Source organism: Nocardia sp. NPDC049707 (assembly GCF_040674855.1).
Taxonomy (GTDB): domain Bacteria; phylum Actinomycetota; class Actinomycetes; order Mycobacteriales; family Mycobacteriaceae; genus Nocardia.
This window is the reverse complement of the sequence record NZ_JBFANN010000056.1, coordinates 1-42,614: the sequence shown is the minus strand read 5'-3', so window position 1 is coordinate 42,614 and position 42,614 is coordinate 1. Positions and strand designations below refer to the sequence as shown.

Here is a 42,614-nt window from a genome sequence, read left to right as displayed (position 1 = left end):
GCGGCCCGTCTCGCGTCCGAGTCGTCGAAGCGCATGCGCCGCAGGCGCGAGTCTCGACGGCTCGGACGCGAGACAGAAGGGGGCCGCGAACACGCCGCGCCGCAGGCGCGGCAAAACCAACACAGCTTACCCTGGAGGTCATGAGTAATCCCAACGATCCTTGGGCACAGCGACCGGAGGATGGGCCGACGGAACGTATCGGTCCGCCGGGTAAGTCGGGATTTCAGCAGCCCTCGCATTCGGTGGAATACACCCAGGCGTATGGCCACGGCGATGCGACCTCGGTCTATCCGTCCGCCGAGCAATTCGATCCGTGGGCGCAGCCGCCGGTAAATGCCACCAAGGAGTTCCCGCCGTACGACAGTCAGGTCCAGTGGGGCGGGCCGGATGGTGGCGCGTGGCAGGAGCCGACCCAGGTCGGTGCGTATGGCCAGCCCGGCGCCGGCTATCCGCCCGGACCGCCGGGTGCACCGCTACCTCCGGAGCAGCAACCACCGAAGCGCAATACCGGCTTGTGGATCGCCTTGGGACTCGTGGTGGTTCTGTTGATCGGCGCGGTCAGCGTCTTCGCGGGTGCGGTGCTCGGTGGTAGGGGCAGCTCGTCCAGCAGCGCCGCGAGCACGTCGGCCTTGCCGTCGTCCGCGGCCCGACCCCCGCACACCAGGCCCCATGCCGATCCGTCGTCCCCCCAGGTCCTCCCGAGCATTCCGGGACTCGGCGGCATCGATGGCCTCGGCTCGACCATGGGCACCATCACCGCCAATACCGGTGGCCAGTTGACCCTCGACACCATGGGGGGATCCGCCGTGACGGTGCGCACCACCGATAAGACTCAGGTGATCTCGTTGACCGGGTCCAAGTCATCCGATCTTCGAGTCGGTGACATGGTCTTGGTGCAGGGCGATAAGGCTGCGGACGGTTCGATCGACGCGAAGATCATCATCAGTACCGCACTGCCCGGGGGCACGCGGTGAAATATCAGCGGGCAGTAATACGCAATCGCCCTGTCGGCTCTATAGGGTAGGCGACGATGACGGCAATATGGTTCGGGTTGGCGGCGATCGCGCTGGTTGGTGCGATCGTGCTGCTGTATTTAGATCGGGTCCAGCGACAGCGGACCGGTCATGCGCGCCAGGTGTGGGCGAAGGCTCAGGGCTATACCTATGTGTCGGTGGAACCGGCGCTGGCGTCGACGTGGCGCCGCGGTGCGTTGGCCAAGCTCGGCTACCTATCCGCGGTGGATGTGGTGTCCGGTATCCGCAAGGGCGAGAAATTCGTCCTCTTCGATCTGGAAGACGCGGCGACGCTGGTCGCGGTGCGCAGGCAGATCGGCTCCGATATCGATGTGGATATGCGGCTCAAGACCGCGTCCCCGCCCAAGGATGCCGATCTGGAGCTGCTCGGCGCGATCGGGGACCGGGTGGTGTTCGCCACCAATCCGGAGATCGCCAGGCACGCCGTCGACCAGCGCATGGTCGCCTTCATCGAATCGCTACCCGACACCGTGCAGATGTTGTGGAGTGAGGGCAACTGGACCCTCGGCATGCTGAATGTCGGGACGGTGGCCAAGGATTGGGAGATCGCCATCGATGCGGTGCTTCGCCTGTCCGGTCTGTTGCATGTGTTGCCGCCGGAGAGCGATGTGCGCGGGGAGGATTCCGGCGGTCACAATCCGGGGCGACCACATCCGCGCAAGTCGCGCTCGGATGATCGGGAAGAGACCGAACCTCCGGTGGCCGCGCGGGTCGCGTCGGCGGATCTGCGCAAGGGCGCGGACTTCGACGACGCGGATTCGGCCTATGACGAATCGTCTTATGACGAGGACGATTTCGACCGGCCGAAGTACCGGGAGCACGACGACGACTACTACGACGACGAACCGGCCGTCGACCCGGTAACCCCGGAGCCGCCGCGCCGACCCAGTCTCGCCGTTGTCCCGGACTCTCGTTCGCGGGCCCGAGACGAGCGTTGGGCAGCGGAAACCGAGGACGACTGGCCGCAGGACCGTCCGGATCAGCGCAATCCCGCCACGCCCGAGCCCAGCGGCTCCGAGCCGGATGCGGACGAGTGGCCATCGGATGAGCACCGACCGGGACCGCCCGGCGGTCCGTTCCACCCGGGATTCCGCCCGTATCAGGGACCCGTGCCGCAGTGAGCGGGCATAGCGCCCCGCCCACACGCTTGCCCGGTGCCACCCGCCCCGTCGCCCTGATCACCGGACCGACCTCCGGTATCGGGCACGGATTCGCGATGCGCCTGGCCGCACTCGGCTATGACCTGGTGCTCGTCGCCCGCGATAAGGAGCGGCTGAATGCATTGGCCGCGGAATTGGAGCGCAAATTCGCCACCCGTTCGGAGGTGCTGGTCGCCGATCTGGCCGACGCCGAGGATCGGGATCGGGTGCTGGCACGCGCCGCCGAGGGCATCGAATTCCTGGTCAACAATGCCGGATTCGGCCAGTCGGGGGAGTTCTGGACGCAGCCGCCCGCGGCGGTCCAGGCGCAACTCGATGTCAATGTCACGGCGGTGGTACAGATCACCAGGGCCGCGCTGCCGTCGATGATCGCGGCCGCGAAGGGTTCGATCGTCAATGTGGCCAGCGTCGCGGGTCTGATTCCTGGACGCGGCTCCACCTACTCGGCCTCGAAGGCCTACGTCGTATCCTTCACGGAGGGGTTGGCGGGCGGACTGGCGGGAACAGGGGTCCAGGTCCAGGCCCTGTGCCCCGGATTCGTGCATACCGAATTCCATGAGCGGGCCGGTATCGAGATGTCCTCGCTGCCGAAACAGCTGTGGTTGACCGTCGACAAGGTGGTCGCCGTTTCGCTACGTGACCTGGAGAAGAACCGGGTACTGAGCGTGCCCGGTGTGCAGTACAAAGTGCTCACCACCGCCGCCGGGATGATCCCGCGAGCCCTGGCGGCCCGACTCAATCGCGGCATATTCAACGCACGCGGAAGGACTTGACAGACATGATCGACCAGGCGAACAAGGCGGCCGTTTCGACGGACGATCGCGACAGATTGGCCGCACTCGTGCGCGAGCTCGCTGTCGTGCACGGCCGGGTCACGTTGTCCTCGGGCAAGGAGGCCGACTACTACGTCGACCTGCGTCGCGCCACCCTGCACCACAGTGCCGGACCGCTGATCGGCAAGCTGCTGCGCGAACTGGTCGCGGACTGGGATTTCGAGGCCGTCGGCGGGCTGACCATGGGCGCGGATCCGGTCGCGATGGCCGTCATGCACGCACCCGGTCGCCCGATCGACGCCTTCGTGGTGCGTAAAGCCGCCAAGACGCACGGCATGCAGCGCCAGATCGAGGGCCCGAACATCGTCGGCAAGCGGGTGCTCGTCGTCGAGGACACCACGACCACCGGAAATTCGCCGCTGACCGCCGTGCGCGCACTGCGTGATGCCGGTGCGACCGTGGTCGGCGTCGCGACCGTGGTGGACCGGGAGACCGGTGCCGATCAGGTGGTCGCCGCCGAGGGCTTGGAGTATCGGTCCATCCTGGGATTGAAGGATCTGGCCCTCGGTTAAGCTGCGAATACGGTCCAGGGTCGCTATCGCTGGTGGTTGGAGTTTCGCAGAGCTCTGAAACGCTGACAGTGGTGCGACTCGATAACAGGACGCATCCGTCGAGCGCATCGAGGCGTTAGAGACAGTGAAGGGTCGTGTGAGTTAGCTGTGGTGAGCATTGCAGTAAATAAGAGCCGTTCGAATGTCGCGATGCTCGGCATTGGTGCTTACCGTCCGAAACGCCTGGTCAGCAATGAAGAGGTGTGCGAGGTTCTCGACTCGACCCCGGAGTGGATCTACGAGCGCACCGGTGTGCGCAACCGCCGGTGGATCAGCGGTGACGAGACGCTGCAGTCGATCTCGGCGGCCGCCGGCGAGCGGGCGATCGTCAACAGTGGCATCGACCGCTCCAAGATCGGCGCGCTGATCCTGGCCACCTCGAGCTGGTTGACGCTGACTCCGCACGGCGCCCCCAAGGTTGCCAATGACCTAGGGATGAACGGTATCGCGGCCTTCGATCTGACCTCCGGCTGCGGCGGCTTCGGCTACGGCCTCGGCGTCGCCGCCGACCTGATCCGCTCCGGATCGGCTGAGTATGTGCTGCTCATCGGTGCGGAGACGATGACGGTCGGACTCGATCCGACCGATCGCGGCACCGCGATGATCTTCGGCGACGGTGCGGGCGCGGTGGTGGTCGGCCCGAGCGAGGAGAACGGCATCTCCCCGACGGTGTGGGGCAGCGACGGCGAGAATGCCTCGGCGATCGAGCAGGACATCAACTTCCTCGAATATATGCAGAAGGCACAGCGGATGCAGGGTACCGATCCGGCCGTCGAGCCCCTCGGCCGGATGTCGCTGCGGATGCAGGGGCCGCGGGTATTCCGTTGGGCGGCGGTCACTTTGCCGCGCGCGCTGGCCTCGGCGCTCGAGGTCTCCGGTGTCTCCACCGACGATATCGAGGTCTTCATTCCGCATCAGGCCAATGCCCGCATCAACGAGCTGATGAAGAAGAACCTCGGGTTGGCCGATGACGTCCCGGTGGCCAATGACATCGAGAACACCGGCAATACCTCCGCCGCCTCGATCCCGTTGGCGATGGAGGAGATGTTGGTGACCGGTAAGGCCAAGGGTGGTCAGATTGCCTTGCTGCTCGGCTTCGGCGCTGGTTTGAGCTATGCGGGCCAAGTGGTTACGTTGCCGCCCGCCCCGAAAGAGCCGAGCTTCGACTGTGATTGATGTGCAGCGTCCATTCCGAGCCGCGTTCCTGGCGGCCGCGGCGGCAACCGTGTACGGCGCGGTCACCGGCCGGGAAAAGGTGCAGTGGGTGGCGAAGCCGCTGTTGATGCCGCTGTTGGCGGCGGATGTGGCCACCGATCGGGCGGTATCGGATCCGGTCGATCGGACGGTTCTGCTGGGTTCGCTCGGTGCCGCGACCATCGGTGATGTGCTGTTGATCGAGCCGGACAATGATCGGCGGCTGATTGCGGGCGCATCCTCGTTCGCGGTGATGCAGACCGGATATTCGGTGCTGTGGTGGCGCCGCGGTGGGCGGCCGCGTCCGGAGATCGCCGTTCCCCGCGTGCTGGCCTGGCTCGGCGCGGCGGCGCTGATGCGGACCAAGGCGCCAACGGTCGCGCCTGCGCTGACGGCCTATGGTGCGACGCTGGGCAGTGCGGCGGTGCTCGCTTCCGATCCCGGATTGGCGCCGGGCGCGAAAAACATTGCCGGACTGAATATTCCGAGCACCGATCCACGTAGTCGGCTCGGCCTCGGTGCGTTGCTGTTCACCGTTTCCGATGGGTTGATCGTGTTGCGTCGGCTGTTCGCGCGCGGCGAGCGTTCGCGGCGGATCACGGAGGGTGTCATTCTGGCCACCTACGCGGCGGCGCAGTACCTGTTGGCCGATCCGCGCGCACACGCGAAAGCTATCGACCCAGAACGAGAATGATCCGATCGCGATTCTGCGGATCGACCCGGATGGAGATGGTCTCGCCGACCGCGAGGCGCGGTTTATCGGCCGGGGTGACATCGAAAACGATGGTGCCATGGTAACTTTCGGATCCCGGCACAACGAGCTCCAGATCGAATTCGGTCAGCTCGGTGTGATGATCGGTGCGCTCGAGCGTATGCGCGCCCTCGATGGTCGCCCACCCCTCCAGCCCGTGCCGCCACAGCTGCCGATCCGCCCGCGATGGCCGAGCGGTCAGCAGCATGCCTATGCCGACACACGATCCGAATAGGCCGACCAGCGCGACGATCTGGTAGGGCTCGGTCCCCGGCGGCGTATGCGGTAGCAGCCAGCCCAGCCAGAATCCGAGCACCATCAAATACCCGGCCGTCACCCCGAGAACGGTGCGGAGAATGCGTGCGTGATCCATGCCAGCCTCCACCCGACTGTCGTGCACCTACCTCCAGGATAGGACCGGCCACTCCGGCGTGAATGCGCCTTGACTAAAAGCGTGACCTGCCCGTTTCCGCTGTGCCCAGCCCAGTCGATGAGCAACCGAATAGGCCGCGAGCCCGTATTGGTTCGGTCCCGACTCACGGTCTCGCGCAGCAGTGCCGTCGAACCGCATAGCAATGCCGAATACCCAGCACTGACGCTAATCCGTTGTCCGGCAACGCATTCGATTGTCTGATCGACTGCTTGCGGCATGGTGCGGATACGCCCGTCCAGCTGAGGCACTGGAATCTGGGTACGACGGATGCGCAATGATGATGTCTCGTGGTGGATTGCAGGACGGTCTTCGACCGGGCGCGGGGCTCTTTCTCGGCGGCGCGGTCGGTGACGGGTGGCCGATCGAATTCTTGCAGCTGAAACAGATTCGCGAGCGGTATGGCCGCGAAGGCGTAACGGGGTTCTACCGCAGTATGCCGAAGGCACGGCGCAGCAGAGTACCGATGACACTCAAATGACGCTGTTCACCGCAGAAGGGTTATTGCGGACCGCGCTGGGCACTGACCCGGTGCCAGCGCTGCGACAAGCACATGCGATCGATTCGCTGGTGCAATCGGACGAGTCTCGGATGCGTGCCCAGATCCCCGCCCTGTCCAGCGTGAACGCGCGTTGACCACAACCGTGACCTGCCCGTCCGTTGAATGCCACCGTGTTACCGGCGGCCCAAGCAGATGCCAAGATATCGTTAGTTGGCGCGTAGTCCTGTGTCGACCGGTTTTCAGACCCCACGGAACGCGATGTGGACTATACGAGTATCCGTATCGCGTTCGTCGACAAGGACATTGCGGAACATCCCCACTCCCGTAGGCGACTGAAACACATCTTGTGCCGACTGAACATTCGGCGAGGTTGTCAGATCGGGCCCGGCAATCGTCACATCGGCAATCGGTGGGTACCGCTTCCGGAAGTCGGCTCTGAATCCAGACCTCTCCAGCATCCATGCCAAGTCGATGGGAGACATCTCCACAGCCATCAGATATTTTCTGTCGCGTACGATCTCCTTTCTTACGAGGAGGATCTTCGCGTTATCGGGAAGCACCCACCCACCGAATTCGGTCGCTTCTTTCACCAGCTCCGGACTGGTCGAGGTCACGGTTTGCGGTCCCGGTACCGCGCGATCGATGGCGCTGTCGCATCCGGTGCCGGCCAGCGATATCGTCACCATCAGGGCAAGTAGTGCCCACCGGGGCCGCCTTGTCATAAGGAACCTCACCGGGTCGGATCGGTGTGGGTGTCTTTGCGACTTTCGGGCCCGGTTGGCAAGTCGAGAGAACCGCCGGTGGGCACAACCCCCTCGTAGAGCTTGATCACCGATGAACCGATCATGTTGAATTCCTTCGCCACTCCGGCCGTATGCAAGCCGCCTAGCTGGACATCGCCTACTTCTATTCCGAGAATTTCGGTCTTCTTCGTATCGTTTTTGTTGGTTCCATCCCAGTTGTAGCGGTCGAATAGATGAGACTGAAAATAGACGGAGACACGTGGTTGCGCGCCTTCGGTTTCCGGTTTATTAACCGTGGCTGCTCCGCAGGCGGCAACGTGCACTGAACCTATCGCCAGGAACCAGTCCCGCTGATCATCTTTATCAAATGTATGATCCGAATCCCATGACGACTGGAACTGAACAGTTTTATCATAGTTTCCGGCGTCGCTGGCGATTCCTCGGACAGACTCGGAGACAATTTGGTCGATGAGCTGCTTCAGTTTTGGATCGTCTTGCTCGATCTGATCCGGATCGAGCGCGAGGTCACTGCCGGTGTTACCGAGGTAGTGGCGCATATGGGCTGATGCGTGGGTCAGTCCTTTAGCATCTGCAGCCAGTGCCGCGGCGAGTGCTACTTTCGCGAATGCTATGTCATCGGCACGGCTATACCACGGCTGAGAATTATACGGACCGGCCCCGGGGTCGGTAGGTGGAAGTGGCATCGGCATGCCAGGGATCTGTGGTGTCATCAGCTCTTTCCGGCCATAGCTGTGGTGCGACCCGGTGCAAATGTAGAGTGACTGATCGAAATTGATGTGTCACATGGCGGAGGCATTGCTTTCCTGCCACCACACATTATTTCCGAATCCGAACTTCGTAACACCTGAATCCGCTACGACCTTGTCCGGAATTTCGAACTCACTCGTGTTGTATGCAGGTGCTGTTCGCTGGGGCGCATAGTCCAGTGCCTGCGAAATCTTCTCGATCATCGTCGCCATCGCGCTCTTCCGCGACTCCGCGGACTTCTTCAGCGAATCGACGGCCGAGGTTATCTCCGATCTGATGGATTCCTGCATGGGACTATTGATCAACTGTGCCCACACGCCGAGCGGGAACGTAGCGTCGGAAAAGCTCATCGACCGCAGGAGTCCGCCACTGAGACCCATCGCCTGGTTGTAAACCAGTCGCTCCAGGCAAGCTCCGGCGTTCTCCACGATCTTCGACACCACATCCAGATCGAGGCTTCGCTCGGCAACTGATTGCCCGAGGCCGTTCGCGCTTGCTCCGAATGCCAGCGAAGCATCGCCGGACCAGCTACTTTGCAACCATCTGGTGCCGCTGATGAGATTCTCTGAGGTGACGTAGTCATTGATGCCGAGCAGACCGATCCGCTTGCCTATGGTTTGCAATGCCTCCCAGTCCGCTACCAATGGCGTGAGGTAGTCCGCCGCTGGTTTGATACCGATCGCCGCGTTCAACGGTCCGTCATAGACGGAGATCTGGTCGATAGCCGAAGTGACCACTTGGCGGACCGTGTACTGGTTCTCCGGAACCTCCGGCAGACTGGGCAGTTGTAGACCACTGAATCGGGTGACGCCTTGGGTAGCGCCAGATGAGCCAGTGGTGCCCGCGTTCGCGAAGACGTTCGTTGATGCTGCGGAAATCGCGTTCGCGTTCGTATCGTCGACCGCTTGGTATGTGGCTACCGCCGTGGAAAGGTTCGTGCCGAGGGTGCCGATGGTCGTCAGGCCAGTGCTCTGCGCTGCGGAGATCGCATTCTGAAACTTGTCGAACGACGCTGCGAGAGTGGCCATGAGCCCAGTCGAGCCGACGGGAAGGGTTACCGCGGACAGTAGGCGGGAGGCGTTCGATGAAAGGTTTGTTCCCAGATCCTGCAAATCCAATTCGAATCCGGCAATACTGGCCGGGTCAACTGTGAAGTCAACCACGCCGACCTCGCGGCGCTCCAGCCGAAATGACCCTGGTTCGAACTATCACTCGCCCATCACCGAGGCGGCCCTGAAACTTGTTGGTATGAAAGGACATCAGACTCCCCCTTCTGGTCTCCGAATGGAGTGTACACATCGGCCCGTCGGAGGATGGCGACATCGTGACAGACAGTGCGTCTGCGACGCCCTTGGAGAAGAACCCGCTGGCGCGGCGGTCTGCGGTGGGCTCGGCGGAACTACAGCTAGTCACCATGCGCGCCACCCATGAGGAACTCGTTCGGCTGGCTGAAGCCGTGCCTGATGATCAACTGCCGGCCGCGACGGCGTTTCTTCGTCAGCTGGTACGGCCGACGGCTCGTCGTCAGTTCAGCTGCGCAGGAACGTTCAGCGGTGGACCAGACCTGGACGGAACGGGCGAAGGAGATCGTTCGGGAAGAACTCGACCGGCGCACGGCTGAGTGATCGTTGTCGACACGGAGCCGCTTGTGGCCCTGATGAACAACCGTGACAATCTGCACGTGGTATGCCGGGATCTGCTCGAGCGGGATCTGCTCGAGAACGCTCTCGGCCCGCTGCTGGTGCCCGCACCCGTGTCTACGGAGGTGTGCCTCCTACTGGAAAGCCGCCGCGGCACCATGACTGAGCTGAATTTTGTCCGGGACGTGGCCAACGGGCTGTTCACCATTGTCGAAATGAGGTCCGCCGACCTCGAACGGATCTGCGAGTCGAGGGTAATGCGGGAGGTACGGCTCCCAGTGAGGCGGTCTATTGTAATGGGCTTTCATACCACCTATCTGGTGTATTCCTCGGATTCGTGGAGGTGTTCGAGGGTGTGGTTGATCCAGGTGGTGAAGGTGGCTGCGAGGTCGGCGGGGGTGGTGGGCCGGACGGTGATGTGCGGGCCGTGGATCTCGGTGTAGCGGCCGTCGTCGGTGATGTCGTGCCAGCGCAGGACGTGGCGGGGTTCGGAAAGGGTGTTGATGGGGCCGGTGATCAGGCCGGCAGTGCCGCCGCCGTCGGCGGGGCGGTGTACGAGGCGTTCGTATCGTTCGCGCGGGGTGCTGCGGGCCACGTCCTCTAAGTAGGTATCGCGGCGGGGGCGCAGATCCTCGGGGTGAAAGGTGGCGGGTTCGTGGCTGCCGGATGCGCAGGCGGGGATGGCACGGGCGAGGTCGATCGCGAGGGTTTCCGGCCTGCCGGTGCGCAGCCTGATCTGGCCGTCCTCGTCTGTCGTTGCGGACTGGAACAGGGTGACCGCGTGCTCGGGGGTGCGGGCACCGACCATGCGGTAGATCTTCACGGTGCCGTCACCGGCCCTGTGTTTGGTTGTGCCACCGAGGATTTCGATGCGCAGATCAGAGTTCGCGAGGGTGTGCACGGCGAGTTGGATGTGCTCGAATTCGTCGCGGTCGTATCGGGCACACACCGCGAGGCGGTGCGCGGCGAAGTCGTCACGCAGCGAGAAGCGGCTGCGGTAGTGCAGCGGGTTGGGGAACCGGTCGTTCGCCTCGCTGTACCAGAGGGCAGCGAAATCATCGGGGTCCCAAGTCCATTCGGCCATTCACGGTCCATTCGAGTCGTGCCGGATGCTGATCGAGGTGGTGCGGAGATCCGGCACCGCTGGTTCTTGGTGCGCACCCACCTCTATCGCGCCATGCACCGATTCTTTGCGGTGAGACAAGGGTGTACGGCGACCAGGGTTTTGCCTGTCAGGTGCTGGGGTCGCCGCCGATCACCCCGCCGGACACCGTCTTCGGGATATCGCCGATCAGTTCGTCGGTGTTGGCCTGGTTGATCAGGTAGTCGGGCGTCTGGTGGGTGGACTCGTCCTCGGACTTGCCGCCGCGCCCCGCGCCGCCCATCATGCCCGGCATGCCGTTCATGCCGCGGGCGGCGGCGGCCGCGGTGGTCGTCGGGCTGGTGCCGGAGGTGCCGGTTGTGGCTGGCATACCGGGGATGCTGCGGCCAGGTGAACCGGTGGTGTTGCCCGTGCCGCCGGGAATCCCAGGGGTTCCGGTGGTGCTCGGGGTGCCGACGCCCGACGGCGTGGTCTTGGTGGATTCGAGCGTGGACGGATCCGTGGTTGTCGGGCTGTATCCCGTGGGTGTGGTCGAGGTGGTGTTCGGGGAGGTGGTGGATGACTCGGGGGTGGTCTGGTCGCCGGTTGTTTCTCCGGTTTCGGTCGTGCCGTCCTTGCCCTGGCCGTCCTTGCCCTCGCCGTCCGTGCCGCCGGGGTTACCGTCGCCGGTCGGGCCGGAGCCGCCGCCATTGTTGTTCCCGCCACCGTTGCCGGGGCCTTCGCCGGGGCGTGGTGCCGGAATGTCCAGTGGTTGCGTCGGATTCAGCCCGGTCGGCAGCACCGGAATCTGGGTGTCATATTCGGCGTAGCGATTGACGTAGTTGGTATTCATGGCCGTCCGTGCGGCCTCTTCGGCGTCGTTGCGGGAGCGTTCTTCTTCGTGTTTGCGGGGCGGCCAGATGTTCGCGGTCCAGGAATGATCGGCGTAGCCCGGAATTGCCTTGCGGGTGTCGGCAATCGAATTCGCGGAGTATTCGATCTGCTGCGATAGCTGGGTCAGGGCGGGCTCGAGCTTGCGAGCGTCATCGGTATACCGCTTGATCGCGTCCTTGGCCGATTCGGCCGCTGCGCCTTCCCACGCCTGTGCGATCGAGTTGAGCACCGAACGGGCGAAGGTCTCCACACCTTGATCCCAATAGGTGGCCGCATTCGAGTACTGCACCGCGGCCTGGTAGGCATTGCCCGCGTTCAGCGTCTCGAAGGCGTCCTTGATGTCGCCATGCGACCAGGCCTTCGTGTTCTCCCCGTTGCCCGGGATCTGCTTGGGCTCGTTGCCAGTCATGGGATTTCACTTACGCTCTCGGGAACGGGAAGGAGAACATCCGCTGCGGTGCGGGCTGTTGTTGGGGGAGGTTCGCCTCGAGGTCGGTGTAGCGGGCGGCCCAGGCCGAGTCGGCTTGGCTGAACTGTTCCCGGATGGCGCGGAACATGTTTTGGATGTCTTCGACGATGTTGTAGTGGGATTCCATGACGGCGTAGACGCTGTTGTCGTTGTTGTCGGAGCTGCGGGCCTTCTTGCGGAAGCGCGAGACCATCGTTTCTCCGGATACCAGTCTCTTGCCGTCTTTGGTCTGGTAGTCCTCGCCCAGACCCCAGCGGTCCTGCCGAGAGATTTTGTCCATGATTAGCTGGATCTGCTGGATCTGGTCCTTGAAGAACTCACAGTCGCGATCGAGGTAAACGAATTCCTCCGGTTCCATCCGCACCCGTAACCGGCCCTCCTTGGCCTCGGTCATCAGGTTCGCCAGTGGCCGAGGTACCGCGTTATCGTCACCCATGTCTTTCCTTCCCTCCCAGTCGATATCGATCCCGAGCGCTGCGGTTATGCGGTCGCGGGGATAGTGGGCACGATCTTCTCCGCCAGGGTCCGGGCAAGCTCACAGGTGTCGAGTTTCCCGGTCTCGCTTCGCGATGGCGGGTTGCTCAGGAAGAACTCCAGACTGCCGCCCTTCATCTCCACGTTGATCGTGCACACGGCGTCCGGGTGTTCCTCGACCTGGCGCGTCGAAATCGCCCGGCGTCCTTCGATAGCGAGTTCACGGGCGTCTGTGAAGTTCTTGTTACGCACCATCTCGACCGTCAGGTTCGTTGTCGTGATACTCGCTGCGTATCCGTTCGAACGGATCCACGAGCAGCCGCGCCACTTGACACCTCCCGATGCGTCGGTGTTATCCAGGTTCTGGCCATGCAGCTTCTCCGAGTCCAACACACTCGCCGGGATGTCCTTGCATGGGTCGTATCCGCGCGGCACGTCGATATCTGCCAATGATGTAGTCGTCGTGCTCGCAGCCGTCGCACCACCATCACCCGATGATCCGCACCCCGCCAGCAGCGGGCCTGCCACCAGCACGCTTGTCATCAGAAACGCTCCCGCGATAGTCCGCATGCGCACCCCCGCCTCCTGGCTCATCGCCTCGCTCGTTCCTGGCGACTATAACAACGCGACCGCTGACACTCCGATGTTCACGGCCGCATCGGCCCATGACGGATGAGCATGTGTCGCTGTCGAACTCGCCTACTTACTTCAGACGCGGGCGGCGCCCGAACGGTTCCATCGGATTCGCGCTGTCCCAATCCGGGCCAGGCCGCCGATAAGACAACGGTCCCGCTTCGACGCGCTGGCGAAACGGGACGCGTAGGGTCCGGAAAGTCGTGGCTGACTGACCCGGCCGTTTCCGGTTTGACTCACGTCGCGGCGGTCGTTGCCAGTCTCAATTCGGTGCGATTTCTCAAGCTTCGTCCGTTGTCACGGCATCGCGCCACACCGCTGGTCGATCAACCTCCGCCGGGTGATCGCTCGACAAGCGGCACGAGTATGCATCGCGAGATGCGAGCAGCGGGACATACGGCGAATCGTATTCACGCGATGTCTGAGCTGATTGGCCTACTCAGGTCCCGTACAGCGTCGTCGTATTGGTTGCGGTCGAACCGGAATGGACCGAACGCGCCATAGTCGCGTGTTCGGCGACCGGGTTGTTCGGAGCAGTCCCAGATCACAAGGTCGTCGGTGACGGTGATCTCGGCCAGGAGTGGCCAGCAGCCCCACTCACCGCATTCACACACGAGCACGGGTGTCTTCGATCCCGTTGCCATGGTGGACCTTCCGTGGAAATGGTCGTCCATCCGCAGGGACTGAGAGTACGCCGGGATGAGGCCACCGTATGCCCCACCTGCGGGCTGCATACCTGCGTCGAGTTCGAATCTGTCGATCAGATCGGTGAGCGGCACACCGTCGATACGTGGGACGACCCGGTCGCGTCGCACGATCGGGAGGATGCCAGCAAGGAGCCAGCGGCGGGGGTGGGGGAACTGGACTTGTATGTCGAACTGGATCTTATTGATGGCCATGGTGAACTCCGGTCTCGAGTGCGGAATCTCAGAACCGTGGTGGATCCGCCGTGTCACCGTAAAACGTTCTGAGATTCCGCCACGCGTGTATGGTCTCAAAATTCGTGGCATGTGCTGGTTGGCTGACCTCGGTGTTTCCGGTTTGTCTCAGGTCTTCGCGGCGAGGGTTTGTCTCAGTTCGATGGCATTTCCTCGGGACAGTGAGTTGGTCGGCGGGGTTCGGGATCTGATGGCGTCGAGGACATTCAGGCCGAGTGACGTCAGTGCCGCGCGGCCCCCTGCCGCTGCCCGGGGTGCGCGTGAAGCCGTCGACGACGCCGCCGCCATTCACCGCGCGGTGCTGTCCAGCGACAATCCCGCGGAAGCCATGGCTCGACGGAGGATGCAAATCGCGACAGAACGGGAACGGGCCGTCAGCCTCTACGCCAAGGCAAAGCCGTAATGAGCGCGGTGTCTCGAATTGTCCTCTGGCGGAGGAAGAAACGAGGCCGCCGATTGTCGGTAACACCTGCCATCATGCACGCTATGACGACTTCCGACCCCTTGGCCCCATTCCAGTGGCTCCACGGCGGTGACTGCCCGCTGGACGAGATCTTCACCGTAGCCTTCTTCCGCGGGCTCGACCCGTCGGAGGTGGTGCGCCGCTTCAGCCGCGGCGAGGACCACGGCCAGGAATCGGGCTTCGATGAGCTCATGGAGCAGGCCAGCGAGTTCTCCGTCAAGACCGGCGGAGGATCCGGGGGAGGCACCGTGGGTGTCGTGCAGGTCGGTGAGTGGAGCGTGGCCATCGAGCCGATCGGGTGGATGGCCACGCTCCCCGATGTCCTGGCCGAATTGTCGCGTCATTGTGAGGTACTGGCCATCACTCGGCACGACTACGCCGAAGACAGCCTCGCGTACGCGATCGACGGCACGATTGTCACGGGCTACCACCCCTTGGAGTGCCCTTACATTCGATACGGCTCCGAGCCCGACCGGCTCAACGGGTTCATGCGGGAACTCGGCATGACGCTGGACAAGCGGGACGACGAGCATGATTGCGACGACGAGTACGACTGGGACGAGAGTGATTCGGACGACGACTACTTTGCTGCCTTGCCGAGAGCTTTCGCCTTGGCCGCGAAGCTCACCCAGGTGCGGTTCACCCCGGAAATCCTCGATCGTGCGATGCTCGTCGGACCCGTCGCGTACAGGTGATCGTCCAGTAGCCGCTGGGATCGGCTCAGCTGCGGTTGAACTGACCGTCCGCGATGCCCTTGGCGAAGGCATCCCACTCGTCGGCGTTGTAGACCAGTTCTACGCCTTGGCCGGAGATCGTTGCTCCGCCGTCCCGATGGAGGGAGATCGCCACGCCTTCTCCCAACTCGTCGGACTTGGCGCTCAGGACGAGGTCGAGGAAGACAGGCCATTGTGCAGACAGAACGTAAACGACGGGCTGGTCGTCGACAGGACCGGTGTACTTGCTGTCACGGATGAGCACCCGTTCAGCGTCGAACTTCACCTCGACACATGTGTGCTCGGAGCCAGAGAACGATGACTTAAACCAGCCCACGCGCACGTAATTAGCCTAACTCACCCTCTACTTGCTTGATCAGGGCGAGCGACTCCTTGGGTTCGAGTGCTGACGCTCTGGCTTGGACGTACTGGTTCTTCAATGGCTCGATCAAGCCGGGCCAGCGAGCCCGTAGGGATTTCAGAAATGCCAGGAACTCGGTCCATCGCTTGCGATCTCGGATCCGGCAGTGGATCTTCCCAGTCGCCAGATCCAGGGCCCCGAGCAGGTGTCGCACACCGCGGGTGTGATGGTAGGTCGCGCGCAACCGTTTCGGTCTTCGTTGCCGGAACCAGCCACGGCCGGCGCGGGGTTGCAGATTCAACGGCCCGAACTCGTCCACGCAGATCACGCGCCCGTCGGCGGGCGGGTGGTCGAAGAGATCGAGAATCCGGTTCATATTCGCCGTGAATTCCGGGTCGGTACCAGCCTTCCAGGTCTTGACCGCCTGCCACGTTACCCCCTCGGCCTTCAAAATCTTGCGCAGCGTCTCGCGGCTGATTTCGGCGATTCCGTTGGCGGCCAGCACTTCTCGCAGTTTCGACAGCTCCACGTCGAGAACGGCCACCCGGGATCGTGGGGGCAGAACCGGGCGATGCAGGAGCCCCGATAACGACGCGTCTGTGTCGCGGCGGCGCATCTGGATTGGGGAGTCGGTCGGCGACAGGCTCTCTCGCCGAGGACAAGACGGTGCGGACTCGGCTGGTCCGTTATCGAGCGTTGTAGAGGTCGACGAACACCGCGGCGGACTTCAGGGCGTTGACACAGCCCCCTCGGGTGCTGATCTCGACGACATCGACCCACCGTTCTGGCTTGGTTTTGTCGAGATTGCGGACGTGCGGCGTCTGCCCCGTGTCAGGGTAGACGTCCAGCAAACAGGATCCGGCGGTGCTCGTGGCTCTGCTGGTGCTGCTGATGCGGGCGACGGCGGGACCTGTGAGCGGCACGACCTCCCCAGGGTTGTATTTGCGTGCGCCGTCAAGCATTTCGAGGGTTTTCTGGGTCGATACCCAGGATTGCCAGGTCGTGTCGTCGTCCTTGTCGAGCAGGAACTCGCACCAGTAGGGCCGCATGTTCGGGGTGACCTTCAGTCGGGGGCGGTCCTTGCTCAGCACCGACAGCACCGCGCACGGGTCCATGTTCGCCAACCGGGTGTTGATCGATAGCTTCGAGTTATTGCGTTGCGGTGCAGGTGATTTCAGTAAAGGTAGCGTCGCTCGGACGAATGGCAGCAGCTCGTCGCATGTCTCCACACCCTCGGTCCCCATCAAGTAATAGGTCACGCCCCCCAGCTGATGAGGCACGCTCGCCGAGCAGGCATCGCCGCCTCGCCTGATTCGCACCGGGACGCCATCGACCATGGTTTGCGGGCTCACGGTGTCAGAGACACCGACTTGGATGTAGACCTCGAAGAGGTGCTTCGGCCCGATCGAGGGGGAGTAGTGGACCTCGCATTCGTCGAAGTGCTGGCCTGGGCCGAAGTACGAAGACGCGCCGATCGTCTTGATCGCCGCCTCGTTGATGAGCGCGCATGCGTCCACCTGGCGAATACGATCCGACAGCGCCATGTCTGCCTGCAGCTCCGACGACAACGCGCGCCGATAGCCCGCCGTTGCCGGATCAGCGGGCTCGGGAAGCGCCAGGCCGCCGACGGCGTGAGAACAGCCAGTCAGCAGCGCAATCACCACTGTCAACAAGCTCACTATCGTTCGCGCGCCACGAACCGGCCACGTCGTGCGATCGTTGTAATCCGATTCGGTGACCAACACCGTTCCCCCCATACTCATAGGTTCCATTCCGGCGGCTGCAGTGAGCGACGGCGACGCTCAGGGGCGACGACACGACAACGGTCCCGTTTCGACGCGCTGACGAAACGGGACCGCTGGGATTCGGCTCAGCTGCGGTTGAATTGACCGTCCGCGACGCCCTTGGCGAAGGCATCCCACTCGTCGGCGTTATAGATCAGTGCCACGCCTTGGCCGGAGATCGTGGCTCCCCCGTCCTGGTGAAGGGAGATCGCCACGCCTTCATTCAGCCCGCCCGAGTTCGCGCTCAAAACCTGGTCGAGGAAGCCGGGCCACAACGTGGATGAAACGGACACGATCGGCTGCGTCGGTCCGGGGCCGGTGTATTTGCTGTCGCGGATAAGCACGCTGTTGCCGTTGAATCGGACTTCGACACATGACTGGGTTTCCGATGATCGAGAGGACTTGAACCAGCCTGCAGTGCATGTGGAATCCGACTTGCTCATATTGTCGACTTTATCCCACGGGCGATTGCCTTCACGCGGTCCAAGGTGGCTTCCTGGCTGAGCGCCTGCGACATAGCTCGATCGTGGATGACACCCAGATCGCGGACTCGGGTCTCGGTGTCTCGATCCTCGAGAAGTTCGCCGATGACGGTCGACTCATGCCAAGCGAGTGTCGGCAGGCGCGGGTTAGCGAAGTCGAGAAGATGAAACGTTGCCCCGCTGAAGATGGAGCGCTCGGTGGCGGTGAAAGGCATGAGCCTGACGTCAATCGTTTCAGAGTGGCGTTCGATGACGTCGGCAAGGTGAAGTAGTTGCTGGTGAAGGACGCCTGGTCCGCCGATCTGTTGGACGAGCGCAGCTTCCCCGATCACGGCGGATAGTTGCAGCGGGTCTTCACCGTCGAGCCGTTGCTGACGGCGCATTCGAACCTCTACCCGTTGCTCGACTTCGACCGGCAGCACCGTCGCGACCCCGGTGACCATCAGCGCCCGGATGTACTCCTCGCCCTGTAGTAGCCCAGGCATGAGGACGCTTTCATAAGTCCGGATTCGTTGGGCACCATGCTCCATCCCGTACAGGCGCAGTAGTTCCGACCCGAACAGACCGGAGTACTTTGCCCACCAGCCCCGCTCCTTCGCGGCGGATCGAAGTGCGAGCAGCTCGGTGGCTTCGTTCGCGTCGAACTCGAACAGCTTGATCAGCGACCGCAGCTTATCCTCCGCGGGGATCCGGCGGTCGCCCTCGATCAGGACCCAGTAGCCACGGGACAGCCCGACCTCGCTGACGATCGTCTTGGTGTCAATCCCCAGCTGTTCACGGCGTTGTCGCAGCCGCAGAGACAATTCCCAACTCGCTACGACCGGTGATATGGGTGCCACCGCCACTCCTCTCGTCGCTCGAACAGTACCCCAATGTGATGCCCAAGCGGTCTACATCTCAGGCATTGCACTTGTAACAGTTACAAGATATGTTCAGATTCATTGCCGGGGGCGAGTCTGAAGTTGATTCGGATATGTGCCATGCCCCGTATTCGCAGGTGAGGTGGGTGGAAGTGACGATCCGAAGCATCAATTCATCGCTGATGACCAGCGATCAGACCGAGCATCAAGCGAAGAGCGTGGGCGACGGCGGGTGGGTGGTCTCGTTCTTGCCGGGCCGGACGTTGACGATCGAGCAGGCTACGGCGGCGATGCAGGCTGCTGAAGCCGCTGCTGTTGTCGGGATGCTAGCGGGGGCAGTCGGCCTTACCGCGCTGGAGACGGTCGGTCTCGCGTTGCAGGAATCGCCGTGGGAAACACGGTCGGCCCGACCTCGCTTCGGCTTGCGACTACCGAGCTGGCGGTGAGGGGCGGCTCCCATGCTGTCCGTACTTCCAGCATCGGTGATCGGCCCGAAGCTGGGCGAAGCTCGCCGCCTTCTTCGCCCGCACCGCCCAGGGGGCCTGAGTAGTCGCGCTGCGGCTCATTCCATTCCCTCCCGAACTCCCATCTCTGGCTCGCGCGGATACGACCAGACGCCGAGCTGCACCGAATCCCTCAATGCGACAAGAGGTCTCGACATGGATCAATCAGCGTTCGGCGACACCCCGCTGTCCCGGTGCCGGTTCTACCGGCAGGTGTGCGATCTGCCCGCGGTGGTCGACACACCGCAGCTCGGGCGGATCATCGTCAAGGCCGGGATCGTGCTGGCGCTGATGATGCCCGCGCCGCTCGGGCAGGCGGTGCGGACTCAGCTGCGGCAGCGGCATCAGGAAATCGGCCCGATCATGTCGCATCCGCGCTCGAATCGGTGGAGCTATTTGGTCCGACCCGATCTACCCGATGACGACCGGCTGTTCGCGGAGATGTGGCGGATCCACGTCTCGGTCGTGCGGCCGGGATGCGATATCGCGCTGCCGTCGCCGACCGAGCACTGCGCGGAGTTTCGGGTATGGGTCGAGCCGCCGTGCGACACGTTTCGTCCGTCCGGTCTGGCGGTGGTCGACGCGATCCGCGTGGTCACCATGCGGAGGGCGCGGACCCATGCCTGACGACGCGAACACGGCTGACGGCGCGAGTCGAGGGCCGAAGGACGAGAGTGCCGGTAGCCACGCGCGACTCGGGAGCACCGCCGACAGTCCGAACCGCCGGCCTGCGGACGAACGCGCAGGGCGGTCGAGCGCTGCCGATCACGCACTGCCGTCGCGTGATTCGATAATGGACGCATGTCGGCGGCGCTCGCCGCAGGGCCATCCGGTGCTGCGGGCGGTCGGCGAGCTGGTCCGCTTGCATGAGCGGTGGGTGGCCGAACCGGATCGAACCCGCGAACTCGACCGCGCCCGTGCGGAATTGGTCCACGACATCGATTGCTGGGTGGCGCGCTCGCTGCCGGTCGCCCACGGTGGTGCTCGATTGCACACCGAAACGGTGGGAGCCGTCCTCGACCGGATCGCCCAACTATCCCTGTGCGCTGACGCGGCATTGGCCCGAGCCGGCACCGACGAATGCCACGCGGCCTGGACCCGGCTGGCCCAATTGGCCGAGGGATACCGGGATCTCGCCGAGGAGATAGGCGCGGGCATTCGGCGTTTGCCCGACTGGGTCCCGGCCTATGCCGGGCTGCCGCTGGTGGGCGGAACTACGGCTGACGCGCAACTGCCGCAACGGATTCCGCGGGTCGGTCCGCCGGTGGCGTACGCCGGCGCGCCGCCGGAAACGGTCGAGCGCTTCGCCGACGCTGTCCGTCGATGGGCAGCGGCACCCGAATTGTCGCGGTGTCGGCCTGCGGGGAACTCCGGTATGCCGGACGCCTCCGGCCCGTGCCGCGACGGCGAAAACCGGGATCGTGGCCCGGAGCCGGACGCACCGGCCGATACCTACGCTACGTAATCGAGAAATGCCGATGGGAGCTGTCGTGCCGGGTGCGCAGGAGTCACGCACGGGGTTGTGGCCGCATCAAGTCCAGGCCGTCGAGCAGGTATGCGCCGAGCTGGCCCGGGCGGGCCGGGCCACGGCGGTGGCGGCGTGCGGGACCGGGAAAACGCTTGTCGGCGCGGAATGCTCGGCGCGACTGGTACTCGGCGGTGCGGTGCTCGTGCTGGTGCCGACGGTGGAACTGCTGTCCCAGACCGCGCACGCCTATGCGCGGCATCTCGGCGCGGCGGCCGGAACCATCGCCGCGGTGTGCGGCGATAAGCGGGCCACCGACGCCGCGGCGAAGCTGCGCGCGGATATGGTCGGCCTGCACGCTCCGGTGACCACGAATCCGGCCGAACTCGCGGAACTGGTCGAAAACCACACTCGCACCACGGTTTTCGCCACCTACGCCAGCCTTCCGGTGGTCGTGGCCGCGCACCTGGCGCCGTGGGATCTGGTGGTGGTCGATGAGGCACACCGCACCGCGGGCATCCGGGGTCAATGGGCTCAGGTCCACGACGATCGACTGGTTCCGGCGCGGCGGCGGCTGTATCTGACCGCTACCCCACGGATCATGGCGGTCGGTGGCGCCGACATCGTGAGCATGGACGACGCCTCGGTCTTCGGCCCGCAGGTCTTCCACTTGCCGTTCGCCGGGGCGATCGAGGCGGGCCTGCTGGCCGACTACCGGGTGGCGGTCGTGACGGTCACCGACACCGAGGTCGCGAAACTCACCGCGGCACAGCAACTGGTGACCATCGACGGCCGTGCGATGCCGGCCCGCACCCTGGCCATGCAGATCGCATTGGCCAAAGCGATTCGCGACTACCGGCTGCGGCGAGTGATCACCTATCACGGCCGGGTGCGGTCGGCGACCCGATTCGCCACCGGTCTGGCCACCGCGATCGACTTGCTCCCGCACAGCGAGCAGCCACCACAGCCCGTGCATGCCCGCTGGGTCAGCGGCGATATGGCACCGGCCAGCCGACGCGCGGCGCTCGCGTTGCTGCGGAATCCGCAGGATGCGACAGTGGTGATTTCGAACGCGCGGGTGCTGGCCGAGGGCGTGGACGTCCCGGCGCTGGATGCGGTGATGTTCGCCGATCCCCGCGATTCGACCACCGATGTGGTGCAGGCGGTGGGACGAGCGCTGCGGCGCAATGGCGATTCCGGCAAGGTCGCCACCATCATCGTGCCGATCTTCCTGACCGAAGGCGAGGATCCGCGGGCCGCGCTGGACGGTTCGGAATTCGACACGGTGTGGCGAGTGGTGCGGGCGCTGCGCGCCCACGACGAGCGGATCGCCGACTATCTCGACCAGCGGCGCCAGCAGGCGTGGGCGCGCGGGCTGGCACGCCGCGAACCGGCCGAGCCGCCACCGTGGCTGCTGATCGACGGCCACCCGGCTCGCATCGGCGACGAGTTCCACCGGTCGATCCTGCTGCGTACGGTGGAAACCACGACCTCGTCCTGGTTCGAGAACTATGGCGCGCTGCGGGCATTCCACGCCGAGCACGGTCACGGTGACGTGCCCTACGACTACCGCACACCGGATGGGCGAGCCCTCGGTCACTGGCTCGCGCACTGCCGCAGTGACTTTCGTGCCGGCCGGTTACCCGACAAGCGGGCCGCGAAACTGGCCGAATTGGGGATCACCTGGGCGCCGTTCACCAGCGAGTGGGCGGCGTGGCTGGCCGCGCTGGGCGAGTTCCGGGCGGCATACGGGCACAGCGATGTTCCCTACGGTCATATGACCGCCGACGGGCGGGCGCTCGGGACCTGGCTGAGCGCATGCAGTCGCAGGCACCGCACCGGGGAACTCTCCGCCGAGCGGACCGCCGCGCTGGAAGCCCTCGGGGTTGATTGGGATCGGGGCGCCAGCCGCCGCGAACACCGGTGGGAGACGGGCCTGGCCGCGTTGCGCGAACACCACGCTCAGGCTGGTGACGCGAATCCGACCATCTATTACGTGACGGCTGACGGATTTCCGCTCGGCCAGTGGCTCAACGATCGCCGCGAGGCGCGCAAAGCCGGGCGGCTGCCGGACGATCAGTTCACGATCCTGGAAGCACTTGGGGTGCAATGGCATCCGGCCATCAGCAAACGAAACAGTCGGTGGGAGCGCGCCCTTGCCGCGCTGACGACCTACCGTGGGCATTACGGGCACACGAACGTCCACGCCACCTATATGACGCCGGACGGGTTCGGCCTCGGCAAATGGCTGCATCGGCGGCGCGGCGAGTACCGAGCCGGGACATTGCCCGCCGATCGGGTGCGGCAGCTCGAAGTGGCGGGCATCGACATGGCGGCCGAAGGTTGGGGCCGCCAGCTGTGGATCCATCATCTGGAGGCGCTGGATCAGTTCCGGCGCGAACACGGCCACGCCAACCCCGTCCAGCGCTACCGCGCTCCGGACGGCTTCCTGCTCGGTACCTGGATCGGCAAGTGCCGCAAGGGCTATCGCGACGGGATGTTGAGCGCCGAACAGATCGACGAGCTGCGGGCGCGCGGCGTGGACCTCGGTCCACAGCCGGGTGGCGGCCCCCAGCGCAAGCAGGCGCGATGGGAGTCAGGGCTGCGCGAGCTGACGAAGTTTCGCCGCGCACGCCCGCACGCGACCGTTACCTCCTCGGACATCACCGCGGACGGGTTCCGGCTCGGTGCCTGGCTGGCGGACTGCCGACGTGATTACCGCGATGGACGACTGTCCGCCGAACAGGCCGCCGCCCTTGCCGCGCTCGGCGTCGACCTGCGCGCACGGCGCGCCGCCTGGGCGGACCGGATCGCCCAGCTCGCCGAGTACCGGCGCGAGCACGGTACGGCCGACGTGCCCGGCGATTACACCGTCGACGGCGCCCCACTCGGCGCGTGGCTGTCGAAACAGCGCACCAAACTCGCGCGCGACCAGCTCAGCGCAGCCAGAGCCGCGCAGTTACGCGCGCTCGGCGTCGAATCGGCGACGCGGGGATGATCCGGTCGCGGATCAGGCGGCGTCGGTCTTCTCGAAGCGAGCGACGAACCGCAGTTCGAGTGCGTGCGCCAACCGGTCCAGCATGCCGATCGTGGGTGTGCCGCCGCCGGACTCGAGCCGGGAAACGTCGGGTTGGTGCAGTCCGGCACGCTGGGCCAACTGCGACTGGGTGAGCCCGAGCTCCAGCCGCCGTTCGCGGATCGCGTTCGCGAGTTCGATGGCCAGCAGCGCTTCCGCGCGACCGGCGTCGTACTCCGCCGCGTCGAAGCCGGGCCGGTTGACTCGTTCCCGACGCAGGTCGTTCATGGACGTGTCGTCAGTCATCGTCGCCTACCTCCCTATCGAAGTCGATTCGGGCGTGGTCATGTTCGGCCTCGCACACCTTCCGCAATGCCTTCGCGCGTTCGACCTGAATGGTCTCCCGCATCTGAGTTTTGCGGAACACCGTCAGCAGCACCACCCGTCGCCCCGGCGCAAGCCAGTACGTGATGCGCATCTCCCGTGGATGCAGGTGGAATCGCAGTTCCCGCACGCCGTCGCCGAGGTTCCGGGACCAAGGTTCGCCCAGCGTCTCCGCGTGCTCCGCAAGCATGCCCACGTATGTATCCACGCGACCGAAGTCTCGGTCTGACAGCGAACTCAACCAATCGGCCACCTCCGGTTCGACCTCGACCACATAGAGGCTCATGGGATCGATCCTATATAGTGTGAACCCTATATTCAACTGTGCATCGTTGCTGCCCAATGATCTGCGGGCAGCGTGGACGAGCCGACTCAGCCCTTCAGCCGCAGGACCGCGAGCACCCGGCGGTGATGGGCGTCCGATGGCGGCAGATCGAGTTTGGTGAAGATATTGCCGATATGTTTTTCCACCGCGCGCTCGGTGACCGTGAGTGCGGTCGCGATCGCATTGTTCGACAGTCCCTGTGCCATCAGTTCGAGGACCTCCCGCTCGCGGGGGGTCAGCCGGGCGAGCGAATCCTGTTGGCGTGCAGCACCCATCAGCTGACTCACCACCTCCGGGTCGAGCGCGGTGCCGCCGGTGGCGACGCGGTCCAGGGCGTCGACGAAGTCGCGGACGTCGGCCACTCGATCCTTGAGCAGATAGCCGACGCCGCTGGCGCCACCGGCGAGAAGTTCGGTGGCGTAGCGGGTTTCGATCCACTGGGAGAACACCAGCACGCCGGTGAGCGGATATTTGCGGCGCAATTCGATGGCCGCGAGCAGCCCCTCGTCGGTGAAGGTCGGCGGCATCCGCACATCCACCACGGCCACGTCGGGGTTGTGGGTGCCGACCACATCGCTCAAGGTGGTGGCGTCGCCGACGATCGCGACGACCTCGTGGCCGCGCTCGGTCAGCAGCCCGGCCAGTCCGTCACGCAGGATCACATTGTCCTCCGCGATAACCACGCGCAGTGGCGTACTCATCGCGGACCGGCCTTCGGCAGCAGGATGGTCACCACGGTCGGCCCGCCGGTCGGACTCTGCACCGTGAGCGTGCCGTCCACCGCACGCGCTCGCGCGGCGAGTCCGGAAAGTCCGCTGCCGGCAGCATATTCTCCGTCGGTCGGTTGCCGGACACCGCCGATTCCGTTGTCGCGCACCGTGACCGCGATGGTGCGTGCATCGGTCGGGATCACCGACACCCATGCGCTGGTGGCATTCGCATGTTTGAGCACATTGGTGAGCAGTTCGGCGACCGAGAAGTAGGCGATCGCCTCGATGGCCGGATTCGGCCGCTGCGGCAGGTGAACCCGGAGTTCCACCGGCAGGGCACACCGCGCGACCAGCGTCTCCAGCGCGGGCTCCAGCCCCAACTCGAGTGCGGGCGGATGGATTCCGCGCACCACTTCGCGCAATTCGGTCAGCGCCTCCTTGGAATTGGCGCGTGCGTCGGCGATCAGGTCGCGCGCGTCGTCGCCGTGGGAGATCCGCTCCTCGGCCCGGCCAAGGGCCATCGCGATGGTGACCAAGCGTGCTTGGGTGCCGTCGTGCAGGTCGCGTTCCACCCGGCGCAGTGTCGCCGCCGAATCCGCAACCGCCGCACGCCGACTCGCCCGCAACTCGACCAGCTGCCGGTCCCGCGCCGTCGCCGACAGCAATGCGATGGTAAGCAGCCCGTGCACCCAGCACACCGCGCGCAGCAGCCACGGCAGTGCGAAACAGCCGATAATGCCGACCGCGGACAGCAGCAGCACCCGCGGCCAGGTTTCGACATAGAACGATCCGAACTGGGCCACCGAATGATGCGCGACGCCGTTCTCGTCGATATTCGTCGGGTTGTCCAGCAACCACAGGATGGGCAAGAGCGCCGTGACTACCGTGATACTCATCACGACCAGCACCAGAAAACCGCCGACCACACCGAGTGCGGCCTGCGCGAACAGGAACAGCACGGCCCGCCAACTCGCGAGGTCGGTGAACGCGCTCTTCAAGAATCCGAAAAGGCCCGGCCGCGGCACATTGGGCGGCGGTGCGTCCACTGGTGTATCCAGCAGACTTTTTGCCAGCGCGCGATACACCTGCCCCCATACCCGTGCGCCCAGAATCACCAGCGCCAGGATCGGGATGCCGACGAGGAAGATCGAGGCGAACAAACCGCCGCCGAATCCGAAGAACAAATAGCAGATAGCAAGCAGGCCGATCGCGAAAGCCATGCATACATAGGCGAGTTGTTTCCACGTCCTGGCCTGGATCGGCGCCCGCAGCACCGCGCGCAGCACCTCTCGCGCGTCCGGAACGGTCTTGCCGGTCGGCGCGTCGAGTATGAGGGTTTCTGTCTCCGTCATGGCTCCATGATTGTCGCGATCACGGCGGCGTTCGATCGAGCTGACTGCCGAATCCGAGGTGTGGCCAGCTACACCACCAACTACCATCCTGCGCATGAACTATCCGCCGCCACCGCAGTACGGGTCGCCGTACGGCTACCCGGCCTATGGTCCGCCGCAGGATCATCCGCAGGCCATCACGATCATGATCCTCGGCATTCTCGGCCTGCTGCTGTGTCAGTTCCTCGGGCCGGCCGCGTGGGTGATGGGGCGCAAGGCGCTCAAGGAGATCGATGCCTCCGGCGGCGCCATCGGTGGTCGCGGCACTGTCCAGGCCGGATACATCTGCGGCATCATCGCCTCCATGCTGCTGATCCTGACCGTTCTGTTCATTGTCCTCATGGTGGTCCTCATGGCGATCGGTGCCTTCAGCTCCTCGTCCTCGACCTACTAGATATCGCCGGATTCCGGCCACGCGATGGCGGAATTCGATCGAGCTGGTCGGCCCATTGCCAAGGTTGTCCCACTTACCCGCCGTGTCGACCGCACCGCGGGCGGTTCGCTGCGCGGCAAGCTCATGCTGGATCCCGACTGGGATTCCGCGGAGACCAACGCCGCCATAGCCGATGACTTCGGGCTGCGCTCGTGAGCCTGCTGCTCGACACGCACGTGGTGCTGTGGTGGCTGACCGCTGACGCCGCAGGGTACGGCCGGAATTAGCATCGTCTGGGTGAGCTACCCCGCGCCGGATACGGCCGAGCAACCAGGCCCCACCGAATGGGGCGAGCACCCGCACGGTGTCGGACCGTGGACGCAAGAGCACGGGGATGCCCCGCCCGAGGACCCACGCTACGACCCGGAGCTGCTCGCCGGCGGTGACCGCCGCAATGTCGTCGACGCCTACCGCTACTGGTCGCGCGAGGCGATCATCGCCGATATCGACCGCCGCCGACATCCGTTCCACGTCGCCATCGAAAACTTCGGCCACGATGCGAATATCGGCACCGTGGTGCGCACCGCCAATGCCTTCGCCGCGGCCGCGGTGCACATTGTCGGCCGGCGGCGCTGGAATCGCCGCGGCGCCATGGTCACCGACCGCTACCAGCACATCGAACATCACTGCGATATCGGCGAGCTACTCGCCTTCGCGCAGCGGGAAGATCTGACCGTGGTCGCGGTGGACAATGTGCCGGGCTCGGTTCCGCTGGAAACCGTCGAGTTGCCGCGCCGCTGCCTGCTGCTGTTCGGGCAGGAAGGGCCGGGTGTCACCGAACATGCCAAGGGTGCGGCCGCGCTGACGGTTTCGATCGCACAGTTCGGTTCGACGCGCAGTATCAATGCCGGAGTCGCGGCCGGCATCGCAATGCACGCATGGATTCGGCAACATGGCGATTTGACGTCAGCTTGGTAACGAAAAGATCGGTATTAATCGGCTCGAAGCTGGCACCATTGACCCATGACCTCGCCGAGACCGGATATCGCGCGCGATGCAGTCCCCACGCCCGTGCTGTGGTCGGAGCGCGCGGATATGGCCGAATCCGCGATCATCTCGCGGCATCTACGCACGCTATGGGGCGTGCCCGGTACCGAATTGGGTGTCGTCGGTTGGCCGGCGACGCGTCGTGAGCGGGCCTTCGCGTCCTGGCACTACTGGTGGCAGGCACATCTGATCGACTGCGCGGTCGATGCCGCCAACCGGACGCCGACGCCGATGCGACGCAAGCGAATCGCCGCGATAGCGCGGGCACATCGGCGGCGCAATATCACCGGGTGGACCAATGACTACTACGACGATATGGCCTGGCTGGCAATCGCTTTGGAGCGGGCCGAGCGAACCCAGGGCATTACCGAGGCGCGCGGCGGCCTGATCGCACTCGAGCGGGAGCTGTACGGCGCTTGGGATCCGGCGGGTGGCGGTGGGGTGCCGTGGCGGGTCGACTCCGACTATTTCAATGCCCCCGCCAACGGCCCGGCCGCGATCGCGCTGCTGCGCCTCGGGCGCCATGTCCGCGCGCAGGAAATGGCGGACTGGATCGATGCGACGTTGTGCGACAAGGAATCCGGCCTGATCCTGGACGGAATCCACTTGCCCTCCGGTGAGATCGAGCGCCCGACCTACACCTACTGCCAGGGCGTGGTGCTCGGCCTGGAGGCGGAGCTCGCGGTGCACACCGGCGAGCAGCGCCACAGCGAACGGGTGCACCGACTGCTCACCGCGGTCGAGGAGCAGATGACCACCGATGGGGTGATCACCGGCGGCGGTGGCGGCGACGGCGGCCTGTTCAATGGAATCCTGGCCCGCTACCTCGCCGTGGTCGCGCTGATGCTGCCCGGCGATGAGCGCGACCAAGTGGCCGATCGGCTGACTGCGGCGGCCATTGTCCGCGCCAGCGCCGCGGCGGCTTGGGCGAACCGGCTCGAGTTCGAGGGTGAGCCGCTGTTCGGGCACGACTGGAGCAAACCCGCCCAGTTACCCGGCGGCCCGTCCGGCGCCGGCCATTTCACCGCGGGCGGTTCGGTGACCTCGTCGCGGGTGCCCGAACGCGATCTGTCGGTGCAACTGTCGGGTTGGCTGCTGATGGAGGCGGCCTACCTGGTCAGTGCCGCGGGGCTGTAGGTATCAACACTCGGTTTCCAGCATGGCGATGGGTACGGTGTCGAGGTCGAAATCCTCGGCGGGTTTGGCGATCTCCTGGCGGTAGTGCCGGATGCCGATGCCGGTTCCGATGATCAGGCCGACCACCAGGGTGCCGATGACTCCTGGCATCAGCCACGGCACCCGATCCAGGAAACTGCCCGCGTAGTAGCCGATGAGTAGTAGCACCGGCGCCCAGATGACGGCGCCGAGGCTGCTGGCCACGGTGTACTTGCGGTGATCCATGCGCGCCGCGCCCGCGACCATTGGGCACAGCGTGCGCACCCAGGGGATCCAGCGCGAAATCAGCACCGCGAGGAAACCGTGCCGCTGCAACAGTTCGGTGACGCGCGACAGGTTGCGGGCGTTGATGTAGCGGCCGTTCTTCCTGGCCACCAGATGATGGCCGGTGCGGTGCCCGATGACGTAGCCGACCTGGTTGCCCGCGATCGCCGCGAGCATCGCGCCGATGGACAGCACCCAGACATGGGCTTCGCCCGTGGCATTGGCGGCCATCACGATGCCCGCCGTGATCAGCATCGAGTCACCCGGCAGGAACAACCCGATGATCAACGCGCATTCGAGGAAGACGAAGGTCAGCACCACCGTCCAGACGAGCGCGGGCCCCGCCGAGGTCAGCGGATCGAAACTGCCCACTGCTAGGGGCAACTGCGCCGTGGACACCGGGCTCAGTGGGTCGGCTCGTTCGTCGAGGCGGTCAGCGCGGCGTCGTGCTGAGCGGCCTCGTCGGTGTTCGATTCGCGGTTGAGCACCTTCTTGGCGACCGCGATGATGCCGGGCAGGATCGAGATAAAGACGATGAGCAGGAAGATCGGCTCGATGTTCTTGCGAATGAATTCGATATTGCCGAGGAAGTAGCCGAGCACCGTGACACCGCCGCCCCACAGGATGGCGCCGACGATGTCGAAGGTGACGAACTTGCGGTAATCCATCTTGGATACCCCGGCCAGCACCGGCATGAACGTGCGCACGATCGGCACGAAACGAGCCAGGATGATCGTCTTCGGCCCGTACTTTTCGAAGAAGGCGTGCGTCTCGGTGACGTAATGCTTTTTGAAGAACCGGGTGTCTTCCTTGTGGAACAGTGCGGGCCCGATCGCCCGGCCGATCCAATAGGCGCATTGATCACCGGCGAACGCAATCACCATGACGGCGGGCAACAGCAACCAGATCGACACCGGCGGATTGTCCGTCGCGGACAGCAGGCCGCCGGTGAACAGCAGCGAATCACCCGGCAGGATCGGGAAGAGCAGACCGGTCTCGATGAAGACGATCACCAGGATCGCCGGGAGTACCGCGTTCTTGAGCCACGTCTCCGTGAGCAGGTGCAGCGGGTCCAGCAACTGGGTCAATGCGACGTTGCTAGTCACCGATTCGGTCGCTGCCAGCAGTATCACGCGGCCTCCTGTCACGGGTACGGCTGGCGACATTGCTTGCCACCGCATCGGAAGCTGCCAGCGCAATTACCCGGCCAACAGTACCGGGTCCAACTGAGAAACCTCTTGCTGTACGAAAAGTTCGATTTGTCCGACCGGCCGGTCCATATTGTCGACCCGTCGCACCGAGCGGTCCCGGCACGTCGGTCGAAAGCCCGCTGGCCTACTCTGAGGAGCGACAGAATTGTCTTTTGCCGCACAACACGGAGGTCTTCAAGTGCCCATCGCGACTCCGGAGGTCTACGCCGAGATGCTCGGTCGGGCCAAAGCGAACTCCTTTGCCTTCCCGGCCATCAACTGCACCTCCTCGGAAACCGTCAATGCGGCCATCAAGGGCTTCGCCGACGCGGGCAGCGACGGCATCATCCAGTTCTCCACCGGCGGTGCGGAGTTCGGCTCGGGCCTGGGTGTGAAGGATATGGTCGTCGGCGCGGTCGCACTGGCCGAATTCGCGCATGTGATCGCCGCGCGCTACGACGTGACCATCGCGCTGCACACCGACCACTGCCCCAAGGACAAGCTGGACACCTTCGTGCGGCCGCTGCTCGCCATCTCCCAGGAGCGGGTGAACGCGGGCAAGAACCCGCTGTTCCAGTCGCATATGTGGGACGGTTCGGCGATCCCGATCGACGAGAACCTGGAGATCGCCAAGGAGTTGCTCAAGGCGACCAACGCCGCGAACATCATCCTCGAGGTCGAGATCGGCGTCGTCGGCGGTGAAGAGGACGGTGTCGAGGCCGAGATCAACGAGAAGCTCTACACCTCCCCCGAGGACTTCGAGAAGACCATCGACGCGCTCGGTTCGGGCGAGAACGGCAAGTACCTGCTCGCCGCGACCTTCGGCAATGTGCACGGCGTGTACAAGCCGGGCAATGTGGTGCTCAAGCCCGAGGTGCTGGCCGAGGGGCAGCGGGTTGCCGCGGCCAAGCTGGGTCTGGCGGCGGATGCGCACCCGTTCGATTTCGTCTTCCACGGCGGTTCGGGCTCGCTGAAGTCGGAGATCGAGGATTCGCTGCGCTTCGGTGTGGTGAAGATGAATGTCGACACCGACACCCAGTACTCGTTCACCCGGCCGGTCGCCGCGCATATGTTCACCAATTACGACGGTGTGCTCAAGATCGACGGCGAGGTCGGCAACAAGAAGACCTACGATCCGCGCAGCTACCTGAAGAAGGCCGAGTCGGCCATGGCGGCACGTGTCGTCGAGGCGTGCAATGATCTGAAGTCCGCGGGTCGCTCGATCAGCGCCTGATCCCTTTACCTCCTGCGGTGTTCGCGTCCGGCCCGGCGGCGGCAGCTTGCGTAACCACACGGCGACGCGCCCGCAGGAGGTAGCGGAGCGGAACCATGGAGGGCGCCGGGAGCGCCGCATAGTGGATACAGCGGCGCGAGCAACGCGCCCGCAGGACATAGCGGGAGCGTAACCATGGAGGGCGGCGGGAACGCCGCACAGTGGATACAACGCCCGCGAACACCGCAAATGGAAACAGGGGCTATTAGCACATGAGTCTGGATGTGCGCGTGCTCGGGCCCGTGCGAATACTGGTCGGCGGTGAACCGGTGGCGGTCGGCGGGCCCAAGCCGCGAGCCTTGCTCGCCGCGCTGACCATCAATCGACGACGCGCGGTGGCTTCGGCTGCGCTGGCCGATATGGTCTGGAATGAGGATCCACCCGATTCCTACGCCGCCAGCCTGCAGGTATTCGTCTCGAATATCCGTAAGGCACTGCGTAATTCGGGAGTGGATCCGGCCATGGTGCTGCGCACCGAATCGTCCGGCTACCGACTCGAGATCCCGGACGATGGCTGCGATCTCGGCCGCTTCGAGGCGGCCAGGGATGCGGGCGCGCGTGCCGCCGAGGTCGGCGACCATGTGGCCGCGACGCAACTGTTCGGAAAAGCGTTGCGCGAGTGGAGCGGTCGGGCACTGGCCGATCTGGGCGGATTGCAGTTCGCCGACGGTTTCGCCACCGCGATGGACGAGGAGCGGCTACAGGCCGCCTCGGCCCGTATCGATGCCGAAATCGCCTGTGGGCGTGCGTCAGCGGTGATCGGTGAGCTGGTCTCGATGACCAATGAGCATCCGCTGCGCGAACCGCTGTGGGGTCAGCTGATCACCGCGCTGTATCTATCCGGGCGGCAGGCCGATGCGCTGGACGCGTGCCGTCGGGTGCGCACGGTGCTCGCGGATGAACTCGGTATCGATCCGGGCCCGGTCCTGGTCGATCTCGAGCAGCGGGTGCTGCGGCAGGAACCGCTGAGCACGATGGAGCTCAAGCGCAGCGCGCGGCTTGCCGCGGCGATGACCGAGACGGTTACCGAGATGCCGCGTGCCATCCGCAGCGGTCAGCTGCGCATGCCGGACGGTCGGGTTACCACGATCGCGCACGGCGGCATGCGAATCGGCCGGATGACCGATAACGATCTGGTCCTCGACGATCCGAAGGCCAGCCGCTACCACGCGCACATCATGCCGAGCCGGGCCGGGCTGCTGATCAAGGATCTGCATTCGGCCAATGGCGTCTACGTCAATGACCAGGCGATCGAAAGCGGTGCGCTGCTCGCCGACGGCGATAATATTCGCATCGGCGCAACGATTCTGGTGTTCCAGGCCGTCCAGTAACCGCTCAGTCGCATGCGATGCCGTCGCCATCCGGATCCAGATACGGCGCATACCCGGGCTGACCCCGATAGAGCGGCAGCTTCCCCGCGGCCCGAACCTGATCGCAATCGGTGTAATACCGCGGCGACTCCTCCTTCGGCTGCTCCGGCGGCGGCACATTCGACCCCTTCGGCCCCGGTCGATAGGTCGGCACCGGAAGCGAACTATCCGGCCCGGCAACGAATTGGGTGCTGGATGAATCGGCGGCGGCGATCGGCGACGCGCTCACGAGGCCGCCGAGCATCAGACACACACCGAGCGCGGGTACAGCACGATAGATCACTGAAGCTTTCACATTCTCCATCCTGCTCCGCTTTCCACGCTGATGTCAGTACGCCTTATTCACAGGCGATTCCGTCATTGTCGCGGTCCAGGTGGGGTGCGTATCCCGGGGCGCCGCGGTACAGCGGCGCCTTTCCGGCTCGGCGGACCTCGTCGCAGTTCTTGTAGTAGGGCGCCGGTTGGGTCTGCGGTGGTTGTGATCGGGGCGGCGGGTTGTTCGGCAAGTCCTGTTGCGGTTGTGCGGGCGGGCAGAACTGGGCGGAGCCCGAGTTGCACAGCAGGTCGGTCAGCGGATCGGCAGTGGCCGTCGGTGCCGCGAATGCGATGGCGGCGCAACCGATCAGGATCGCCATAGCGGTTCCGGGCAGCGATCTGGGGTGCACAGCAGGTTTCATGGGTGTCCTATGGTCGAAAGGAGAACCACCGGAGGCCCTTTGCTCCCCCGGTGGACGCCACTCACCCCGACTCGAGTTGTCGTGCCGTGGACGGTAGCAGGGCAGCATGGCTGCGGTCCCGAAAATGAATTAGGAGATTCCTCCTAATTCTGGATGTCCATGCGGCACTGGGGGAATCGGTCGGTAAGTCGGGCTGGGCGAAGGGGCACAACCCGGTAGGGCGGGCGCTGGTGGACGGCATTGCGGCGATCAGCGATGCGGTCGGGGAGGCGCAGGGCGACTACGTGCCCGGCTCGGCTCGGTCGGACTCGCGCGAGTACCGAAGGATCAGCTGTTCGACATCCCTATCAATACTGGCGGGACGGAAACTGGACTCCGGTAGGCGGATTCGGCTCGGCAACCCCGATCGTCGACGCGCCCGTCGGCGAGTTGTCCGTGCGCTTCGACGCCTCCCGGAACGGATGGCAGATGAGCTATCCGGACACCGCGAAAGCGGCACTACTCGTCCGCGAATCGGATTCACCGCAGGGTGCGTGGTCCGATGGCGCACCGACGGTGATGGTGCGCGAATATCGGTAACTCTACGGTGGATTCATCCGCTGGTCCTCGGGTCGGACCTGTACTTCACTATTTCGACCCGGAACGACTACAACGTCTACCTCGTGCACGCGACCATCGAATGAGGTTGCGCCGCTAGGCGAAACGAACCTCGGCGATGGCTCGGCCGAAGAGTTTGCGGCCCTCCGAATTACCCGCCAGCAGAATGGTCCCGGTCCGCCTGCGTGGATCGAGCGATTTGATCTTTCCGCTGAATTCGACGGAACTCGGCGCCTCGGTGGTCACCGGAACGAATCCGGAAAACCGCACGCTGAATTTCTCGATGGCCGTCGGATCGCCGAGCCAGGAGGTCAGATAGTCACCGGCCAGGCTCATGGTCAGCATGCCGTGCGCCACCACGGTCGGCAGCCCGGCCAATTGGGCCGCGCGCTCGCTGAAGTGAATCGGGTTGGGGTCGCCGGAAACCCCCGCATAGTTGGCCAGGTCGCCGCGCGTCACCTGCGCGGTCTGGGTCGGGAGTTGATCGCCGACGGATAGGCGATCGAAGTCCTGGAGCGAGCGCACGGATGCGCTGCGCGCCGCAGGCCGCCCTGGGGCCGGGGCATCCGCGGGCAACGCGAGCAGCGGGCCGCTGTCCGGCACCGTGATATCACCGACGGTGACCGGACGGCTGTGCATCATGATGGTCTCGACGGCGGCCGCGATATTCGGATCCACCTCGACACCGCGGCGCGCCACGATCGTGGTCGAACCCGATTGCACGATCTCGCCGTGCTGGTTGGTCATCGAGAACGTGACCAGGATGAAGTCGTTATCGCCGAACTGGCGGATCGAGTCGATCACGATCTCGGTGCTGAGCCGGTCGCCGGCCACGATCGGGCGGGTGAGCTCGAAGACCTGATCGGTCTGCAGGATCTGGGACAGGTCGTATTCGGTGAGCACCGAATCCAGCAAGGCCCGGGTCGCATTGATGCCGATGACCGAGGCGAATGTCGGCGGTGCGACGATGCCGTCGTAACCGAGCTCGCGCGCATCGGGTTCGGAGTAATGCGCGCTGTGCCGACTCTGCGTAGCGCGGGCGAACTCGCGAACTTTCTCCCGGCCGACCGAATACTGTTCGCGCACGCGGAACCGGCTTCCCGCCCGTGTGGCTGTCAGCTCGACCACTTCGGCTTCCGGCTTTTCGATTGTCTGCTCCCTGGCCATGATCCGGGCCATGCTACTGGCGAACCGGTCCAATGACCAGGTAAGTGTGACGTTCGCTACCGGTTAGGGGGCTTACTTTTGGGTATGTCCTGCTGGACTCGGTGTCACCTCTCGGCTACGGCGTCCCGGCACTCGGGGGGTCGCAGACCTTCCAGCCATCGGCGGTCTGCTCGAGGTCGAAAGTCCGCGCCGAGCGCTTGGTCGGATCCGCGTCGGTGTAGACGGTGGCCTGTGCGATCGCGGTCTTATCGGTGATCTTGATCGCATCGACGCTCGCCACCACGGGAATGTTCTTGCGATCCATCGACAGTTGGTGCACGCCCGCGAACTGGTCCGCCGGAATGCCCTGATAGAAGTCGTGCAGCTGCCCGCAGGTGGTTTTACGCAGCGCCGCGAGATCACCGGATTTCAGTCCCGCGGTGTAGTCGGTGATGGTGGCGCGCACCTTCGCCTCGGGGGAGTTGTCGCTGCGGCTCCCGATGAGCACGACCGCTAGCCCGATTACCGCGATGAGCGCCGCTGCGGCCACCGCGATGAACAGCCAGCGCTTCGAAGGCGCGGCCGGTGCCGCGGTGTCCGCAGGCTGCGGATCGGGCGGCGTGTATCGCTGCGGCTGGGCCATCGGCCGTGGTGTCCCGGTGACCGGGTGGGCGGGGCGAGTCAACTGCGTATCGGCGGGTGACGGGGCCGACGCGGCCTGACGTGGTTGGCCGGGCCCGCGCGGTGCCGACGGCGCGGTCTCCTCGACCCCCGGCCCACTCGGCGAAGACCCTTGCGCTCCAGCCTGTTTCGGACCGGCCGCGGGACGCGGCGTGCTCGGCGGCTTGCTGATCGGACCGGGCCGATCCGCCGGCGGAACGACCCGGTCGGTACCGGGCTTGGTCCCGGCATCGGTGCGCATCCGCTGCGTGGCGTTCTTGTCGAACGATTTCTCGGCTGGCTTCTGGATCGGCAGCGCGACGGTCTGCTCGGCATCGAGCTTCGAGACCACGGGCATGGCGATGGTCTTGTCATCCGCGCCTGCCAAATCCGGCTCGTCCGGCCGCGTCGCAGCGGCACCCTTGTCGCCCGCCGACTCGGCCTTCAGATCGACCCGCCGCATCACCATCGTGGCCGCATCGGCACCCGCGGCATCGTCGACTGTGTCGTCGGCCGGTGCCGCGGACTTGTCCGCGCCCGAATTCCGCTGAATTACAACGGTTTTTGCATCGGGTCCGGCCGCGCGAATGTCCCCCGGGGCGGTGCCTTCGGAACGTGGCGAGTGAGCAGTCGATTCGGCGGTGCGTGCCGCGGACTTGTCGCCTACCGCTTCGGCCGGGACCACACCGGATCCCTCGGCGGCCGGAGCAGCAGCTCCACCGGCCGCCGCAGCAGGCTTCGCCGTATCACCACCAGGGCCGTCCCGTTTGATCGCCGCGGTCGGTGCATTCGGCCCGGACACAACATCGGCCGCCCCACCCGAGGGGCCAGCAGCTGGCGTCGCTTTACCCGGAACCGCCGCTGGTGCGTTCGCGGGGACCGACTTATCTGTGCCCTCGATGTCACTGCGCGAGATCTTCATGGTCTTCGCCGCAGCACCCTCGGACCGCGCGGCAGCAGCACCCGCTGTCGCGGACCCGGGCGCAGACGAGCCCGCGCCGCCCTCGCGTTGTCCGACCCCGCCTTGCACGGGACCAGGCGAGGCTGCGCCGCCGGGCCTGATTGTGCCGTCTGGCATGGGGGCGGACGGGCTTGTGCCACTGTCTCGTTGGCCTGCGCTACCGGGCACGGCTGTGTTTCCGGGCATGGTTGCGCCGCTCGGTGTGGAAGCAGGTTGGGTTGTGCTGCTGTCGCGTTGGCCTGCACCGCCCTGCTTGGCTGCGTTGCCCGCTGCGGGACCAGATGAGGCTGTGCCACCGGGCCTGGTTGTGCCGTCTGCCGTGGGGCCGGACGGGCTTGCGCCGCTACCTCCAGCGCTACCCGGCGCGGCTGTGTTGCCGGACTTGCCAGCTCCGCCTGCTGTGGGAGCAGGTGAGGTCGCGCTGCTATCGCGTTGGTTTGCGGTGCTCGGCCCGGCTGTACCCAGGGGCGTGGTCGCGCTGCTGCCGCGTTGCGCTGTGCCGCCAGGCATGGTCACGGCGCTCGGTGTGGAAGTGGGTTGGGGTGCGTGGCTATCGCGTTGGCCCGCGCCGCCTGGTCCGTTTGCGCTGCCCGGCCTGGTTGCGTTGCCAGGCGTGGGAGCGGATTGGGTTGTGCCGTTATCGCGTTCGCCCACGCCGCCCGGCTTGATTGCGCCGCTAGGCGATTGAGCCGATTGTGCTGGGCCGCTGCCTTGTTGGCCGCTGCTGCCCGGCTTGGCTGTGTTGCTCGGTGCGGGAGCGGGCGAGGGGGTGCCGCGATCTCGTTGGCCTGCGCCGCCCGGGGCGGAGGCTGGTGACGGTGCGTTGGCTGCTCCGCTCGGCCGGCTGGGGGCCGCGGGCGTTCCGAGCGCGGCGATATCCCCGGTCGACGTACCCGACTGACCGGCGCTCGTCGATGTCTGCTTCGGCACCGATGATGCTGGAATCGGCCGAGTGGGAGCGGCGGCCGCGCGCTGTTCCTCGGCTTTCCCGGATCCTGACGGCGCGTCCGCTCCGGACGATGCCGCAGGGGCCGGACGCGTCGGCGAGCTGGCCGAACCTTCCTTCGCGGTCGAACCCCCGCCGGGCGTCGCGCCGGATCCCGGGGAAACGTTCGCCCCCGACGAGGTGGACGCCGGTCGGGTCGCGGCGGTGGCCGAGCCTGCGCTGTGTCCCGCAGCACCAGCGGAGCCGGCGGCTGAACCGGGGCGGACTGGTGCGTTGGATCCCGAGACCGAGCCGGGGCCGGATGGGGCAGGAAACGGCTGAGTCGCGCCAGCGTCGGGTCCCGAGGCGGTACCCGAGCCCGCGGCGGGACCCGGCGCGGGTGCGCCCGATCCCGGTGACCTACCGGGATCGGGAGTGTTGGAGGACGATGCGGGTGTCCGGTCCGCGGGCGCGGCTGGGTGCGGGTCGGCTCCCGTTTCGGCGGGGCGGCCGGGATTTCGTGCCGGGCTCTTCTGGTCGTTCGGGTCGGACACCTATAACCCTTCGCTCGGGCGGAACAGTTGAACTCGACGGTCAGCCTAGCCAGCAATGCCGTCGACTGTGAGGTTCCCCTGCGCAGTGCTCCGCCCCGTCCGGCTCGATGGCGGCGGGTGGGCGGAAGAGCCCGATACTGCTCAGCCAGGGGAACGTCGTATCGGCGCGACGCACGCGCGCAGTGCACAATGAACCGTATGACCTCGTTCGGTGACTTGCTCGGACCGCAACCGGTACTCCTGCCCGAAGACTCCGACGCGGAGGAGGCGCTGCTGAACAATGCCGATCCGGTGCAGGTCGCGGCCGCGCATCCGGCGGCTTCGATCGCCTGGGCCCATCTCGCGGAGGCCGCCTTGCAGCGCGGCGGGGCCGAGGGTGATACGCGGGTGGTCAATCACGACATCGTCGCCGCGTACGCATTCGCACGCACCGGCTACCACCGCGGCCTGGATCTCTTGCGGCGCAATGGCTGGAAGGGCTTCGGTCCGGTGCCGTGGAGCCACGAACCCAATCGCGGTTTCCTACGCTGTGTCGGCGCGCTGGCCCGTGCGGCCCGTGCGGTCGGTGAGACCGAAGAATACGCACGCTGTCTCGACCTGCTGGAAGACTGCGACCCACGCGCCGCGGGTGAGCTAGGCCTCGACTGAGTGGTTGCAGCACCGCATAGCGATTCGATGAGGGGTGGTGGTCGGGCGACGGGTGGGCTGGGCCCGAACTCTCCGGTTGGTGTCGCCCGCGCCAGCAGTATGCAGAAGCTGCGCAGCTCGTGGGCACGATTGCGACTTTCCGCATTGCCGATTCTGCAGTGCGCGGTCGGCGCGGCGCTTGCCTGGTTTATCGCGCACAAGATAGTCGGGCATACGGTGCCCTTTTTCGCACCGACCGCGGCTGTGGTCTCCATCGGCATTTCGTTCGGCGCCCGGCTGCGTAGGTCGGTGGAGTTGCTGGTCGGCGTCGCGGTAGGCATCGGCATCGGCGACCTGTTCATCACCCGCGCGGGCACCGGCGTCTGGCAGATCGCCTTGGTCGTCGCGGTGGCCATGGCACTCGCGGTATTCCTGGACGGCGGTTCGATCATCACCATGCAGGCCGCCAGTTCGGCCGTGCTGGTCGCGACGCTACTGCCGCCGTCGGCGGGCGGTGGCTTCTCGCGCATGATCGACGCACTCGTCGGCGGGTTGGTCGGCGTGGTCGTGGTCGCATCGATCCCGATGCATCCGGTGCGCCGGGCCCGCGAGCAAGCCGCGGAAGTCCTCTCGGTAATGGCGAAAGCGCTGCACGAGTGTGCCGATGGTCTGCTCGAACAGGACTCGGAGAAGATCCGCACCTCGTTGACCGCGGCCCGCGCTACGCAGCCTCACATCGATGGCCTGCGCTCCAGTCTGGAGGGCGGTCGGGAGATCAGCCGAATCTCCCCGCTCTATTGGAATTCGCGCCCGCGCCTCGAGCGCATCCGCGCCACCGCCGACCCGCTCGACAATGCCGTCCGCAATACGCGAGTGCTGCTGCGCCGTTCGCTCACCCTGGTCCAGGACGACGAAATCCTGGACCCGCGACTGATCGAGGAAATGGAGCGCTTGGCCCAAGCCGTCGAGGTGGTGCGTCGGATGATGCTCGCCGATCCCGGCCAGCAGCCGGATCAGGCCGAGGCCGCCCGGGTGCTGCGCGGTGTCGCCAAGGGTGCACGACCGGAACTCGTTGTGGGCGCGGGACTTTCGGCCCATGTCGTCTTCGCGCAGATGCGCTCCATGCTGGTCGATCTCATGCAGGTCTGCGGCATGCAGCGCATCTCGGCCATGGCCCTGCTGCCCCCGACGGTCCCGAATCCGCATGTGCCGCCGGCGGCATGAGCCGACTACGCAGCGGATTTCGGACATTTCCCGCCGATGTGCGACAGCGAAGGCGGTCTCCGGCGCTGGAATCATGAATTTCACGTAGTCCGCTACTCGTGTGCGCCCCTGCCCGCGGCCATAGCCTCGACAGGCAACCGCGGTTACGAGGGGTAGCGCGGTTGGGACGCTTCGCTTGACGGCGAACCGCCCTACCGGCCATATGGCGTGGTGGCCAGGCGGGTGCGGGCGCGCAGCGGTCATGCGAAGAGGTCGCCCGGTCGCGAAGGTCGGACCGGGCGACCGGCATATCGGTTAGGTCCAGAATCGCGTCAGAAAGCTGCCGTACCGCGACCAGTTCGCATCGACCCCGGACAACTCGTACAGCGAGTACACCGCATCGAAGAACACCGTGTTGATCGACGGCGTGAACAGCAGCGCGAACACGATCAGCATGCCGAACGGCTTGAACTGATCGAGCGCCCGCCGGGTCTGATAGCTCAGCGACGGCTCGATCACGCCATACCCGTCCAACCCGGGCAGCGGCAGAATGTTCAAAAGCGTTGCGGTGATTTGCAGAAACGCCAGAAAGCTCAGGCCGTACCAGAACGCGCGGTGCGAAGTGTCACTGCCGAAGAACCGCACGACCACCAACAACAGCACCGCGCAGATAGCGTTCACCGCAGGCCCCACACCGCTGATGATCCGCTGCATCCGCGCGCTGACATTGTGTGCGTGCACGTACACCGCACCGCCCGGCAGGCCGATCCCGCCGAGCGCGATGAACACCATCGGCAGCACGATCGACAGCAGCGGATGGCTGTATTTCAGCGGATTCAGCGTGAGGTAACCCCGCAGCTCCACCTCACGATCGCCCGCCCGCCACGCCGCATACGCATGCGCGAATTCGTGCAGACACAGCGTGACGATCCAGCCGAATACGACGAGCAGAAATACTCCGAACTTCGCCCGCGTCGACTGCACATCGGCGTTCCACGCGAGCGCGCCACCGGCCGCCGCGATCGCGATCACCAGCAGGAATATCGGGCTGGGCCGCCGCGAAACACCCAGTCCGGGGCGGCCGTTTCTCGGGAATCGCATTGTCAACGCACCAGCAGCCAGTTTTCGTGATGTCGATAGAACGACGATCGCGGCAGCACCCGATCGTTGGCGATGCCGTCCCTGGTCACCACCGCCCCCGGCGTGCCGAGCTGCGCGGCCCGCCCTTCCAGCCAGCGGCGCCTGCGGATGATGTTCTTCCGCACGCTCGCCCGCACCCCCGGCATATCCAACATGGGCGAGACGACCATCGCGTTGACCTTGCCGGAGAACAACAGGGCGTCATCCACAAATGCCTCGCCCTCGAGCTTCTCGCCGCTGACGCCGGTGATCTCGGCCCGCCCGACCAGCACGGTTCCGGTGTCGTCGCGGATCAGCGGGGTTTCGACGGCCCGGCCCTCCACCGCCCGTCTGGCGGCGGCATTGCCGGTGCCGGTCTGGTAGGCGCGCGAGCCGTAGGTCTTTTCGACCGGCACGTACCCGATCTCCACATGCAGTCGCTCGGTCCGCATCAGATGGGTCAGCACGGAGGCCAGGGCGGCATCGTCGCCGAGCACGATCAGCCGGGGCAGGCTGTCGGCGGCCAGGACTGGCAACAGCTCATCGATAACGCTGTTGTCCGCGATGGCGGCCGTCTGTGAGAGCGGCAGCGACGCGAGGGCGATGGGTACCGGTGCGCCGTCGCAACGGAGAACGTGGGTACTCAAACTGCCGTACACCCTCCTCGGTTCGACCGACAACCTGTCGGTCACCCTCGCCACCTGTAGGCGGACCCCAGCTGGTCCGCCAGTGCCTCGCAACCATAGCTGTGTTTGATTGGCAGCGCCTTCGGCGCTGCGTGTTCGCGGCCCCCTTCAGTCTCGCGTCCGAGCCGTCGAGACTCGCGCCTGCGGCGCATGCGCTTCGACGACTCGGACGCGAGACGGGCCGCGAACGGGTCGCTCGTAAGACTCGCTCCGT

The 42,614-nt window shown here is 65.3% G+C and carries 47 protein-coding genes and 1 pseudogene; 22 read left to right on the top strand and 26 right to left on the bottom strand.

All coding sequences use genetic code 11. From position 1 onward, the window contains the following. The first annotated feature begins 140 nt into the window (after nt 1–140). From AB0J29_RS32915 to AB0J29_RS32890, 6 genes are all read left to right on the top strand, one after another. Entirely contained in the window at nt 141–974 is an 834-nt protein-coding gene (locus AB0J29_RS32915) for a DUF5666 domain-containing protein (protein WP_364794485.1), read from the top strand. A gap of 56 nt (nt 975–1,030) precedes the next feature. Then, nucleotides 1,031–2,155 (top strand): hypothetical protein, encoded by a 1,125-nt coding sequence (locus tag AB0J29_RS32910; protein ID WP_364794484.1) that lies wholly within the window; start codon nt 1,031–1,033, stop codon nt 2,153–2,155. Further along, a complete protein-coding gene (locus tag AB0J29_RS32905; RefSeq protein ID WP_364794483.1) occupies nt 2,152–2,967 on the top strand; it encodes an SDR family oxidoreductase in 816 nt (271 codons plus the stop codon). Before AB0J29_RS32910 ends, AB0J29_RS32905 begins: the two co-directional genes overlap by 4 nt. 5 nt (nt 2,968–2,972) lie before the next feature. Then, nucleotides 2,973–3,539 carry an orotate phosphoribosyltransferase gene (pyrE, locus tag AB0J29_RS32900; protein ID WP_364794481.1) on the top strand — a complete coding sequence of 189 codons (567 nt, stop codon included), beginning with the start codon at nt 2,973–2,975 and terminating at the stop codon, nt 3,537–3,539. Nucleotides 3,540–3,686: 147 nt separating this feature from the next. Then, a complete protein-coding gene (locus AB0J29_RS32895) occupies nt 3,687–4,754 on the top strand; it encodes a beta-ketoacyl-ACP synthase 3 (protein ID WP_364794480.1) in 1,068 nt (355 codons plus the stop codon). Between the two features lies 1 nt (nt 4,755). Continuing rightward, nucleotides 4,756–5,466 (top strand): lysoplasmalogenase, encoded by a 711-nt coding sequence (locus tag AB0J29_RS32890; RefSeq protein ID WP_364794479.1) that lies wholly within the window; start codon nt 4,756–4,758, stop codon nt 5,464–5,466. On the opposite strand, the gene AB0J29_RS32885 is transcribed toward AB0J29_RS32890, so the two are convergent. The 9 genes from AB0J29_RS32885 to AB0J29_RS32845 form a co-directional block, all read right to left on the bottom strand. Beyond that, nucleotides 5,444–5,896, bottom strand: a complete 453-nt coding sequence (locus AB0J29_RS32885) for a hypothetical protein (protein ID WP_364794478.1) — start codon at nt 5,894–5,896, stop codon at nt 5,444–5,446. The two genes, AB0J29_RS32890 and AB0J29_RS32885, sit on opposite strands and share 23 nt — an antisense overlap. A 798-nt stretch (nt 5,897–6,694) precedes the next feature. After that, on the bottom strand, nt 6,695–7,141 hold the full coding sequence (locus AB0J29_RS32880) for a hypothetical protein (RefSeq protein ID WP_364794476.1): 447 nt from the start codon (nt 7,139–7,141) through the stop codon (nt 6,695–6,697). A gap of 44 nt (nt 7,142–7,185) precedes the next feature. Then, nucleotides 7,186–7,929 (bottom strand): hypothetical protein, encoded by a 744-nt coding sequence (locus tag AB0J29_RS32875; RefSeq protein ID WP_364794475.1) that lies wholly within the window; start codon nt 7,927–7,929, stop codon nt 7,186–7,188. Between the two features lie 69 nt (nt 7,930–7,998). After that, nucleotides 7,999–9,129, bottom strand: a complete 1,131-nt coding sequence (locus AB0J29_RS32870) for a hypothetical protein (protein ID WP_364794473.1) — start codon at nt 9,127–9,129, stop codon at nt 7,999–8,001. 790 nt (nt 9,130–9,919) lie between these two features. Beyond that, nucleotides 9,920–10,690 carry an ESX secretion-associated protein EspG gene (locus tag AB0J29_RS32865; RefSeq protein WP_364794471.1) on the bottom strand — a complete coding sequence of 257 codons (771 nt, stop codon included), beginning with the start codon at nt 10,688–10,690 and terminating at the stop codon, nt 9,920–9,922. A gap of 148 nt (nt 10,691–10,838) precedes the next feature. After that, entirely contained in the window at nt 10,839–11,990 is a 1,152-nt protein-coding gene (locus tag AB0J29_RS32860) for a WXG100 family type VII secretion target (RefSeq protein WP_364794469.1), read from the bottom strand. 10 nt (nt 11,991–12,000) lie between these two features. Then, nucleotides 12,001–12,486, bottom strand: a complete 486-nt coding sequence (locus AB0J29_RS32855) for a hypothetical protein (RefSeq protein WP_364794468.1) — start codon at nt 12,484–12,486, stop codon at nt 12,001–12,003. Nucleotides 12,487–12,530: 44 nt separating this feature from the next. Continuing rightward, nucleotides 12,531–13,118, bottom strand: a complete 588-nt coding sequence (locus AB0J29_RS32850; protein WP_364794467.1) for a DUF3558 domain-containing protein — start codon at nt 13,116–13,118, stop codon at nt 12,531–12,533. 449 nt (nt 13,119–13,567) lie between these two features. Beyond that, the gene (locus AB0J29_RS32845; RefSeq protein WP_364794465.1) at nt 13,568–14,056 is read right to left on the bottom strand and encodes a hypothetical protein; all 489 of its coding nucleotides are present in this window, start codon (nt 14,054–14,056) and stop codon (nt 13,568–13,570) included. Here AB0J29_RS32845 and AB0J29_RS32840 point away from each other — a divergent pair. Together AB0J29_RS32840 and AB0J29_RS32835 are read left to right on the top strand one after the other, a co-directional pair. Beyond that, nucleotides 14,049–14,498 (top strand): hypothetical protein, encoded by a 450-nt coding sequence (locus AB0J29_RS32840; RefSeq protein ID WP_364794463.1) that lies wholly within the window; start codon nt 14,049–14,051, stop codon nt 14,496–14,498. The two genes, AB0J29_RS32845 and AB0J29_RS32840, sit on opposite strands and share 8 nt — an antisense overlap. Before the next feature lie 83 nt (nt 14,499–14,581). Then, on the top strand, nt 14,582–15,253 hold the full coding sequence (locus AB0J29_RS32835) for a DUF6461 domain-containing protein (RefSeq protein ID WP_364794462.1): 672 nt from the start codon (nt 14,582–14,584) through the stop codon (nt 15,251–15,253). 25 nt (nt 15,254–15,278) lie between these two features. Here AB0J29_RS32835 and AB0J29_RS32830 read toward each other — a convergent pair whose 3' ends face one another. From AB0J29_RS32830 to AB0J29_RS32810, 5 genes are all read right to left on the bottom strand, one after another. Beyond that, nucleotides 15,279–15,608: a DUF397 domain-containing protein gene (locus AB0J29_RS32830; protein WP_364794493.1), complete on the bottom strand. Its 330-nt coding sequence runs from the start codon at nt 15,606–15,608 to the stop codon at nt 15,279–15,281. Between the two features lie 10 nt (nt 15,609–15,618). Continuing rightward, nucleotides 15,619–16,176: a hypothetical protein gene (locus AB0J29_RS32825; protein WP_364794460.1), complete on the bottom strand. Its 558-nt coding sequence runs from the start codon at nt 16,174–16,176 to the stop codon at nt 15,619–15,621. A gap of 142 nt (nt 16,177–16,318) precedes the next feature. Then, nucleotides 16,319–17,389 carry a hypothetical protein gene (locus AB0J29_RS32820; RefSeq protein ID WP_364794458.1) on the bottom strand — a complete coding sequence of 357 codons (1,071 nt, stop codon included), beginning with the start codon at nt 17,387–17,389 and terminating at the stop codon, nt 16,319–16,321. A 113-nt stretch (nt 17,390–17,502) separates the two neighbouring features. Next, nucleotides 17,503–17,859: a DUF397 domain-containing protein gene (locus AB0J29_RS32815; protein WP_364794456.1), complete on the bottom strand. Its 357-nt coding sequence runs from the start codon at nt 17,857–17,859 to the stop codon at nt 17,503–17,505. Further along, entirely contained in the window at nt 17,856–18,737 is an 882-nt protein-coding gene (locus AB0J29_RS32810; protein ID WP_364794455.1) for a Scr1 family TA system antitoxin-like transcriptional regulator, read from the bottom strand. Before AB0J29_RS32810 ends, AB0J29_RS32815 begins: the two co-directional genes overlap by 4 nt. Nucleotides 18,738–18,910: 173 nt before the next feature. Between AB0J29_RS32810 and AB0J29_RS32805 the strand changes: the two genes are divergently transcribed. The 4 genes from AB0J29_RS32805 to AB0J29_RS32790 all read left to right on the top strand — a co-directional run bounded on the left by AB0J29_RS32805 (nt 18,911) and on the right by AB0J29_RS32790 (nt 23,724). Next, complete coding sequence (locus AB0J29_RS32805; RefSeq protein ID WP_364794492.1) at nt 18,911–19,204, top strand: hypothetical protein; 294 nt, start codon at nt 18,911–18,913, stop codon at nt 19,202–19,204. Nucleotides 19,205–19,417: 213 nt separating this feature from the next. After that, nucleotides 19,418–19,888 carry a DNA-directed RNA polymerase subunit beta gene (locus AB0J29_RS32800; protein ID WP_364794454.1) on the top strand — a complete coding sequence of 157 codons (471 nt, stop codon included), beginning with the start codon at nt 19,418–19,420 and terminating at the stop codon, nt 19,886–19,888. Nucleotides 19,889–20,054: 166 nt separating this feature from the next. Beyond that, nucleotides 20,055–20,726, top strand: a complete 672-nt coding sequence (locus AB0J29_RS32795) for a DUF4254 domain-containing protein (RefSeq protein WP_364794452.1) — start codon at nt 20,055–20,057, stop codon at nt 20,724–20,726. A gap of 13 nt (nt 20,727–20,739) precedes the next feature. Next, the gene (locus AB0J29_RS32790) at nt 20,740–23,724 is read left to right on the top strand and encodes a Helicase associated domain protein (RefSeq protein ID WP_364794451.1); all 2,985 of its coding nucleotides are present in this window, start codon (nt 20,740–20,742) and stop codon (nt 23,722–23,724) included. Between the two features lie 12 nt (nt 23,725–23,736). Here AB0J29_RS32790 and AB0J29_RS32785 read toward each other — a convergent pair whose 3' ends face one another. From AB0J29_RS32785 to AB0J29_RS32770, 4 genes are all read right to left on the bottom strand, one after another. Next, the gene (locus AB0J29_RS32785; protein WP_364794450.1) at nt 23,737–24,048 is read right to left on the bottom strand and encodes a helix-turn-helix transcriptional regulator; all 312 of its coding nucleotides are present in this window, start codon (nt 24,046–24,048) and stop codon (nt 23,737–23,739) included. Continuing rightward, nucleotides 24,041–24,412, bottom strand: coding sequence for a type II toxin-antitoxin system RelE/ParE family toxin (locus AB0J29_RS32780; RefSeq protein WP_364794449.1), 372 nt, complete (start codon nt 24,410–24,412; stop codon nt 24,041–24,043). The genes AB0J29_RS32785 and AB0J29_RS32780 overlap by 8 nt, the downstream gene beginning before the upstream one ends. 86 nt (nt 24,413–24,498) lie before the next feature. Continuing rightward, nucleotides 24,499–25,152, bottom strand: a complete 654-nt coding sequence (locus AB0J29_RS32775; protein WP_364794448.1) for a response regulator transcription factor — start codon at nt 25,150–25,152, stop codon at nt 24,499–24,501. Beyond that, on the bottom strand, nt 25,149–26,513 hold the full coding sequence (locus AB0J29_RS32770) for a sensor domain-containing protein (RefSeq protein WP_364794446.1): 1,365 nt from the start codon (nt 26,511–26,513) through the stop codon (nt 25,149–25,151). Before AB0J29_RS32770 ends, AB0J29_RS32775 begins: the two co-directional genes overlap by 4 nt. 94 nt (nt 26,514–26,607) lie before the next feature. On the opposite strand from AB0J29_RS32770, the gene AB0J29_RS32765 reads away from it, so the two are divergent. The 4 genes from AB0J29_RS32765 (at nt 26,608) to AB0J29_RS32750 (ending at nt 29,109) form a co-directional block, all read left to right on the top strand. After that, entirely contained in the window at nt 26,608–26,946 is a 339-nt protein-coding gene (locus tag AB0J29_RS32765) for a DUF4190 domain-containing protein (protein ID WP_364794444.1), read from the top strand. Between the two features lie 24 nt (nt 26,947–26,970). Further along, complete coding sequence (locus tag AB0J29_RS32760; protein ID WP_364794443.1) at nt 26,971–27,141, top strand: hypothetical protein; 171 nt, start codon at nt 26,971–26,973, stop codon at nt 27,139–27,141. A gap of 81 nt (nt 27,142–27,222) precedes the next feature. Beyond that, on the top strand, nt 27,223–27,903 hold the full coding sequence (locus AB0J29_RS32755; protein ID WP_364794441.1) for a TrmH family RNA methyltransferase: 681 nt from the start codon (nt 27,223–27,225) through the stop codon (nt 27,901–27,903). A gap of 117 nt (nt 27,904–28,020) precedes the next feature. Then, a complete protein-coding gene (locus AB0J29_RS32750; protein WP_364794490.1) occupies nt 28,021–29,109 on the top strand; it encodes a glycoside hydrolase family 76 protein in 1,089 nt (362 codons plus the stop codon). A gap of 3 nt (nt 29,110–29,112) precedes the next feature. Here the strand turns inward: AB0J29_RS32750 and AB0J29_RS32745 are convergent, their stop codons facing one another. Both AB0J29_RS32745 and AB0J29_RS32740 read right to left on the bottom strand, forming a co-directional pair. After that, complete coding sequence (locus tag AB0J29_RS32745; RefSeq protein ID WP_364794488.1) at nt 29,113–29,796, bottom strand: DedA family protein; 684 nt, start codon at nt 29,794–29,796, stop codon at nt 29,113–29,115. Between the two features lie 20 nt (nt 29,797–29,816). Then, nucleotides 29,817–30,545, bottom strand: coding sequence for a VTT domain-containing protein (locus AB0J29_RS32740; RefSeq protein ID WP_364794440.1), 729 nt, complete (start codon nt 30,543–30,545; stop codon nt 29,817–29,819). A gap of 256 nt (nt 30,546–30,801) precedes the next feature. Here AB0J29_RS32740 and fbaA point away from each other — a divergent pair, with 256 nt between their 5' ends. Together fbaA and AB0J29_RS32730 are read left to right on the top strand one after the other, a co-directional pair. Next, nucleotides 30,802–31,836, top strand: a complete 1,035-nt coding sequence (gene fbaA / locus AB0J29_RS32735; protein WP_364794438.1) for a class II fructose-bisphosphate aldolase — start codon at nt 30,802–30,804, stop codon at nt 31,834–31,836. 251 nt (nt 31,837–32,087) lie between these two features. Further along, nucleotides 32,088–33,206, top strand: a complete 1,119-nt coding sequence (locus AB0J29_RS32730) for a BTAD domain-containing putative transcriptional regulator (protein WP_364794436.1) — start codon at nt 32,088–32,090, stop codon at nt 33,204–33,206. Nucleotides 33,207–33,210: 4 nt separating this feature from the next. Here the strand turns inward: AB0J29_RS32730 and AB0J29_RS32725 are convergent, their stop codons facing one another. Together AB0J29_RS32725 and AB0J29_RS32720 are read right to left on the bottom strand one after the other, a co-directional pair. Further along, nucleotides 33,211–33,540, bottom strand: a complete 330-nt coding sequence (locus tag AB0J29_RS32725) for an excalibur calcium-binding domain-containing protein (RefSeq protein ID WP_364794434.1) — start codon at nt 33,538–33,540, stop codon at nt 33,211–33,213. Nucleotides 33,541–33,583: 43 nt separating this feature from the next. After that, the gene (locus AB0J29_RS32720) at nt 33,584–33,880 is read right to left on the bottom strand and encodes an excalibur calcium-binding domain-containing protein (protein ID WP_364794432.1); all 297 of its coding nucleotides are present in this window, start codon (nt 33,878–33,880) and stop codon (nt 33,584–33,586) included. A gap of 331 nt (nt 33,881–34,211) precedes the next feature. Between AB0J29_RS32720 and AB0J29_RS32715 the strand changes: the two are divergent. Then, nucleotides 34,212–34,605: pseudogene (locus AB0J29_RS32715) on the top strand (DUF4185 domain-containing protein); the annotation flags it as partial. Between the two features lie 10 nt (nt 34,606–34,615). Here AB0J29_RS32715 and AB0J29_RS32710 read toward each other — a convergent pair. Next, nucleotides 34,616–35,686: a fused (3R)-hydroxyacyl-ACP dehydratase subunits HadA/HadB gene (locus AB0J29_RS32710; protein ID WP_364794430.1), complete on the bottom strand. Its 1,071-nt coding sequence runs from the start codon at nt 35,684–35,686 to the stop codon at nt 34,616–34,618. 115 nt (nt 35,687–35,801) lie between these two features. Next, complete coding sequence (locus AB0J29_RS32705) at nt 35,802–37,247, bottom strand: hypothetical protein (RefSeq protein WP_364794428.1); 1,446 nt, start codon at nt 37,245–37,247, stop codon at nt 35,802–35,804. A 991-nt stretch (nt 37,248–38,238) separates the two neighbouring features. Between AB0J29_RS32705 and AB0J29_RS32700 the strand changes: the two genes are divergently transcribed. From AB0J29_RS32700 to AB0J29_RS32690, 3 genes are all read left to right on the top strand, one after another. Beyond that, the gene (locus AB0J29_RS32700) at nt 38,239–38,553 is read left to right on the top strand and encodes a hypothetical protein (RefSeq protein WP_364794427.1); all 315 of its coding nucleotides are present in this window, start codon (nt 38,239–38,241) and stop codon (nt 38,551–38,553) included. Between the two features lie 410 nt (nt 38,554–38,963). Then, nucleotides 38,964–39,413 (top strand): DUF3151 domain-containing protein, encoded by a 450-nt coding sequence (locus tag AB0J29_RS32695; protein WP_364794426.1) that lies wholly within the window; start codon nt 38,964–38,966, stop codon nt 39,411–39,413. A 99-nt stretch (nt 39,414–39,512) separates the two neighbouring features. Further along, entirely contained in the window at nt 39,513–40,616 is a 1,104-nt protein-coding gene (locus tag AB0J29_RS32690) for an FUSC family protein (RefSeq protein WP_364794487.1), read from the top strand. A 294-nt stretch (nt 40,617–40,910) separates the two neighbouring features. Here AB0J29_RS32690 and AB0J29_RS32685 read toward each other — a convergent pair whose 3' ends face one another. Together AB0J29_RS32685 and AB0J29_RS32680 are read right to left on the bottom strand one after the other, a co-directional pair. Next, nucleotides 40,911–41,696: a site-2 protease family protein gene (locus tag AB0J29_RS32685; RefSeq protein WP_364794424.1), complete on the bottom strand. Its 786-nt coding sequence runs from the start codon at nt 41,694–41,696 to the stop codon at nt 40,911–40,913. 2 nt (nt 41,697–41,698) lie between these two features. Then, entirely contained in the window at nt 41,699–42,361 is a 663-nt protein-coding gene (locus tag AB0J29_RS32680) for a hypothetical protein (RefSeq protein WP_364794422.1), read from the bottom strand. Nucleotides 42,362–42,614 lie beyond the last annotated feature (253 nt).

What these genes read in the sequence shown, in the direction of transcription:
- AB0J29_RS32765 (WP_364794444.1), top strand. Translation starts at nt 26,608, where the DNA reads ATGAACTATCCGCCGCCACCGCAGTACGGGTCGCCGTACGGCTACCCG.
- AB0J29_RS32910 (WP_364794484.1), top strand. Translation starts at nt 1,031, where the DNA reads ATGACGGCAATATGGTTCGGGTTGGCGGCGATCGCGCTGGTTGGTGCG.
- AB0J29_RS32720 (WP_364794432.1), bottom strand. Translation starts at nt 33,880, where the DNA reads ATGGCGATCCTGATCGGTTGCGCCGCCATCGCATTCGCGGCACCGACG.
- AB0J29_RS32705 (WP_364794428.1), bottom strand. Translation starts at nt 37,247, where the DNA reads ATGAAGATCTCGCGCAGTGACATCGAGGGCACAGATAAGTCGGTCCCC.
- AB0J29_RS32750 (WP_364794490.1), top strand. Translation starts at nt 28,021, where the DNA reads ATGGCCGAATCCGCGATCATCTCGCGGCATCTACGCACGCTATGGGGC.
- AB0J29_RS32875 (WP_364794475.1), bottom strand. Translation starts at nt 7,929, where the DNA reads ATGACACCACAGATCCCTGGCATGCCGATGCCACTTCCACCTACCGAC.
- AB0J29_RS32710 (WP_364794430.1), bottom strand. Translation starts at nt 35,686, where the DNA reads ATGGCCAGGGAGCAGACAATCGAAAAGCCGGAAGCCGAAGTGGTCGAG.
- AB0J29_RS32760 (WP_364794443.1), top strand. Translation starts at nt 26,971, where the DNA reads ATGGCGGAATTCGATCGAGCTGGTCGGCCCATTGCCAAGGTTGTCCCA.
- AB0J29_RS32730 (WP_364794436.1), top strand. Translation starts at nt 32,088, where the DNA reads ATGAGTCTGGATGTGCGCGTGCTCGGGCCCGTGCGAATACTGGTCGGC.
- AB0J29_RS32800 (WP_364794454.1), top strand. Translation starts at nt 19,418, where the DNA reads ATGGATCAATCAGCGTTCGGCGACACCCCGCTGTCCCGGTGCCGGTTC.
- AB0J29_RS32690 (WP_364794487.1), top strand. Translation starts at nt 39,513, where the DNA reads ATGCAGAAGCTGCGCAGCTCGTGGGCACGATTGCGACTTTCCGCATTG.
- pyrE (WP_364794481.1), top strand. Translation starts at nt 2,973, where the DNA reads ATGATCGACCAGGCGAACAAGGCGGCCGTTTCGACGGACGATCGCGAC.
- AB0J29_RS32850 (WP_364794467.1), bottom strand. Translation starts at nt 13,118, where the DNA reads ATGAGCCAGGAGGCGGGGGTGCGCATGCGGACTATCGCGGGAGCGTTT.
- AB0J29_RS32880 (WP_364794476.1), bottom strand. Translation starts at nt 7,141, where the DNA reads ATGGTGACGATATCGCTGGCCGGCACCGGATGCGACAGCGCCATCGAT.
- AB0J29_RS32865 (WP_364794471.1), bottom strand. Translation starts at nt 10,690, where the DNA reads ATGGCCGAATGGACTTGGGACCCCGATGATTTCGCTGCCCTCTGGTAC.
- AB0J29_RS32915 (WP_364794485.1), top strand. Translation starts at nt 141, where the DNA reads ATGAGTAATCCCAACGATCCTTGGGCACAGCGACCGGAGGATGGGCCG.
- AB0J29_RS32815 (WP_364794456.1), bottom strand. Translation starts at nt 17,859, where the DNA reads ATGAGCAAGTCGGATTCCACATGCACTGCAGGCTGGTTCAAGTCCTCT.
- AB0J29_RS32855 (WP_364794468.1), bottom strand. Translation starts at nt 12,486, where the DNA reads ATGGGTGACGATAACGCGGTACCTCGGCCACTGGCGAACCTGATGACC.
- AB0J29_RS32785 (WP_364794450.1), bottom strand. Translation starts at nt 24,048, where the DNA reads ATGACTGACGACACGTCCATGAACGACCTGCGTCGGGAACGAGTCAAC.
- AB0J29_RS32820 (WP_364794458.1), bottom strand. Translation starts at nt 17,389, where the DNA reads ATGGGGGGAACGGTGTTGGTCACCGAATCGGATTACAACGATCGCACG.
- AB0J29_RS32795 (WP_364794452.1), top strand. Translation starts at nt 20,055, where the DNA reads ATGGACGCATGTCGGCGGCGCTCGCCGCAGGGCCATCCGGTGCTGCGG.
- AB0J29_RS32775 (WP_364794448.1), bottom strand. Translation starts at nt 25,152, where the DNA reads ATGAGTACGCCACTGCGCGTGGTTATCGCGGAGGACAATGTGATCCTG.
- AB0J29_RS32860 (WP_364794469.1), bottom strand. Translation starts at nt 11,990, where the DNA reads ATGACTGGCAACGAGCCCAAGCAGATCCCGGGCAACGGGGAGAACACG.
- AB0J29_RS32790 (WP_364794451.1), top strand. Translation starts at nt 20,740, where the DNA reads ATGGGAGCTGTCGTGCCGGGTGCGCAGGAGTCACGCACGGGGTTGTGG.
- AB0J29_RS32835 (WP_364794462.1), top strand. Translation starts at nt 14,582, where the DNA reads ATGACGACTTCCGACCCCTTGGCCCCATTCCAGTGGCTCCACGGCGGT.
- AB0J29_RS32840 (WP_364794463.1), top strand. Translation starts at nt 14,049, where the DNA reads ATGGCCATGGTGAACTCCGGTCTCGAGTGCGGAATCTCAGAACCGTGG.
- AB0J29_RS32780 (WP_364794449.1), bottom strand. Translation starts at nt 24,412, where the DNA reads ATGAGCCTCTATGTGGTCGAGGTCGAACCGGAGGTGGCCGATTGGTTG.
- AB0J29_RS32685 (WP_364794424.1), bottom strand. Translation starts at nt 41,696, where the DNA reads ATGCGATTCCCGAGAAACGGCCGCCCCGGACTGGGTGTTTCGCGGCGG.
- AB0J29_RS32695 (WP_364794426.1), top strand. Translation starts at nt 38,964, where the DNA reads ATGACCTCGTTCGGTGACTTGCTCGGACCGCAACCGGTACTCCTGCCC.
- AB0J29_RS32845 (WP_364794465.1), bottom strand. Translation starts at nt 14,056, where the DNA reads ATGGCCATCAATAAGATCCAGTTCGACATACAAGTCCAGTTCCCCCAC.
- AB0J29_RS32770 (WP_364794446.1), bottom strand. Translation starts at nt 26,513, where the DNA reads ATGACGGAGACAGAAACCCTCATACTCGACGCGCCGACCGGCAAGACC.
- AB0J29_RS32885 (WP_364794478.1), bottom strand. Translation starts at nt 5,896, where the DNA reads ATGGATCACGCACGCATTCTCCGCACCGTTCTCGGGGTGACGGCCGGG.